Here is a 56,507-nt window from a genome sequence, read left to right as displayed (position 1 = left end):
GAGCCACCGGCCCCGCAGCGCCGAGAGCCGCCGGTCGGACAGGTCCGTCACCTCCTGCCCGGCGACGCGTAGCCGCCCGCTGGTGGGCAGGTCGAGCGTGCCCATGATGTTCAGCAGGGTCGACTTGCCGGAGCCGGACGGTCCCACGATGGCGAGGAGCTCTCCCTCGCGCACGGTCAGCGAGACGTCGTCCAGGGCGGTGACGCCGCCCGGGTACGTGCGACTCACCCCGTCGAGGTGCAGGACCGGTTTCCGGTACGCCGGAACCACCTCGGTCGGCGCGTCCCGGGCCGGGAAGGGAATGACGGTGCTCACGCGGCGGTCACCACCGTGAGTCCCTCGGTGACGCCGTCGCCGGTGACCTCGACGAGCCCTCGGGAGAACATCCCGGTCTCCACGGCCACCAGCCCGCCGTCGGGCAGTTGCAGGGCGTGTCCGCCCTCGCGGAGCGCCACCAGCGCGCCGACGGGTACGGCCAGCACGTTCCTGCGGGTGTTCGCGGTGAACGCGACCTGGACCGCCGCCGCGTCCAGCTTCGCCACGTCCGCCGCCCTGGCCGGCGTGACGAGGACGTTCACCTTCGGCGGGCTGGCCTGGCCCGCCCCGGACTCCGGACCGCCGCCGTCGACGGTGTGCGAGATCGAGGCGACCCGGCCGGGGCTCTCGGTCGTGTCGGGCAGGGTGATGGCGACCGTGGCACCCACCCGGATGCTGCCGACCTCGGTCGCCTCGACCGCGACGGTCACCAGCTTGACCTTCTCGGTGACGGCCACCAGCTCACCGGCGGCGGGGTCACCGGGCACCGCCTTCACCGCGCTGACCCGGACCGGCCCGGGCAGCACGACGACCTGCCCGACCTCGATCCGGCCGGTGGGTTGCCGGTCGAGCGCCTGCTGCCACTTCTTGATCGCGGCAACCAGGGTGTCGGTGAGCAGGGACTGTCCTGCGGGGATCCTCGCGCCGTCCTTGGCCCGGGTCGGCCGCGTGCCGGTCTGGTAGCCGAGCGCGGCCAGGTTGTCCGACACGACCCGCACATCGCTGCCCACGAGACCCGGCTTGTCGAGTGTGCGAAAGATCGGGACGTCGCCGAAGAACACCGGAACCGGCTGGTCGTCGACCCAGTAGAGCGGCTTGCCCCGGGCGACCGTGTCGCCCACCTTGGGCAGCCGGGTGACGATGCCCTCGCCCGTGCCCTTGACCACGCGTTCCGGGCCGAAGCCGAGGGTCCCGCCGAGCGAGCGGCTGTCCGACAGGTCGGTACGTTTCACCGTGGTCGTCGTCAGCGGCGGCGCGGCGCTCGCCGTACCGTCGGTGCCGGGCCGGCCCAGGATCAGCGCCGCGACGCCCGCGCCGACGGCGACCACCACGGCCACCAGCGCCACGAGGATCGCGGTCCGCCGCGTTGGCCTACCGCCCACCGAAGGCCTCCATCGTGCACTCGTGCTCCGCCTTGGACAGCGCCGCACCGTCCAGGCCGCCCGAGGGATCGGCCACCCCGTCGTCGTACGTCCAACCGGAGCCGTCCGGCAGCGAGTGGATCTTCATGCCCCGGCCGCGTAGGCACTGCACGTAGTCGTTCCACTGGATCACGTAGTTCGGGTTCTTCTCCTCGTCCAGCTCGGGAGGCTGGAGAGGCAGCTTGTCGGCGCAGGCGACGTACGCCGCCTTCGGCTCGCCGCTCTGGTCGAGGGAGATCATGCCGCTCCCCTTCGGGGTCGCGGCGGAACGTTCCTTGATCTCCCTGACCCCGTGGTCGCGCAGGCAGTAGTTGTACGCGTTCCAGAGCCGCTGCTTCTCGTCCTCGTTCATGTCCAGGCGCAACTGCGGACGCCCGGCCGCCGCCGCGGCAGCAGTGGCGGACGCGCTCGGCGCCGCGGATCCGGTGGCGAGGGAGGCGACATCGGCGGTGCCGCCCGCGTCGGACTTCTCACCGCCGCAGCCGGCGAGGACCGTGGCGAACAGGGTGAGCGCGGCCAACCCGAGCCGTCGTGGTGCGTTCGTCATGGCGGCAGCCTCACGGACCGTTGTCAGAGACCTGTCAGGAAGCGGTCCTCATCCGGTGATCCCAGCTCACGGGCAGCCCCTGCGGCGGCCGGCGACCCGTACAGTCGCTGCCGTGAACGCGCGGGTGCTGGTAGCCGAGGACGACGAGAAGCAGGCCGAACTGGTCCGCCGTTACCTGGAGCGGGAGGGGCACACGGTCGTCGTCGTCGGCGACGGCCGGGCGGCTCTGGAGCAGATTCGTCAGCACCCGCCGGACCTGCTGATCCTCGACGTGATGATGCCGAAGGTGGACGGTCTGGACGTCTGCCGCATCCTGCGACGCGAATCCGACCTGCCCGTGCTCATGCTGACCGCCCGCGCGACCGAGGACGACCTGCTGCTCGGCCTCGACCTGGGCGCCGACGACTACATGACGAAGCCGTACAGCCCACGCGAGCTGGTGGCCCGGGTGCGGACGCTGCTGCGCCGGGGCCAGCGGACGGCACGCGCCGCCGACCCGGTGCTGCGGGTCGGCGACCTGCACGTCGACCCGATCCGCCACGAGGTACGCGCCGACGGTCGACGCGTGGAGTGCACGCCGGGCGAGTTCCACCTGCTCCAGGCGATGGCCGCCCAGCCGGGCCGGGCCTTCACCCGTGACCAGCTCCTCGGCCACCTGCACGGCTTCGACAGGTACATCACCGGCCGGACCGTCGACGTCCACGTCATGAACCTGCGCCGGAAGATCGAGCCGAACCCGCGCCGACCGGTCCGCCTGCTCACCGTCTACGGCGTCGGCTACAAGCTGGCGGAGGCGAGCCACCATGCGGCGTGAGGTGCCACTGCACCGCAGCCTGCTGCTCCGGCTGCTCGCACTGGCCGTCCTCATCGCCGTGGGCTCGATCGCGGCCACGGCCTGGCTGGCCGTCCGCACCACGACCGGGGCGATCCGGCAGGAACAGGGGCAGGCGCTCGCCGACGACGCCCGCATCTACGACACCCTGATCGGTTACGCGGCGACCCACCCGAGCTGGGACGGCGTCGACACCACCCTGCGACCGCTCGCCGAGCAGGTGGGTCGGCGGATCACCCTGACCACCGAGTCGGGTACGCCACTCGCCGACTCGGCACCGGAAGCTGGGCCGTTGCCCACCAAGCCGTCCGCGACCATCGACGCGCTCGCCGTGGACACCGCTCTGGCTCCGGGCTCCCCCGCGGTCGTCGACGCGGCGCGGATCGACCCCCGCGCCGCCGGCCCGTACCTGCTGCCGCCCGAGGAGCGCCGGACGCTGCGCGACCGGGCGGACCAGGCCGTCCTGTGCCTGCGGGTACGGCCCCGGATCGCGGCCGTCGTGGCGGAGGGACCGACCGGTCGACCCCGGATCGAGACCCCCGGCACCGAGCTGAGCGACGACGCCATCTGCGCCGAGCCGCGGGGGAAGCTGGCGAACCCGACCGCCACCGAGCGCAAGGGTCTGGCGCAGCTCAACGCGTTGGTGAACACCTGCCTGGCCCGCCGCACACTGACGCCCGTGGCCGTCGACCTGGACTGGACCTGGACGATGCGGTCCGCCCCGGCACGGAACACCCGTCCGGACCTCACCGAGGTCGACCAGGACCACAACCGGGCGGTCAACGCCTGTGTGGGCACCAGCCGCAGGGAACAGCTCCTTCCGTACGTCGCCCCGGCGGCGACCCTGTTCGTCTCCGACCCGGGTGGTCGCCCCACCACGACGTTCGACCTGTCCCGCGCCAACCAGGCCCGGATCGTGGCGGTCGCCGGTCTCGTGCTGCTGGTGACCGTCGGTGTCACGGTGCTGGCCGGTGTCCGGCTGACCCGGCCGCTGCACGCGCTGACCGGCGCCGCCCAGCGGATGCGCGACGGCGACGGCGCCGCCCGTGTCCGCGTCACCGGCCGGGACGAGATCGCCCGGCTGGCCGAGGCGTTCAACGACATGTCCGAGCGGCGCGAACGCCTCGAACAGCTCCGTCGCGCCATGGTCAGCGACATCGCCCACGAGCTACGCACTCCGGTCACCACGATCCGGGGCTGGTTGGAGGCCGCCGAGGACGGCGTCGCGCCGGTGGACCGGCGGTTGGTGTCGTCGCTGCTGGAGGAGGCGACGCTGCTGCAACACGTGATCGCCGACCTCCAGGATCTCGCCGAGGCGGAGGCGGGCGCGCTGCGGCTGCACCCCGAGACGGTCTACCTCGCCGACCTGCTGGGCCAGGTGGCCGAGGCGTACCGCGTGCAGGCCGACCGGGCCGGCGTGACGCTGTCGGTGCTCCTCGACGCCGACCCGCAGGTGTACGCCGACCCGGTGCGACTGCGTCAGGTCGTCGGCAACCTGGTCGGCAACGCGGTACGCCACACTCCGGTCGGCGGCAGTGTCACGATCAGCGCCGGCGCGGCCGACGGGCAGGTGACCATCGCCGTCGCCGACACGGGCAGCGGCATCAGCGCCGAGCATCTGCCCCGGGTGTTCGACCGCTTCTGGCGGGGGGAGAAGTCCCGCAGCCGGCAGACCGGCGGCAGCGGCCTGGGCCTGGCAATAGTCCGCAAGTTGGTCGAGGCCCACCAGGGCGAGGTCCAGGCCGAAAGCACCCCCGGGAAAGGCTCGACGTTCACGGTCCACCTCCCCACCCAGCCGGGTTGATCAAGAGGTTCGCGTCATCCGGACGGCGTTTCCTGACGCGAACCTCTTGATCACCGGGTCACAGCGGGCGGTGGTGGGACTAGGCTGCGGCGGCATGAGTGGTGAACTTCCCGGCCGGGCCGACGTCGTCGTCGTCGGGGCCGGGCACAACGGTCTGGTCTCCGCAGTTCTGCTGGCCCGCGCCGGCCTGGACGTCCTCGTGCTGGAGGCCGCCGACGTGATCGGCGGCGCGACCCGCACCGAGAACCCGTTCCCCAAGGTGCCGGGGCTGCGCCACTCCACCGGCTCGTACCTGCTCGGGCTGATGCCACCGGAGCTGCTCGCCACCCTCGACGTACGCATCCCGGTGCTGCGCCGCGACCCGCACTACTTCCTGCCCACACCGGGTGGCCTCGGCTCGCCGTACCTGCTCTTCGGCAGTGACACCGCCGCCACCCGGGCGCAGCTCGCCGAGTTCTTCTCCCCCGCCGACGTGGCCGCCGACGACGCCATGCAGGCCGAACTGGCCGCGCTGCGCGAGGACCTCGCCCCCGCCTGGCTGGCCGAGCCACTGAACGTCGAGGAGACCGCCGAGCGGCACGTCCGGCCGGCGTTGCGGCAGGTCTTCGTCGACCTCGTTCGCGGGTCGGTCGCCGACTACCTGGCCCGCTTCGAGTTCCGCTCCGAACTGCTGGTCAGCATGTACGCCGTCACCGACGGCCTCTCCGGCCTCAACGCCGGCCCCGACGACCCCGGGACGGGCCACAACTTCCTCGTGCACAACATGTGCCGGCTACCCGGCTCGGGCAGCACCTGGATGATCGCCGAGGGCGGCATGGGCACCGTCTCACGGACGTTCGCCGACGCCGCACGGGCCGCCGGAGCCACCATCGTCACGGGTACGCCGGTGAGCGCGGTGACCCTGGACGGCGGCGCGGCCAGCGGCGTCGTACTGGCCGACGGTCGGCAGGTCGCAGCACGGGTGGTGCTCGGCGCGTGTGACCCGTACACCCTGATGGAGCTGTTGCCCGACGGCGCGCTCCCGGCGCGACTCGGCGATCGGATGGCGGCGGTCCGCCGGCCCGGCACCACCCTCAAGCTCAACCTGGCGCTCAGCGGCCTGCCGCGCTTCTCCTGCCTGCCGGCCGACGCGCCGAGCCCGTTCGGTTCGACGATCCACCTGCTGCCCGGCTCCGCGTCGCTGGTCGGCGGCGACGCCACCTCGCCGATGACCGCGCTGCGCGGCATGTGGGCGGACGTGCAGGCCGGGCGGCTGCCGGCCGAGCCGACCATCGAGTGGTACCTGCACACCACCGTCGACCCGTCGCTCTCCGACGCCGCCGGGCACCACTCGTCCGCGCTGTTCGTCCAGTCGGTCCCCTACGAGCTGGCCGGCACCACCTGGGACGCGGAACTGCCCGGCTACGTCGACCGGCTCGTCGAGATCGTCGAGCGGTACGCCCCCGGCACCGCCGACCTGATCGCCGACGCGGTGCCGCTGCCGCCGCCCGGCATCGAGGCGCACTTCGGCATCAGCGGCGGGCACATCCACCACGTCGACAACACCGTCTCCTTCACCGACCGGATGCCGTACTCGACCGGCATCGACGGCGTGTACGCGGGCAGCGCCGGCTGCCACCCGGCGGGCAGCGTCATCGGCGCGGCCGGCCACAACGCCGCTCAGCGGATCCTCAGCGACCTCGGCCGCTGACCTCGTCACCGACCTCCTCGGCAAAGCGCGGCAGGTCGCCGGGGCGGCGGACGAGGGAGAGGCCGACGAGCAGCAGATACAGGACGAGGCTCAGGATCGGGTCGACGAAGACGAAGGCGAAGGCGGTCAGGTAGAGCAGCGGACGCACCAGCAGTCGCCGGGAAACCGCCCGGGCCAGCTCGGGGTCCAGGTCCGGATGCAGCAGCTTCCGGCGGCGCGCCCACCACCAGCTCAGATTGAAGAAGAGCGACTCGCCGAGGACGGTGCCCAGATAGAGGGCGGCGGTCAGCCGCTGCTCGACCACGTTCCCGCGCAGGTTGTCCGACAGCAGGTCGGCGGTGAACGGAATCGCGGCCACGAAGAGCAGCACGAGCAGGTTGAACGCCACCAGCGGCTGGTCGACCCGGACCACGTACCGCCACATGTTGTGATGGCCGAGCCAGATCTGGCCGGCGATCCCGAAGGTGATCACGTAGGCGAGGTAGGACGGCCAGGCGTGGGCGAGGGCATCCGGTAGTTCCCTCCCGGCGGCCCGGGCCGGGCCGTTCTGGAGCAGCTCGACGGCCATCACCGTCAACACGACCGCGAAGACGCCGTCGCTGAACGTCTCCACCCGCGCCGCGTCGCGGGCCATCTCCCGGCCACGCCCGTACCGGTAATCCTTACGCGCGTCCGCGCCCGCCACGCCCGCCCCGCTCTCGCTGCTCCCGGCCTTCCCCGCGATCTTGCGCTTTCCGTCGCCGTTCTGGGGCGATTGTGGGGCTTTACCCCCACCGAAAGTGCAAGATCGCGGGCCGGGAGGAGGTCAGCTCAGCGCCTCCCCGGCGGGGGCCGGGGTCTCCGCGTCGACGCGGTGGGCGCGGACCTTGTGGCCGACGCTCGTCAGGCAGCGGCCAGAGGGCAGGTCGAAGCGCCAGCCGTGCAGCTGGCAGGTGAGCTGGTCACCCTCGACGATGCCGAACCGGGTCAGATCCGCCTTGAGGTGCGGGCAGCGCCGCTGCACCACCCAGTCGCCAAGCGTGATGTCCTCGGCGTCGGTGGTGCGCTCGTGCTCGTCGTACCAGCCCTCGGCGTACTGGAGACGCTCCTCGGACAGGCACTTGAAGAACGCGTAGACGAACTCGTTGTACTGGCCGATCCGGGCCGCCGAGAACCGGCAGGACAGGAAGAGCGAGTTGACCCAGTCCACCTCGTCGATGAAGAGCAGGTGCTCGATCAGCGACCGCTCGGTCCGGAACCGGTACCGCACCTTCTCGTCCGCGTACGGCCGGACCTCCTTGCCCGGGAAGTCCACCACGATCGACTCGACGCTCTCCCCGTCGTAGCCGACCAGGTCGAAGCGGACCGGACCGCCGACGCCCTTGGCCAGGTAGATCGACTCGTCGAGCAGCGGCTCGATGCGGCGCTTCATCTCGCCGAGCACGTCCACCTCGGGGTGCCGCCAGGACGCCTTCTCCGCCTCGATGATCGGGCGCTTGCGCTCCCGCATCTCCTCCAGGTGCGCGACCTTGTTGGCGAAGAACTCCTCGACCGGCACCGGGTGGGTGGTGCTCGCGCCCTCGGTGGTGACCTCGGCGACGCTGCCCGGCAGCAGCACGATCCCGTTGGTGCCGCCGACCTTGGCGTACTCGGACAGGAACACCGACTGGTCGGGGAAGATGTTGCCCTCGTCGCCGAAGATGTCGTTGAACTGCCACAGCTCGTCGTCGAGGAAGCACGGCGGGCCGGCGATCGGGAAGACGTGGTCGGCCTTCAGGTCGTCGATGTACCGCCAGGTCCGGTCGAACTGCCGGTCGCGCTTCTGCTTGCCGAACGCCGTCTTCGCGGCCTGCGGCAGCTCGTAGACCATCGGGTACCAGATGGCCCCGGAGAACTGGAGCAGGTGCGCGTGCACGTGCCCCAGCTCGGCGAAGACGCTCAGGTCGGTGGGCCGGGCGTCGTTCTGGTTCAGCAGCCGCACCCCGTCGTACTCGACCCAGAGCGAGGAGTCGCCGATCGGGCCGTCGGTGGGGCTGGTCAACGCCTGAATCATGATCTTCAGGCCGCCGTCGAGCTCCACCACCTGCTCGTTGGGCGCCTTCAGGAACTTCGTGAAGCCCAGCGCCCGGAACTCGTCCTCCATCTCCGAGGTGGGGAACTCGGGAAGCAGGACGGTGGCGTCCTTCGAGATGTGGTCCCGCAGGTGCTTCGCGTCGAAGTGGTCCCGGTGCAGGTGAGAGACGTACAGGTAGTCGACCTGGCCCAGGGTCTCCCAGTCGAGCAGCGAATTGTCCGGGAAGGGAAACCACGACGCGAAGTAGGCCGGATTGACCCACGGGTCGCACAGGATGCTGCCCGCGGCCGTGTCGATCCGCATGCTGGCGTGCCCGGTTCCGGTCACTCGCACCGCACAGTCCCCCTCAAACAGACAATCAGGTGTACGCCAAACGCTACCGGAGGGAGTCTGACCGCCACCCCGCGACGCCCGTAGTGCCGTCCGGCCTGGGCGGGCAGGGCCGTACGGTCGGTAAACCCCCACCGCGCCGCCCCCGGCGGGAGGCGTGCCAGACTAACCAAAGATCCGATCGCGAGGGAAGGACCGACAGTGGCAGGAAGCGAGCCGGTAACGTCGCCGGACCAGCACAAGCCCGGGCACCGCAAGTCGGGGCGCATCGGCGCCGTGCTGTCCGCGCTGGCGCTGGTCGTCATGGCGATCTGCGGCAACCACGAAGGCAGGGTCGAGGACATCTGGCTGGTCGGCCTGGCCGCGCTGCTGCTGGTCATCGTGATCGGCGACGCCGTGCTGCGGCGCAACGGTCTGCGCTCCTGACCCGACCGGCAGCCGGCCGACCGGCCAGACCGGACTCCGGGCGACCGAACAGGAAACGCCGAGGGCCCGCCCCCACCCGGGGACGGGCCCTCGTTCGTGTACGTGTCGGGGTCAGCGCCCGAACAGGATGTCCTGCACGTCCTTGAGCGCCGCGTCGACCTCGGCCTCGAAGTAGCCGCCGGGCACCAGACCGAACCGGAGCGTGTCCAGGTCCTTCGGGTCGACCGGCATCGGGTTGCGACGCTGCATGCCGCCGAGCAGGGACTCGAAGAACTGGTCCACCTGGTCCGGGTCGTACCCGCTGCCGAACCGGCGTACCTGGAACCGGCGGCGGATCTGGTCGACCCGGTACAGGTCGCTGCCGGGCGGACCGGCCATCGGCGGACCACCCATCGGCGGGCCGGCGACGGCGGGCGGGCCGGCCATCGGCGGACCACCGATGCCCTGCTGCGGCATCGGGGGCGGGCCGGCCGGGCCCCGCCGCAGGTCACGCAGGTCACGCTCAGGCATCCGGATCTCGGCCGTCATGTCGGCGCGGGCACGCCGGCCGGCCTCGAAGCCGTCGAAGCGAGGTTCGTCCTGCGGCGGCGGGTAGCCACCAGGCGCACGCGAACCGTCGGGCGGGCCGTACCCACCGGGCATCCGCTGGTCGTCCGGCGGACCGTACCCACCCGGCATCCGCTGCTCGTCCGGCGGACCGTACCCACCCGGCATCCGCTGCTCGTCCGGCGGGCCGTAGCCACCCGGGCCGGCCGGCAGGCCACGCGGAGGCATCCCGTGCCCACCCATCGGGCCGCCGGGCCCCATCGGGCCGGGACCGCCCGGGCCGGGGCCGGGGCCACCGGGGCCCGGACCGCGCTGGGCGTCGTAGCCGCCCCGGGGGGCGTCGTACCCCCCGGCGAACGCGCCGGTGGGCTCGTCGTACCGGCCGTAGCGGTCAGCCGGCGGACCGGCCTGGGCGGGCATCGGCCGGGGAGGCATCGGCTGCGGAACCATGCCGCCACGGTCGTCGCGCATCGGCGGACCCATCCGGTCCGGCGGACCCATCCGGTCACCCATCCGAGGATCGCCGCCGCGCCCGGCGCTGTTGCGCTCCTCCAACTCGGCCAGCTGCCGCTCGACCCGGTCCAGGTGCAGGTCGACCTGCCACTCGTCGTAGCCGTTGAACCGGACCCGGAAGACGACGTCGTGGACCTCCTGGGAGGCGACGGGCGCACCGACCTGCCGGCCGTCGAGCGTCGCCTCGACCCGGTCGAGGAAGGCGTCCACCTCGTCGACCTTGTATCCCCGGCGAACCGCCTTGCGCCGGAAACGCTGACCCTGACTCGCCACTATGTCTCCTGGTGTCGTTCGCCACGCCCGGTCACGCCGGTGCCTCTCCGGCGCGGTCGGTGAAGGTGTCGGTGTCCTCGGCGGCGGCGAGCTGGCCACACGCGCCGTCGATCTCGCGACCCCGGGTGTCCCGTACGGTGGTGGAGACTCCCGCGTCGCGCAAGCGCCGGACGAACTCCCGCTCGACCGGCTTCGGGCTCGCGTCCCAGCGGCTGCCCGGCGTCGGATTGAGCGGGATGAGGTTCACATGCGCCAACTTGCCGGCCAACAGTCGTCCGAGCAGGTCAGCTCGCCACGGCTGGTCGTTCACGTCCTTGATCATTGCGTACTCGATGGACACGCGACGGCCCGTCCGGGCGGCATAGTCCCACGCTGCGTCCAGCACCTCGGCTACCTTCCAGCGCTGGTTTACCGGCACGAGTTCGTCGCGCAGATCATCATCGGGCGCGTGCAACGACAACGCAAGGGTCACAGAGAGGTCTTCGCTGGCCAGTCGGCGGATGGCCGGAACCAGGCCGACCGTGGAAACGGTGATGTGCCGCTGGGACAGACCGAGCCCCTCCGGAGCGGGGCTGACCAGCCGACGGATCGCCGCGATGACCCGGTTGTAGTTGGCCAGCGGCTCGCCCATGCCCATGAACACGACGTGCGACAGCCGCGGGGGTGAGCCGGCGACCGCGCCGGAGGCCGCCACCCCGGCCAGGTAGACCGCCTGGTCGACGATCTCGGCCGTGGACAGGTTGCGGGTCAGCCCGGCCTGGCCGGTGGCACAGAACGGGCAGGCCATGCCGCAGCCCGCCTGGCTGGAGATGCAGACCGTCACCCGGTCCGGGTAGCCCATCAGCACGCTCTCCACCAACGCGCCGTCGTGCAGCTTCCAGAGCGCCTTGCGGGTCGCGCCGTCGTCGCAGGCCAACTCACGGACCGGGTTGAGCAGCGTGGGCAGGAGCTGGTCCGCCAGCCGCTCACGGGTCGCGGCCGGCAGATCGGTCATCGCCTGCGGGTCGCGTACCAGCCGCCCGAAGTAGTGGTTGGAGATCTGCTTGGCACGGAAGGCGGGCTCACCCAGCCCGGCGACCAGCGCCTGGCGGCCGGCCAGATCCAGGTCAGCAAGGTGCTGCGGTGGCATGGAGGCCCGGCGTGCGGTGGGGGCGTCCGAGATGGCGGGGATCAGCGGCAGACTCGTCATGGCCGGTCCAGTGTGTCACGCCTGAAGCGTTCGGCACCCGTCCGGAGGCGTCGAACCGGCACCCGGCGTCGGTCGGCAGCGCTCCGGCCGTGGTGACGCATGCCTCACCCCGCCACCGGCACGAAGATCACCAGCAACAGGTACGCGGTCGGCACCGCGAACAGGATCGAGTCCAGCCGGTCCATCAGGCCACCGTGCCCCGGCAGCAGGTTGCTCATGTCCTTGATACCGAGATCCCGCTTGATCATCGACTCGGCGAGGTCGCCGAGGACCGCCGCGCAGGAGACGGCCACCCCGAACACGGCACCCCACCACGGGGCCAGGTCGAACATCAGCCACAGCAGCAGGGCGCTGCCCAGCGCCGCCGCGGTGACCGAGCCGGCGAAGCCCTCCCAGGACTTCTTCGGGCTGATGGACGGGGCCATCGGGTGCCGGCCGAAGGAGACGCCGGCCGCGTACCCGCCGGTGTCGGAGAGGACCACCGCGATCAGCGTGGCCAGGATGCGCAGTCGACCGTCGTCGGGGGCCGCCGCCAGCAAGGCCGCGAACCCGGCGAGGAACGGCACGTAGACGGCGATCAGGGTGGCGGCGGTCAGATCCCGCTGGAAGCCGGCCGGGCCGTCGCCCAACCGCCAGATCATCGTGCCGAGCACCGTCACCAACAGCCCGAGGCTGAGCGCGTCCGGGCCGGCGAACCAGGCCAGACCCACGGTCAGGACGCCACCGGCGATCAGCGGCACCAGCGGCGGGTGGGCGCCGCTGCGCCGAACCGCCCGGGTCATCTCCCAGATGCCGATGGCGACGGCTGCGGCGATCACCGGCAGGAACGCCGCCGGATAGACGGCCAACGGCACCACGATCAGCGCACCCAGGGCAAGGCCGACACCGATCGCCGCCGGCAGGTTGCGGCCGGCCCGTCCGGTACCCACCTGCTGGGTCGCCGGTCGGTCGATGCTGGCCCTCCGGCGTCCCTTCGCCCGCCGGCCCACCGGCGGCTCCGGGTCCGTCATCGGGTCGTCGTCGGGCAGGATCTCGGCACCGATGGGCGCGAGCTGCGCGGTCGGGAAACCGGCATCGTCGTCGTAGCGCGGCGGCGCGTCCGGGTGGTCGTAGCGGGGCTCGTCCCGGTCGTCGAAGCGCGGACGGGCGTCACGGTCGTCGTAACGGGGGTCGTAGCGGTCGTCGCGGTCGTCGTAGCGCGGTGGGGCGTCGCGGTCGTCGTAGCGCGGCCCGGCTTCGCGGACGTCGTAGCGCGGCGGGGCGTCACCGGCCGGTGGGCGGTCGCCGTTGCGACCGGGGTCGCCGTTGCGACCGGGGTCGCCGTTGCGACCGGGGTCGCCGTTGCGACCGGGGTCGCCGTTGCGACCGGGGTCGCCGTAACGGTCCCGGTCGTCGTAACGGCCACGCCGGTCCCGGTCGTCGAAACGCTCACGGTCGTCCGGGCGGACGGTCCGGCCACGCTCGTCGTACGGGTCCTGCGGCTCGGTGTACGCCCGGGTGTGGGGCTCGGCGTACAGCTCAGGCCCGGCGGCCGGACGGCGGCTCCACTGGCCGGCCTCCAGCTCCTGCTCGGGCCAGGGCAGGGCGACCGGCCGCTCCGGCCGATCCCAGCCGCGCGGCTCGCCGCCGTAGGGGTCGGGGCGGGACATCACGCACCGTGTCGGAGCGCGAGTGCCACCACATGACGCAAGACCACAAGCATCCCCTACAAGCGCGACTGTTTTCCTCCGGCTCGACCGCCGCGACGGTCGGTCGACTCCCGTGTTCACCACCCGGTGACCGGGAATCCTGCCGAGCCTACTGCACACCCCGGCGGGGCGAGGCGGACGATAGCCCGCCCCTCGGGCGTACGCGTCCGGGAGCCGCCTCCTCGTGCCGAGCCTTTGCACTGCTTCAGCGGAGGCAACAGTCGGTGCCCGGATACCGGACGCGAGGTGTTGCCCCGGTTGAAGCAGAGCAAAGCGCGATGAGGAGGTTGCCCGTCCCTGCCGCGCGCTGGCTTCGCCCGGCGGGACCGAACCGGGAAAGGGGCGAGGCCCGCCCCGTTGATCGGGTCGGGCCTCGTCGTGACGAGCGGGTGGCGGTCAGACCTCCAGCAGCTCGGTCTCCTTGTGCTTGACCAGGTCGTCGATGCTGGCGACGTAGCGCTGCGTCAGGTCGTCGAGTTCCTTCTCGGCACGGCGGCCGTCGTCCTCGCCGGCCTCGCCGTCCTTGACGATCCGGTCCAGCTCCTCCTTGCCACGGCGGCGGACGTTCCGGATGGCCACCTTGGCCTCCTCGCCCTTGTGCCGGGCCACCTTGATCATGTCGCGGCGGCGCTCCTCGGTCATCTGCGGGAGCAGGATGCGCAGCTGGTTGCCCTCGTTGTTCGGGTTGACCCCGAGGTCCGAGTCGCGGATCGCCTTCTCCATCGCGTTGATCTGCGAGTTGTCGTACGGCTTGATGATGGCCATGCGCGGCTCGGGGATCGCGACGGACGCCATCTGGGTCAGTGGCGTCGGCGTGCCGTAGTAGTCGATGATGATCTTGGAGAACATGGCGGGGTTGGCGCGACCGGTGCGGATGGCGCCGAACTCCTCCTTGGCGTGCTCAACCGCACGCTCCATCTTCTCCTCGGCCTCGAGGAGGGTGTCGTCGATCACCGGTCTCCTCGCCTCCTTCTGTGCTCGTCGTGGGCTCTGCGGAAAGTCGTCAGGCTCAAGCGGTGATCAGGGTGCCGATTTTGTCGCCACCCACCGCGCGGATGATGGTGTCGTCACCCTGCGCGCCGAAGACCAGCATCGGCAGGCCGTTCTCCATGCAGAGGCTGAACGCGGCCGCGTCGGCCACCCGGAGGTTGCGGCGCAGCACCTCGGAGAAGGTGATCGAGTCGAGCTTGCTGGCGGTCGGGTCGACCCGCGGGTCGGCGGTGTAGACGCCGTCCACGCCGTTCTTGCTCATGAGCACCACGTCGGCGCGGATCTCCAGCGCCCGCTGGGCGGCCACGGTGTCCGTCGAGAAGTACGGCATGCCGGCGCCGGCGCCGAAGATGACCACGCGGCCCTTCTCGAGGTGCCGGATGGCCCGCAGCGGAATGTACGGTTCGGCGACCTGGGCCATCGTGATGGCGCTCTGCACCCGCGTCTCGATGCCCTCCTTCTCCAGGAAGTCCTGGAGGGCGAGACAGTTCATCACGGTGCCGAGCATGCCCATGTAGTCGGCGCGGGCGCGGTCCATCCCACGCTTCTGCAGCTCCGCGCCGCGGAAGAAGTTGCCTCCTCCGACCACCACCGAGACCTGCACACCGCGCCGGACCACGGTGGCGATCTGGCGGGCGATGGCCTGCACGACGTCCGGGTCGACGCCGATCGCGCCGCCACCGAACACCTCACCGGAGAGCTTCAGCACCACCCGGCGGGCCCGCCCGGGCGGCGGTGCCGTCGGATCGTCCATCGCCAGCGTCCGGTCACTCACAACCTGCGTCATCCGCCCCGCCTTCCCCACGCGCACGCCCCGGGCGACGCGTTACCGCGAACCTGCCGCTGCCGACCCTATGTGACGAGGAGGCCGCGGTGCCTGTCACGTACACCGGCGGCCTCCTCGTCGACGTCTTGCGCCCACGGACGCGCGCGGCGCCCGGTGGCGGGTCAGGCCTGGCCGACCTCGAACCGCACGAAGCGGGTGACCTCGATGCCGGCCTCGGCCAGCACCTGCTTCACCGACTTCTTGTTGTCGGCCACCGACGCCTGCTCGACAAGGACGTAGTCCTTGAAGAAGGCGTTCACCCGGCCCTCGACGATCTTCGGCAGGGCCGCCTCGGGCTTGTTCTCCTCGCGGGCGGTCTGCTCGGCGATGCGCCGCTCGGACTCGACGACCTCGGCCGGAACCTCGTCACGGCTGAGGTACTTCGGCCGCATGGCCGCGATCTGCATCGCGACGCCACGGGCGTCAGCGTCGCCCGCCTCGTCGCTCTTGCCGGTGTACGACACCAGCACGCCGACGGCCGGCGGCAGGTCCTGCGCCTTGCGGTGCAGGTAGACCGCGGTGGTGCCCTCGACCTTGGCGAAGCGGTTGAGCACCAGCTTCTCGCCGATCTTGGCGGACTGCTCCTGGATCAGGTCCGCGACGACCTTGCCGTCCAGCTCGCTGGCGAGCAGCTCCTCGGCGTTGTTCACGCCGGAACGCTCGCCGTGCTCGACCAGCTGCTGGGCCAGCGCGATGAACGACTCGGTCTTGGCGACGAAGTCGGTCTCGCAGTTGAGCTCGAGCAGCGCCTTGCCGGAGTGCGCGACCAGACCGTTGGCGGCCGTACGGCCAGCCCGCTTGCCGACGTCCTTCGCGCCCTTGACGCGCAGGATCTCGACGGCCTTGTCGAAGTCGCCCTCGGCCTCGGTCAGCGCCTTCTTGCTGTCCATCATGCCGGCGCCGGTGAGGTCGCGGAGCTTCTTGACGTCCGCGGCGGTGATTTGGGACATGGCTCTCTCTTCGATGTTGAGTCGGCGTGTGGATGGTCAGAGGTGCCGGTTACCCGCATTCGGGCGGAACGTGCCCGGCGTACCGTCGCCGCCCGCCGTTCGTGAAAACGGACGGCGGGGCGGCGACGGTGCGGTCACTCCGCGGCGGCGGCCGCCGGCTGCTCGGTGGCGGCGGGCTGCTCGGTGGCGGCGGGCTGCTCGGTGGCGGCGGGCTGCTCGGTGGCGGCGGGCTGCTCGTCGGCCTTCTTCGGCTCCTCCAGCAGCTCGCGCTCCCACTCGGCCAGCGGCTCGTCGGTGGCGACACCGGCCTCCGGCTTCTCGTCGGTGCCCCGACGACGGCCCGAACGGGCGATCAGACCGTCCGCGACGGCTGCGGCGACGACCTTGGTCAGTAGCTCGGCCGAGCGGATGGCGTCGTCGTTGCCCGGGATCGGGAAGTCGACCTCGTCCGGGTCGCAGTTGGTGTCGAGAACGGCGATCACCGGGATGCCCAGCTTGCGGGCCTCGTCGACGGCGATGTGCTCCTTCTTGGTGTCGACGATCCAGACGGCGGCCGGCAGCTTCTGCATGTCCCGCAGACCACCAAGCGTGCGGGTCAGCTTGATCTTCTCGCGGGAGAGCTGCAGGGTCTCCTTCTTGGTGTAACCGGCGGCGGTGCCGCTCAGGTCACCAAGGGCCTCCAGCTCCTTCATCCGCTGGAGCCGCTTGTACACCGTCTGGAAGTTGGTCAGCATGCCACCGAGCCAGCGGTGGTTGACGTACGGCTGACCGACCCGGGTCGCCTGCTCGGCGATGGCCTCCTGGGCCTGCTTCTTAGTGCCGACGAAGAGGATGCTGCCACCCTCCGCGACGGTCCCACGCACGAACTCGTACGCCTTCTCGATGTAGTCGAGGGTCTGGCGCAGGTCGATGATGTAGATACCGTTGCGCTCGGTGAAGATGAAACGCTTCATCTTCGGGTTCCAGCGCCGGGTCTGGTGCCCGAAGTGGACACCGCTCTCCAGCAGCTGACGCATGGTCACGACGGCCATGGTGTGGGTACTCCTTGCATCCCTGGTTGTTCCGCCCGGCCGGCGGCCGGGCATCCTGGCGCCCGGTCGGCGGCCATGCGGGCCCGACCAAGATCGGGACCAGGGAGGCCGTCGCCCCACGACGATTCGTGGAGAGGGCGCGCGAGGTCGACCGCGCGAGGCGGTCGCCAGTTGGCCAGTGTACGCCCCTCCCCGGTTTCGGCGTGCCGGGGTGCCGCGCCGCCGGACAAGATCGCGCTAGTTCCGGGAAATGGTGGCTTCCGCGTCACCAGAGGCCACTATTTCCTGGTTGTTGCGTGGATCATCGGCCGGACCGCGCAGACGGCGGATCGGCCGCGCCGGGCGAACGGCGGCGGGTCAGCCGGCGGCGGGCGCCGCGGCAGGTCAGCCGACGGCGAGCGCCGCGGCGGGTCAACCGACGGCGAGCGCCGCGGCGGGTCAACCGACGGCGAGCGCCGCGGCGGGTCAACCGACGGCGAGCGCCGCGGCGGGTCAACCGACGGCGAGCGCCGCGGCGACGAAGAGCACGAGGCCGACCGTCAGGTACGCCGTCGGAGGGCGCAGCCAGCCTCGACCGCTGTCGGAGAGGGCCAGTCCGCCCGTTCTGAGCCCGTACAGCCCCACTGCGAAGATCGGCAGCCCGGCGACCAGGCAGATACCCGCGACGACGTTCCCGGCGTTCACCGGGTCGCCGGTCACGCCCGCCAGCAACACCCGCAGCGCGGGGATCTCGAAGATCAATGCCAGTAGGGCGAAGAGGGCCGCCAACGCCGGACGGCGGGTCCGGTAGACGCCGTCCGGCGCGGCGGAGTACGCCGTTGGATCGCCCGCGGGCAGGTCGGGGCGGGGGCCGATACCCGGCATCGGGCCGGTCGGCATGTCCAGCGGGTGCGGCTGGTCCGCACTGCCGCCCCGGTTCGGCTCGACGATCGGGTAGCCGGCGAGCGGCGCGGGCCGGGTCTGCTCGGCGAAGGGGGCAGGCTGGCCCTGATCGATGAGAGCAGAGGGCTGGCCGGTGAGGGAAGCGGACTGGCCGGTGAGGGCAGCGGGCTGGCCCGGCTCGGCGGGTCTGGCCTGCCCTGCGAGCAGAGCGACCGCGGGTTCAGCGTCCGGGCCGGTCGTCGGCCCGGTGTCCCGGGCGAGACCCGGCACGGCGTGGGCGGTGTCCGGCGTGATCGTGGTCAGTGGGTCCCGGGCGGCTCGACGGCCGGGCAGCTCACCGGAAATCTCCGAGGGGTCCCGATCCGCCCGGCGGGAGCGGGTCGCCCGGTAACCGTCCGCGTCCGTCCGGACCTCACCCAGCGGGTCGACCGCGCCGAACCGCCCGGAGTCGGCCTCGGCGGTACCGAATCGTCCCGACTGGGCCTCGACGGCACCGAAGCGCCCGGAGTCCGCCTCCGACGCACCAAAACGGGTCGCGCCCAGACGCGCGGAGTCCGGCTCCAAAGCGCCGCCGAAGCGGCCCGCGTCCAGCGCGCTCAGGCGGACCGGGTCCGGCTCGGGCGTCCCACCGAAGCGGACCGGGTCCGGCCCGGGCGTCCCACCGAAGCGGACCGGGTCGGGCTCGGACGTGCCACCGAAGCGGCTGGGGTCGGGCTCGGACGTGCCACCGAAGCGGACCGGGTCGGGCTCGCGGCGACGGCCGACGCCGGTGTCCTCGAGGGATCGGGCGTCCTCGACGCCGCGCTGCTCGGGGATCTCGCCGTCGCGGTATCGCGGTTCGCCCGCGCCGCGCCACTCGGGCTCGCCGTACCCGCGCCCCCGCTCGTCGGGGTACCAGCGCGACTCCTGATCTTCCGGAAAGCTCCGTCGTCCGTCCACGTCAGGCACCGTATGCGACGGCCCATCCGCGCGCCATTTCGGCCCGTCCGGGTTGATCGACTCCGGGTCGCCGAAGTGGGGGCATCCGAACGCCCGGACACCCCCACTTCGCCGATCTGGAGCCGATCAACCCGTCGGACGCCGACGCACGCCGTAGCGACGCCGAACCCACGCCGTAGCGACGCCGACGCAGGCCGTAGCACAGCAGGGGCTTGATCGTCCGGTCGTCCACAGAGCGACCGTCATCCACAGGCGGGCGGTCGCGGGGTCGCGGCGCTCGTGCGCAAGGGGGCACCGTCGCGGCCATGACGAAGCGGAACCAGGCGGTCGGCGCGTACGGCGAGCGGTGCGCCGCCCAGCACCTGAGCGAGGCGGGACTACGCCCCATCGCCCGGAACTGGCGCTGCCCGGAAGGTGAGATCGACATCATCGCCTGGGACGGGCCAGTGCTCGCGTTCTGCGAGGTCAAGACGCGTCGGGGCGACGCGTTCGGCCCGCCGGCCGAGGCTGTCGTACCGGCCAAGGCCCGCCGCCTGCGCGGGCTCGCCGCGCGGTGGCTCGCCGAGACCGGCACGAACGCGGACGAGGTGCGGTTCGACGTGGTGTCGGTGCGCCTGCCCGACGCCGGTCCCGCGCGGGTCGACCACGTCAAGGGCGCGTTCTGAGATGCGCCGACGAACGGGTGACGCGTCATGAGCTACGCGAAGGTGCTCTGCGTGGGGTTGGTCGGCGTCACCGGCCATCTGGTCGAGGTCGAGGCGGACCTGGCCGCCGGCCTGCCGGCGGTGGTGATCTCCGGTCTGCCGGACACCGCCCTGCACGAGGCCCGCGACCGGGTCCGGGCCGCCGTCGTCAACTCCGGTCAACGGTGGCCCAACCGGCGCATCACGCTGAACCTGCTGCCCGCGACGCTGCCGAAGTTCGGCTCGGCGTTCGACCTGGCCATCGCCGCCGCGCTGCTGGGTGGCTCCGGTGAGCTGCCGCTACTGCCCTTGGAGGGAGTGGTGGTCCTCGGCGAGCTGGGCCTGGACGGGACGGTCCGGCCGGTGCGCGGCGTGCTGCCGATGGTCGCCGCGGCGGCCCGGGCGGGCATCGAGCGCGTGATCGTGCCGACCGGCAACGCCGCCGAGGCCGCGGTCATCCCCGGCGTACGGGTGCGGGCGGTGGACACGCTGCACCGGCTGGTGACCTTCGTCCGCGACGGCAGCCCGCTGATCGAGCCACCGTCGGACACCCCGGCCCCGATCACCGGTGGCCCCGACCTCGCCGAGGTCGCCGGGCAGCAGATGGGCCGGCGCGCGTTGGAGGTCGCGGCAGCGGGCGGACACCATCTCGCGCTGCTGGGCCCGCCCGGGGCCGGCAAGACGATGCTGGCCGAGCGGCTGCCGTCGCTCCTGCCAGAGCTGGACGACGACGCGGCGCTGGAGGTGACCGCCCTGCACTCGGTCGCCGGGCTGCTGCCACCGGGTGGTCGGCTCCTGCGTCGCCCGCCGTTCCAGGCGCCGCACCACACGGCGACGATTCCGTCCCTGGTCGGCGGCGGTTCGGGGCTGGCCCGCCCTGGCGCGGTGTCGCTCGCCCACCGCGGGGTGCTCTTCCTCGACGAGGCCCCCGAGTTCAGCAAGGGCGCGTTGGAGGCGCTGCGCCAGCCCCTGGAGCACGGCCGCATCCAGCTCAGCCGCAGCGGCGGGGGCACCGAGTACCCGGCCCGGACGCAACTGGTGCTGGCCGCGAACCCGTGCCCGTGCGCGAAGCCGTCCGGCGACGCTTACTGCGAGTGCTCGCCCGTGGTCCGCCGCCGCTACCTGGGCCGGCTCTCGGGGCCGCTGCTCGACCGGATCGACGTGCAGGTGCGGCTGATGCCCGTACGGGCGGCGGAGCTGATGGCGGCCGGAGGTGACGTCGAGTCCTCGGCCACGGTCGCCGCCCGGGTCGCGGCGGCCCGTGGCGCGGCGGCCACCCGCTGGGCCAGCCTCGGCCGGCGACTCAACGCCGAGGTGGACGGCCCGTTCCTGCGCCGCCCGCCCTGGCGGCTACCGGCGCTGGTCACCGCCGAACTGCGCGCCCGGCTCGACTCCGGGTCGCTCTCGGCGCGCGGCTTCGACCGGGTGATCCGGATGGCCTGGACGATCGCGGACCTGGACGGTCGGGACCGGCCCGACCGTGAGGACGTACGAGAGGCGACCCAGCTACGGACAGGAGAGACGGCATGAGCGCCGACGAGGAGAGCAGGCTGGCCCGGGTGGCGCTGACCTGGCTGGCCGAGCCCGGCACCCGCGTGGTGCACGCGCTTGTCGAACGGCTGGGGCCGGCGGCGACGCTGGAGCTGCTGCTCGACGGCGGCAGCCCCGACCGGTGGCTGGCAGCCGCCGTGGCCGCCCGGCTGTCGGCCGGCGACGCCCGCGCGGTGGCGACCGAGGCGCTGGACCGGGCGGACCGGCTCGGTGCGCGTCTGGTCACGCCGGACGACGACGAGTGGCCGGCCCGGGTCGCCGACCTCAGCACGCTGCGGCTTCCCGACCTGACCCGCCGCGTGGACGTGGAGACCGCCCCACCGCTGTGCTTCTGGGTACGCGGCGCGTGGCCGCTCGGCGAGGCGCTGGAGCGCTCGGTGGCCGTGGTGGGCGCGCGGGCGGCCACGGCCTACGGCCAGCACGTGGCCACCGACCTCGGGTACGGGCTGGCCGAGCGGGACTGGACGGTCGTCTCCGGTGGCGCGTTCGGGATCGACGCCGCCGCCCACCGGGGTGCCCTGAACGCCGAAGGCCTCACCGTGGCGGTGCTGGCCTGTGGAGTGGACCGGCCGTACCCGATGGGCAACACCGCCCTCTTCGACCGGGTCGCCGACACCGGGCTGCTGGTCAGCGAATGGCCGCCCGGCGCCGAGCCGCTGCGGCCGCGGTTCTTGATCCGCAACCGGGTGATCGCCGGCGGCACGCTGGGCACCGTCGTGGTCGAGGCGTCGGCGCGCAGCGGAGCGACGCAGACCGCCCGGCGTGCCATCTACACCGGGCGGGTGGCCATGGTGGTGCCGGGGCCGGTGACCTCGGCGATGTCCGTCGGCGCGCACGAGTTGCTCCGCGAGAACCCCAAGGCCCGGCTGGTCACCGGCGTCGCGCACGTGCTCGAGGAGGTGGGTCGGATCGGCGTGGACCTGGCGCCGCCGGCCCGCGGCCCGCAGCGGCCGGCCGACGATCTGGACGACGACGCCCGGTCGGTGCTGGAGGCGTTGCCCCGCCGGGGCGCACGGGGTGTGGACGCGCTCGCCACCCGCGCGGGTCTGGACGTGCGGACCGCGCTGCGCAAACTGTCCCTGCTCGAAGAACTGTCCATGGTGGTACGACGCGACGACGGCTACGCCCTCGCCCCGGTCGGCAAACCCACGGGCCCGGCCGACCGCCGGTAGACGCGGACGCCGACGTGGCCGGCGGAGCACACCCCTCGGTCGTACGCTGGTGCCGTGCCTGCTGCCAGCGAAGGTGCGCACGCCGCCCGGCGGACCGCATCCGTGACGTCGCGAGAGGCGTGCCGGCCGTGAGCCGGTCCGACCGGGGCACCCGGGCCATCCACCAGGAGCTGCCACCGCCGCTGCGGGACGCGGTCGACGACTTCGCCGAGCACCTCGCCCAGGTTCGCAACCGGTCGGCGCACACGGTCCGCGCGTACGTCACCGATGTGGTCGCCCTGCTCGACCACGCGGTGCGGATGGGTTGCCGGGACCTGAGCGAGGTCGACCTGTCGGTCCTGCGGAGCTGGTTGGCCCGGCAGCGGACCACCGGCGCCGCTCGTACGTCGCTGGCCCGTCGGGCCGCCTCGGCGCGGGCGTTCAGCGCCTGGGCACACCGCGCCGGGCTGCTCCCCGCCGACGTGGGGGCCGCGCTCGCCAGCCCTCGGGCGCACCGGGAGCTGCCCGGCGTCCTGCGCGCCGACCAGGCCGCCGCGCTGCTGGAGGCACCGGCCCGGCGCCCGACGATCGCACAGGGCACGGCCGCAACAGGATCGCCCGCGCACGGCACACCGGCAACAGGAGCGCCCGCGCACGGCACGCCGGCAGCAGGATCGCCCCCACACGGCACGCCCGCGACAGGATCGCCCGCGAACGGCACGCCGGCAGCAGGAGCGCCCGCGCACGGCACGGCCACGGCAGGAGCGCCCCCACACGGCACGCTCACGACGGAGTCCGCCCCGGGCGGAGAGCCCACGCAGGAAGGCGCCGCCGACGCGGCGGTGCTGCTGCGGGACCGGGCGCTGCTGGAGCTGCTCTATGCCACCGGCGTACGGGTCAGCGAGGCGTGCGGGCTGGACGTGGAGGATGTCGACCACGGCCGGCGCGTGATCCGGGTGTTCGGCAAGGGCCGCCGTGAACGTTCGGTGCCGTACGGCGTCCCCGCGCAGCGGGCGCTCGACGAATGGCTGCGGCAGGGCCGACCCGCGCTGGTCGCCCCGCACTCGGGTGGCGCGCTGCTGCTCGGGGCCCGCGGCGGTCGACTCAACCCGACCACGGCGCGGCAGATCGTCGGCGGGTACGCCGAGGCCGCCGGCCTTCCCCGGACGAGCCCGCACGGGTTGCGCCACTCCGCCGCCACCCACCTGCTGGAGGGCGGCGCCGACCTGCGTGCCGTGCAGGAACTGCTCGGGCACTCGTCACTGGCCAGCACGCAGATCTACACACACGTGTCGGTGGAACGTTTGCGCGCCGCCTACCGCCAGGCGCACCCCCGCGCCTGATCACGGGCCGGGAGGCTGGACCGCCCGACGGTTACGATCATCCGGTGAGCGTCCCGCAGCCTCCCGAGCCGATTCCGGGCGCCCGCCTGCTGTTCTCCCTGGACCCGGCGGTCAGCCACCTCAACCACGGCTCGTTCGGCGCGGTGCCGGTCGGCGTGCAGCGCGCCCAGCAGCGGCTGCGCGACGAGATGGAGGCCAATCCGCTGCGCTTCTTCACCCAGGGGCTCGTGGACCGGATCGGGCACACCCGGCGACACCTCGCCGGGTTCCTCGGCGCGGACCCGGAGGGCAGCGCGCTGATCGGCAACACCACCACCGGCGTCGCCGTGGTGCTCCAGTCGGTGGGCCTGCGCCCCGGTGACGAGATCCTCAGCACCGACCACGGGTACGGGGCGGTGAGTCTGGCCATCGCGCGGGAGTGCCGCCGCACCGGCGCGGTCAGCCGGGTCCTGCCGATTCCGCTGGACGCAAGCGACGAGCAGATCGTGCAGACCATCCGGGCCGGCCTGCGCCCGGGACGGACCCGGCTGCTCGTCGTCGACCAGCTCACCTCCGCCACCGCCAAACTCTTCCCGACCGCCGCCATCGTGGCGGTGGCCCACGAGAACGGCGTGCCGGTCCTGGTGGACGCCGCGCACGCCCCCGGCATGCTCGCCAACACGGTCGCCAGCATCGGCGCGGACTTCTGGGCGGGCAACCTGCACAAGTGGGGGTACGCGCCGCGTGGCACCGCCCTGCTGGCGGTCGCCCCGCAGTGGCGCGAGCGGATCGAGCCGCTGGTGGTGTCGTGGGAACAGGAGACCGGCTTCCCGGCCCGGCTCGAATGGCAGGCGACCCTCGACTACACCTCGTGGTTGGCCGCCCCCGCCGGGCTGTTCACGCTGCGCAGCCTCGGTGTGGACCGGGTACGGGAGCACAATGCCGCGCTCGCCGCGTACGGCCAACGGGTCGTGGGGGACGCGCTCGCGGTGCCCCCCGCCCGGTTGCCCGACCCCGGCGGACCGGGGGTGTCTCTGCGTCTCATCCCGCTGCCGGCCGGCACGGCCACCACGATCGACGCCGCGCGGGCGTTGCAGACGCGCATCGGCGAACGGCTCGCCGCCGAGGTCGCGGTGATGAGCTGGAACGGCCGTGGGTGGCTGCGGCTCACGGGTCAGGTCTACAACACGGCCGACGAGTACGAACGGCTGGCGGTGCGGCTGCCGGCGCTGCTCGCCCAGCGCTGACCCCGCGCACCCTGGTCGAGCGGGAGGAGCCGCACCGGGCCGAGGCCGAGCAGAGCCAGCGGGTCGAGATACTCCTCGCCGCGGCGCAGTCCCCAGTGCAGGCAGGCGACGGTTGGGCAGCCAGGATGCCCCGGCAGCAGTTCGCCCAGCGGCGTGCCGGCGGTGACCGGCTGGCCGGGGCGTACCGCGGGCTGGACCGGCTCGTAGGTGGTCCGCAGGCCGTCGGCGTGCCCCACGGTGACCACCGGTCGGCCGGCCACCGGGCCCGCGAAGAGCACCGTGCCGGGCCCGGCGCTGCGGATCGCCGTGGCGGGCGCGGCGGCCAGGTCCACTCCCCGGTGCCCGGCCAGCCACGGCTGTGGCGGCGGGTCGAACCGCCGCACCGGTCGCGGTGGCCCGTCGAGCGGCCAACGGAAGCGTTCGGCGGGAGCGGGAGCCTGGAACGCGATCAGCACGGTCGGCGTCGGTGGCTGGCCGGGCACCGACGCGACGAGCATCGCCAGACCGACGAGCTGCACGGTCAGGGCGAGGGGGATCGCCGCGCAGAGCAGCACGGTACGGCGGATCGAGACGAGGCGGGTGGCGCAGGGCAATCGCATGCCGGCAGCCTCGGGCCGGGACCGGGTCGTCCGCCAGCCCGGTCACCGAAGCTGTGGACAACTGGCGGCCCTGTGGACGACCACCCGGAAGGGTCGATGATCTGCTATGACCCGCGCAGGGCCTAGGCTGGTCGCGAGTGCGGTGAGCTGCCGCCACACGGACCGGGAGGCTCGCATGACCACTGTCGACGACCGGGGGCCGAGCGTGGCCGACGTGAGCGGCCCGTCCCGGCTCGCCGAAGCGGACGAGGCGATCAGTGCGGACGAGTTGCAGCTCGCCGCCCGCAACCACGGCCTTCCGCTGGAGGCGCTGCGCTACGACGTGACCCCCGCCGGGCTGCACTACCTGCTGATCCACTACGACATCCCGGAGCTGGACCCGGCGACGCACGCGCTCACCGTCGGCGGCGCGGTCGAGCGGCCGTTGACCGTCGGTCTGGCCGAGCTGCGGGAGCGGCCCCGGGTCACCCACCGGGTCACCCTGGAATGCGCCGGCAACGGTCGGGCCCTGCTGCACCCCCGGCCGGTGAGTCAGCCGTGGCTGGTCGAGGCGGTCGGCAACGCCGAGTGGACGGGTACGCCCCTCGCTCCGCTGCTGCGCGAGGCGGGCCTCGACCCGGACGCCGTGGACGTGGTGTTCACCGGCGCCGATCACGGTGTCGAGCGGGGAGTCGAGCAGGACTACCAGCGGGCTTTGCCGGTGGCCGACGCGCTGCGCGAGGAGGTGCTGTTGGCGTACGAGATGAACGGCGCTCCCCTGCTGCCGCAGCACGGCGCGCCGCTCCGGCTGATCGTGCCGGGCTGGTACGGCATGGCACACGTCAAGTGGCTGCACTCGATCGAGGTGCGGACCACCCCGTTCGACGGCTACCAGAACGCGGTGGCCTATCGGCTGCGCCGCGACGCCGACGATCCGGGCGAGCCGGTCGCCCGGATCGAGCCGCGCGCGCTGGTCCGCCCGCCGGGCTTTCCCGACTTCATGACGCGCCGCCGGGTGCTGCGGGCGGGATCGTGCACGGTGGACGGTCGGGCCTGGTCGGGGCACGCGCCGGTGGTGGCGGTGGAGGTGAGCGTCGACGGCGGGGCGAGCTGGGAGCAGGCCGAGCTGGACCCGGCGGCGGGCGGGGAGTTCGCCTGGCGACGGTGGCGGTACGAGTGGACGGCGACGCCGGGCCGGTACGTGCTCAGCGCGCGGGCGACCGACGCGTCCGGGCGGACCCAGCCGGTCGAGCAGCCATGGAACCGTGGCGGCTTCGCCAACAATCTGGTGCAGCGCGTCGAGGTCGTCGTACCGGCCGAGTGACCGGTCGGTCAGCCTCGGGTGGGGGGCCCGGGGCGCGACGGGTCGGTCAGTTGCCGAAGCCGGAGTCGGCGGGCAGGGAGATGTCGGGCTTCTCCAGCTCCTCGACGTTGACGTCCTTGAAAGTCATCACTCGGACGTTCTTCACGAAGCGGGCGGGGCGGTACATGTCCCACACCCAGGCGTCGTGCATCTCGACCTCGAAGTAGACCTCGCCGTCCGAGTTGCGCACGTGCAGGTCGACCTGGTTGGCCAGGTAGAACCGACGCTCGGTCTCCACCACGTAGGAGAACTGGCGGACAATGTCGCGGTACTCCCGGTAGAGCTGCAGCTCCATCTCGGTCTCGTACTTCTCGAGATCTTCCGCGCTCATCGCACTCCGCCTTCCATGACCACATCTTCCCCCACCGGCGTCGAAGGCCGAGGCTGCTCGCCCAACGCCACGCCGACGGTACCCCCTGACGCCCGTGAGTGCCCCATCGGCTCGTCCGACGCGGGGCCGACGGGCCGCCGGGCGCGCGGCGGCCGGCCGTCGCGGCCGGAGACCGCGGCGACATTGACGTACGAGAAGCGGTGTTCCCGGCACGGCCCGTGCTCGCGCAGCGCCGCGCTGTGCTCCGGGGTGATGTAACCCTTGTGCTCGGCGAAGCCGTACGCCGGGTAGACCCCGTCCAGCTCCACCATGATCCGGTCCCGGGTGACCTTGGCGAGCACACTGGCCGCCGCCACGCAGGCGGCCACCCGGTCGCCCTTCCACACCGCCAGCCCCGGGACGCCCAGGCCGTCCACGCCGAAACCGTCGGTCAGCACGTACTCCGGTCGGGTGGTGAGCGAGGCGAGCGCCCGCCGCATCGCGGCCAGGTTGCACACGTGCAGCCCCCGGGCGTCGACCTCGTCGGCGGGGATGACCACCACGGCGTACGCCAGGGCACGGTCGACGACCTCGGCGTACACCCGCTCCCGGCTGGCCGGCGTGAGCAGCTTGGAGTCGGCGAGCCCGTCGATCTCGCCGCGCCGCCCCTCGGGAAGCATGGCCGCGGCGGCGACCAGCGGCCCGGCGCAGGCACCCCGACCGGCCTCGTCGGCGCCGGCCACGTGCCGGAAGCCGCGCCGCTGCAACGCCCGCTCCAGCGCGTAGAGCCCGGCCTCGCGACGAACGACGGTACGCGGCGGGGTCAGCACGACGCCTCGGCGGCCGGCGGCAGCAGCCGGGCCAGCAGGTCGGGCAGCTCGGGCGGGTAGTACCGCTCGCCGCTGGCGGCCAACTCGGCGGGCAGCCACCAGCGGTGACCGGCGATGCTGCGCTGCTCGACGTCGTTGAAGCCGACGGTGTCGACCTGCCACGACGGGACGCGGAGCAGGAAGAAGTCCTGCTCCTGGCGGTACCAGTCGCCGTCGAACGGGAACTCGGTGGCGTCGGACCAGACCGCCTCGCCCAGCTCGGCCGGATCAACCCGCAGCCCGGTCTCCTCGGCCAGCTCCCTCACCGCGCCGGACGCCGGAGACTCACCCTCGTCGAGCCCGCCGCCCGGGGTGAACCAGTAGCGGTGCTCCGGGCGGGCCGGATCGAAGCCGTGGAACAGCAGGATCCGGCCGGCCGCGTCGACGAGCAGCACCCGCGCCCCGCGTCGAGAGATGTAGACGCGGTCGGCACTGTTCGCGCCTGCGGGGCTCGCAAGCCCACTCCTCACGGTCACCGCACCAGCCTGCCAGACGGGCGGCCGATCGCCCATGCCCCCGCCGCCCTAGGGCTTGGGAATGCCGTCGAACTGGTCGGGCACCGTCAACCAGGTGGCCCGGTTGACGGGCCAGAAGACGGTGAACGCCCGACCGACCACCTCCCCCTCGGGGATCGTGGCCTCGGTGATGTTCTGCCCGGACTGCTGCCAGTGCTCCAGCGAGTCGCCCGAGGCGGACCGGTGGTCGCCCATCACCCACAGCCGCCCCTTCGGCACGGTGATGTCGAACTCCTGGTCGGCCGCCTTGTCGCGGACACCGTCGATGGAGAAGATGTACGGCTCGTCGAGCGACTTGCCGTTGATCATCAGGCGCTCCTGCGGGTCGCAGCAGACCACGTGGTCACCGCCGACACCGATGACCCGCTTGATGAAGTCCTCGCCGTCGGGGTTGCCGCTCCACTCCGTCGGGGCCTTGAAGACGATCACCTCACCGCGGTGCGGCGACCGGAAGTCGTAGACCAGCTTGTTGACCAACACCCGGTCATCGATCTTGAGAGTGTTCTCCATGGACGGGGAGGGGATGAAGAAGGTCTGCAACACGAAGGCGCGGACCAGCACCGCGACCAGGATCGCCACACCCAGCAGGATCGGCAGCTCCTTCCAGAAGGAGCTGCGGGGCTTGTCGGTCTGCTCGTCAATCACGCCAAGGAGCCTACGTTGCCGGGCCGGACGTCACCGTCCGGAACGCGCGGGAAGCCCTCAGCGCGAGCGTCAGCGGGAGTATCAGCAGCACACCGCCCTGCGGGGACGGGCGGGCCGGCGGCACGCCGGAGGCGGCCGTGGCCGGCGCGGCCACGTCGTCGAACGTCGCCGGCACCGACAGCGCCGCCCAGCGCGAGGACGGCCACACCACCATGAACGCGCGGCCGACCACGTTGTCGATGGGCACCGGCCCCTGACAGCGCGCGTCCTGGGAGACCTCGCGGTGGTCGCCCATCACGAAGATCTGACCCGGGGGTACGACCACCTCGTCGAAACGCCGGGAGCGACACTCCTGCGGGTTCGGCGGCAGGTCCAGTGGCGAGTCGCGCAGCACGTACGACTCGTCGAGCGGGGTTCCGTTCACGGTGACCCGCCCCTGCGAGTCGCAGCACTTCACGCGGTCACCGGGCACGCCGATCACCCGCTTGATGAAGTCCTTCTCGCCGGGGCGGCTCACCCCGACGAGGTCACCGACGGTCCGGGCGAGCTTGCCGGCGAACCCGGGCTGCGGCTGCTCGTCGACCTGCGGCGCCCAGCGGTCGGTGCCCCGGAAGACCACCACCTCGCCGCGCACCGGGTCACGAACGTCGTAGACGACCTTGTTGACCAGCACCCGGTCGCCGATCAGGAGGGTGTCCTCCATCGAACCGGACGGGATGAAGAAGGCCTGGAGCAGGAACGTGCGGATCAACACCGCGAGGCAGAAGGCCACCACCAGCAGCAGCGGAAGCTCCTGCCAGAGAGGCATCTGACGCCGGGTGCGGCGAACCCGCCGGCGCCACGGATCGACGGTGCCGTCCTCGTCAAGCGTCTGCACCACGCCACTCCCCGGTCCGCAGAAACACCACCGCCCGGGAGCCTCGTCGAGGCTCCACGGGCGGTTGTGGACGACTGCCCGCCACGAGGGCGGGGCCACCGCCTGGCTGCGCCCGTACGACCAGGGTAGTGCGGTCCGGTCGGTACGGCATACGCGCAGCTCAGGCGGCGTGGCGAGCGGAAAGTCAGCTGGGCTGCTTCTCGCGCTTCTCCTTGATCTTGGCCTTCTTGCCGCGCAGCTCGCGCAGGTAGTAGAGCTTGGCGCGACGCACGTCACCGCGGGTCACGACCTCGATCCGGTCGATGCCCGGACCGTTGAGCGGGTAGGTCCGCTCGACACCGACACCGAAGCTGACCTTGCGGACCGAGAAGGTCTCGCGCAGACCGTCACCCTGGCGGCGGATCACGACGCCCTGGAAGATCTGGACACGGGACCGGTTGCCCTCGACGACCCGCGCGTGCACCTTCACGGTGTCACCGGCACGGAAGTCGGGGATGTCGGTCCGCTTCGACTGGGCGTCAAGGGCGTCCAGGATGTTCATCGCTGCGTCCTCGTAAGGCTCACGGCGCACCGTCACTCGGTGCGCGGATGGGTGATTCTGATCCCCGGGTGGTGGTCAGCGGGCCGACCCCGGTCGGGGATCCTCGCAGCCGCCCGCGGGCGCGGGCGGATACGGCAACCTCCCTACTTTGCCACATCCCCCGGCGGTGGCTGAAATCCGGCCTGTTCCAGAGCCGCGATGTCCCGTTTGTCGAGCCGATCGGGGGGCAGTGCGGCCAGCAGGTCCGGACGTCGGGCCGCCGTACGCAGCAGCCCCTCCTCGCGCCGCCAGCGGGCGATCCTGCCGTGGTCGCCGGACCGGAGGACGTCCGGCACGTCGTGGCCGCGCCAACTGGGCGGCTTCGTGTAGATCGGCGCCTCGAGCAGCCCGTGCGCGTGCGACTCCTCGTCCAGCGAGCCCGCGTTGCCCAGCACCCCGGGCAGCAGTCGGGTGACCGCCTCCAGGATGACCAGCACGGCGACCTCGCCGCCGAAGAGCACGTAGTCACCGAGCGACACCTCGGTGACCGGCATCCGGGTGGCGGCGTGCGCCAGCACCCGCTGGTCGATCCCCTCGTACCGGCCGCAGGCGAAGAGCAGGTGCGGCTCGTCGGCCAACTCGTGGGCCATGGCCTGGGTGAACGGCACACCGGCCGGGGACGGCACCAGCAGTCGGGGCGGCGCAGCCCCGTCCGGCGCGAGCGCGTCGAGCGCCGCACCCCACGGCTCGGGCTTCATGACCATCCCCGGGCCGCCGCCGTAGGGGGTGTCGTCGACCGTGCGGTGCACGTCGTGGGTCCAGGTCCGCAGGTCGTGTACGGCGAGCTGGAGCACGCCGTTGGCCCGGGCACGGCCGATCAGCGACAGGTCCAGCGGGGCGAAGTACTCCGGGAAGATCGACACGACGTCGACGCGCATGCGGGGTGGTCCTAAAGATCGAGCAGTCCGGCCGGCGGGTCGACGATGACGCGTCCACCGGCCAGGTCGACCTCCGGGACGATCGCCCGGACGAACGGGATCAGCGCGGTACGCCCCTCGGGCCGCCGCAGCACCAGCAGGTCGGACGAGGGCGCGTGGTCGATGCGGGCGACCTCGCCCAGGCGTTCGCCGGCCGGGGTGACCACCGCGAGCCCAACCAACTGGTGGTCGTGGAACTCCTCCGGGTCCTCCGGAGGCTCGACGTCGGCGCTGTCCACCACGAGCAACGTGCCGCGCAGCGCCTCGGCCGTGTTGCGGTCCAGGATCCCGTCGAACGCGACCAGCAGGCGACCCTGGTGGAACCGGGCCTCCTCGATGGTCAGCTCGGCCGGAACTCGGAACGGCACGCCCGGCCCGTCCGCCGGCGCGGGCGGCGGAACCGCCCCCGGCTCAGTGCGCAGCACTGCACCGGGGGCGAACCGCGCTTCGGGCTCGTCGGTCCGCACTTCCACGGTGACCTCACCGCGGATACCGTGCGGCTTGCCGATCCTTCCGACGACGAGCTGCATCAGTACGAGTCGACGATGTCGACGCGCACGCCGCGCCCACCGATGGAGCCGATCACCTGACGCAGCGCCTTGGCGGTCCGGCCGGACCGCCCGATCACCGTGCCGAGGTCCTCGGGGTGCACGCGGACTTCCAGCCGCTTGCCCCGACGGGAATCGACCATCCGGACCCGGACGTCGTCCGGGTGGTCGACGATGCCCTTGACCAGGTGCTCCAACGCGGGACGCAGAGGCATGTCAGGCCTGCTCACCGGCGTCGGCGGCGGGGGTCTCGGCCGGAGCCTCGGTCGCCGGGGCCTCGGCAGCCGGAGCCTCGGCGGCCTTGGCGGCCTTCTTGGCCGGCTTGGCCGGGGTCTCCGGGGCCAGACCGGCAGCGGCCTTCGCCTCGGCCTCGTACGCCGCCTTGCGGTCGGCCCGCTCGGGGGCGACCTTCAGCGGCGGCGGGGCCGGCAGACCCTTGAACTTCTGCCAGTCACCGGTCAGCTCCAGCAGCCGCTGCACCGCCTCGCTCGGCTGGGCGCCGACGGACAGCCAGTACTGGACCCGCTCCGACTTGACCTCGATGACCGAAGGGTCCTCCTTCGGCTGGTACACCCCGACGAACTCGATCGCCCGGCCGTCGCGCTTGGTGCGGGAGTCGGCGATGACGATGCGGTACTGCGGGTTGCGGATCTTGCCCATCCGCAGGAGCCGGATCTTTACGGCCACAGTTGTTTCGCTCCTGTTGCGATCTCACCAGCCCACGACGGGCGGTGTGCATGGGTGAGCGCCGACCGGCACAGTGGGGTTGGGCCGGAGACAACTCGGTGGACTGGCGACGCGCCCGGGTTAGAGGGCGCCGGACGCGCGCCGGATACCAGCGACCCATTCTGCCAGATCCGACGCCGATCTTCCGCACCGGACCCCGACCCCACGTCGCCGGTGATCCGGAACACCCGTCAGCGCACCGGCGGACGGTCCCACCCTGGGGGTAGTTCGTCCGGTACGTCCCATTCCTCGGGCGGGGCGAAGTCACACCAGGTGCCGTCGAACGGGAACGCGCCGGCCTCGGCGAGAGCGATCACCCGCTCCCCCTCGGCCCGGACCGCCTTCTCATCGGTCACCCAGTAGTCGTCGCCGAAGGCGAGCCGCTCGACGAACTCGCCCTCGTCCTTCCACTCCCAGCTTAGGTCCGGGCGTACCACCACGTCGAGGTCCTGGTCCACCACGTCCACGCCGGCCACCGGGCCGTCGTCCCAGCGGACGCCGGGCTCCTCCAGGTTGACGTACCAGTGGGCGAACCGCCCCTGCGCGTCCCGGAACCACCACACCGAGTGCGCCGCACCGGTGGGCAGGAACTTCAACAGCGGAGGCCCGTTCCAGCGCCCGTGCGCCAGCCGATAGGACGACGAGACCCACTGGGCGAACGGCATGGCCCGCATGTTCAGCCCCGCCTCGGTCACCTCGTGCGCCACCGGCGAGTCCCGCGCGATCCAGACCAGCAGGCCCCGCTCGTCGTCGCTGACCACCCGCCCCGGGCGCACCCAGCCGATCCGGCCGTGCCGCACGTTGCGGTGCATGATCAGCCGACCCGGCTGGAACCGGTCGACGAGCACCTCAGTAGGCGCGGGCGAGAATGGCCACCAGGTCGGGCTCGTCCTCCGAGTCCGGCACCGAGCCGTCGGCCCGCAGCAGGCAGCGCACCGTCACGCCCTGGCCGTTCGCCTCGGCCTCGCCGGCCACGCCGACCGCCGACCACGGCACCTTGGCCCAGCCGGTGGCGGCAGCCTCGATGGCCTCGGCGAGGGTCGACACCTCGACCGTGCGGGACTTGCGGTGGGCGAGCGCCTGGTCGTGCAGCGTCTGCTGGTCGGCCTCCAGCGCCGCGAGGACCGCGCCGACCACGTCGGCCACCGCCGTCGGGGACTTCGATCCATCCGTACGGCGTACCACCGTCGCGTTGCCGGCGGCCAGGTCGCGGGGGCCGACCTCGACGCGTACCGGATAACCGCGCAGCTCCGCGTCGACGGCCCGGCGGCCGAACGCGGTGTCGGTCCGGTCGTCGAGCGCGACCCGGACACCGGCGTCGCGCAGGCCGTCGCGCAGCTTGGCCGCCGCCTCCGCGACGCCCTCGCCATCCTTGACGACCATGATGTACGCCTGGATGGGCGCCAGCCGCGGCGGCACCCGCAGGCCGTTGTCGTCGCCGTGCGCCATGATCAGACCGCCGAGCATCCGCGTCGACGTGCCCCAGGAGGTCGTCCAGGCGTGCTCCCGGCCGCCCTCCCTGGCCGAGTAGCTGATGTCGAACGCCTTGGCGAAGTTCTGGCCCAGCTCGTGGCTCGTGCCCAGCTGGAGCGCCTTGCCATCGCCCATCATGCCTTCGCAGGTGTACGTGGCGGTCGCCCCGGCGAAGCGCTCACGGGTGGTCTTGAGGCCCACCACCACCGGGATGCCCAGCACGTTGACCATCAGGTCCTCGTACGCCTCGTGCAGGATCCGCCGCGCGTAGGCGCGGGCGTCCTCGCGGGTGGCGTGCGCGGTGTGCCCCTCCTGCCAGAGGAACTCGCTGGTCCGCAGGAAGATGCGCGGGCGCAGCTCCCACCGGACCACGTTCGCCCACTGGTTGAGCAGCAGCGGCAGGTCCCGGTACGAGTCGACCCACTTGGCCATGAACTCGCCGATCACCGTCTCGCTGGTGGGACGCACCACCACCGGCTCGGCGAGCTGCTTGCCGCCACCGTGCGTGACGACCGCCAGCTCCGGGGAGAAGCCCTCGACGTGCTCGGCCTCGCGCTTGAGGTAGCTCTCCGGGATGAACAGCGGGAAGTACGCGTTCTCCGCGCCGGCCGCCTTGATCCGGGCGTCCATCTCGGCCTGCATCCGCTCCCAGATGGCGTAGCCGGCCGGTCGGATGACCATGGTCCCCCGGACCGGGCCGTTGTCGGCCAGCTTCGCCTTGGCGATCAGGTCCTGGTACCAGCGGGGAAAGTCCTCCGCACGGGGAGTGAGCACGCGTGCCATGACCGCACATCCTATGCGCCACCTGAGGTGCCACCGCGCCCGGGAGGCGTCGCGCCCTGTCGAGCCGGCCGACGGCGCGGCGGTGACCCAGCCGGCACGCGCTGTCGAGCCGGCCGACGGCGCGGCGAGGGGCCAGCGGCGGCTCGGCGGTGGGCCGGCCGCCACGCGCTGTCCAGCTGGCCGACGGCGCGGCGGTTGGCCCGGCCGCCACGCGCTGTCGAGCGGACCGGCGGCGCGGCGGCGGGCTGGCCGGCACGCGGCGGTGGGCTGGCCGGCGGCTCGCGTAGAATTCGACCATCATGACTGCGACGATGGGCTCGCCGCGCCAGAGGTTGCGGGACACGATCGTGGACGCGGCCCGCGCGCGGACCATCGCCGTCGGCTGGGACGCGGTTCGGATGGGCGGCGTGGCCACCGCGGCCGGCGTGAGCCGGCAGACCGTGTACAACGAGTTCGGCAGCAAGGCCGGCCTGGCCGAGGCCCTCGCCCGGCGCGAGGTCGACCGTTTCGTGGGCGACGTCCGCGAGGCACTGGACGCACACGGATCGGACGTGCGGGCCGGCGCGTACGCGGCGATCGCGCACACGCTCGCCACCGCTGCGGACAATCCGCTGGTCAAAGCCATCCTGACCAGTGCCCGGGGCGGCTCCGACGAGCTGCTGCCGTACCTCACCACCCGAGCCGAGGTGGTCCTCACCGAAGCGTCGGACGCGCTGCTCGGCTGGGCCGCAGACCACCTACCGGGCGCGGACCCGACCGCGCTGGCCTTCGCTGCCGACACGGTCGTCCGCCTCGTGGTGAGCCACATCGTGCTCCCCGGGGCGCCGATCGAACAGACCGCGACGGCCCTCGCCGACCTGGCCGTACACCTCTTCACCGTCGCCGCCTCCACGCGCCGCTGATCCGCCCCGCGCCCCGCGCCCCGCGCCCCGCGCCCCGCGCCCCGCGCCCCGCGCCCCGCGCCCCGCGCCCCGCGCCCCGCGCCCCGCGCCCCGCGCCAAGATCCTCACAACATCACCGATGTTGCTGCCTCAGCCACGCGGGAAGCAGCAAGATCCCTGATGTTGCGCGGATCTTGGACGGCAAGATCGTGCAACATCCTGGATGTAGTGGCATCCCGCGACGCCGAGGCCACTACATCCAGGATCGAGCGCGATCTTGCGCGGCCCAGCCCAGCGCAGCCCAGCCCAACGCGGCCCAGCCCAACGCAGCCCAGCCCAGCCCAACGCGGCCCAGCCCAGCGCGGCGCGGACGGGGTCAGCGCACCACTCGGCCGCGCAGGATCGTGCGGGACGGGGCACGGACGACCCGCAGGTCGCGGCGGGGGTCCTCGGGGTAGACCGTCAGGTCGGCGAGACCGCCCTCGACCAGGCCGGGAAAGCCGAGCCACTCCCGGGCGCCCCAGGAGGCGGCGGCCAGCACGTCGACCGGTGCCATGCCCGCCCGCTCGTGCAGCAGCAGCATCTCTTCGGCGGCCAGCCCGTGGTCGATGCCACCGCCGGCGTCGGTGCCGACGTAGATCGGCACGCCCGCCTCGTGCGCGGCCCGTACCACCTCTGGGAAGCGGTCGCGCAGCGCGAGCATGTGGTCGGCGTACCCGGGGAACTTGGCTCGCGCCTGCTCGGCGATTCCGCCGAAGGTCGCAATGTTGATCATCGTGGGAACGAGGGCGGTGCCCCGGCGGGCCATCTCGTCGATCAGGTCGAGGCTCAGGCCGGTGCCGTGCTCGACCGAGTCCACCCCGGCTCGCACCATGATCTCGACGGCGGACTCGGAGAAGGTGTGCACGGCGGCGCGTACCCCGGCGTCGTGCGCGGCCCGCACGGCGGCGGTCAGGGTGTCGGCGTCCCAGGCCGGCGCGAGGTCGCCGACGCCCCGGTCGATCCAGTCGCCGACCAGCTTGACCCAGCCGTTGCCGGCCTTCGCCTGGGCGGCCACCGTCGCGGCGACCTCGGTGGCGTCGACCTCCACGCCGATGTCCCGCAGATAGCGCTTCGGCGGGGCGACGTGCCGGCCGGCGCGGGCCAGTCGCGGCAGGTCCGGTTCGTCGTCCAACTCGGGGTACGGGTACGGCGAGCCGGCGTCCCGGATCGCCAACACCCCGGCGTCCCGGTCGACGTGGGCCAGAGCGCGGGCCTGGTCGAGCGAGGTGATCGGGGCGCCACCTCGGGCGATGCCGATGTGGCAGTGCGCGTCGACCAGCCCCGGCAGCACGAATCCGCCGTCCACGACGGTCTCCGCGTCGGGCACCGGAGTGAAGGTCACCCGGTCGCCGACCAGCCAGAGGTCCCGCACCTCGTCGTCGGGGAGCAGTACGCCGCGCACATGAAGGGCCATGCGCACAGTCCTACCCGATCACTCCCCGTCGGGGGCGAGCAGGTCGTTCTTCCCGGCGGTCAACGCAGGCAGGAAGGGTGCCCGCGTCAGCGCGGGCCCTTGTCGCCGCCCTTGCCGAACTTGTTGAAGTCGATCTTCGGGAGCTTGAAGCCGGGCGGGAGGCCCTGGCCAGCTGCCAGGTCGTTCGGGTCCATCCCCGGCGGGAGCTGTGGCATGCCACCCGGGAAGCCGGCCGGCATCCCGGCGCCGGTACGCGGACGACCGCCACCCTTGGTGCCCTTGCGCTTGTTCTTCGGGCTCTTGGTGGCCTTGCGCCGACCGCCGCCGGGCAGGCCCATCATGCCGCCCATCTGCTTCATCATCTTCTGCGCGTCGGCGAAGCGGTTGAGCAGCTGGTTGACGTCCATCACGGTGACCCCGGAGCCGTTGGCGATACGCGCCCGACGGGAGCCGTTGATGATCTTCGGGTTGGTGCGCTCGCCCGGGGTCATCGACCGGATGATCGCGGTGACCCGGTCGAAGTGGCTGTCGTCCAGCTCGGAGAGCTGGTCCTTCATCTGCCCCATGCCGGGCATCATGGCCAGCACGTTGGCGATCGGGCCCATCCGCCGCACCGCGATGAGCTGGTCGAGGAAGTCGTCCAGGGTGAACTGCTCGCCGCCCATCAGCTTGGCGGTCATCTTCTCCTTCTGATCGGAGTCGAAGGCCTGCTCGGCCTGCTCGATCAGAGTGAGGACGTCGCCCATGCCGAGGATCCGGCTGGCCATCCGGTCGGGGTGGAAGACGTCGAAGTCCTCCAGCTTCTCACCGGTGGACGCGAACAGGATCGGCTGCCCGGTGACCTCACGCACCGACAGCGCCGCGCCACCCCGGGCGTCGCCGTCGAGCTTTGACAGCACCACGCCGGTGATGCCGACGCCGTCGCGGAACGCCTCGGCGGTGCGGACGGCGTCCTGACCGACCATCGCGTCGATGACGAAGATGACCTCGTCCGGCGAGACGGCGTCGCGGATGTCGGCGGCCTGCTGCATCATCTCGGCGTCAATGCCGAGGCGGCCGGCGGTGTCGACGATGACGATGTCGCGGGCGGCGCGCTTGGCGTGCTCGATCGACGCGCGGGCGACCTGCACCGGGTCACCGGTGCCGTTGCCGGGCTCCGGGGCGTACACCTCGACACCGGCCCGACCACCGAGCACCTGGAGCTGCCCGACGGCGTTGGGGCGCTGAAGGTCGGCGGCGACCAGCAGCGGCTGGTGGCCCTGCCCCTTGAGCCAGCGGGCCAGCTTGCCGGCCAGGGTCGTCTTACCGGAACCCTGGAGGCCGGCCAGCATGATCACCGTGGGCGGCTGCTTGGCGAACTGGAGTCGCCGACCCTCGCCGCCGAGCACGTTGATGAGCTCTTCGTTGACGATCTTGATGATCTGCTGGGCCGGGTTGAGCGCCTGGGAGACCTCGGCGCTGCGAGCGCGCTCCTTCACGGCCGCGATGAAGCCCTTGACGACCGGCAGCGCGACGTCCGCCTCCAGCAGCGCGAGGCGGATCTCACGCGCGGTGGCGTCGATGTCGGCGTCGGTGAGCCGTCCCTTGCCGCGGAGCTTGGTGAAGATCCCGGACAGGCGGTCACTCAAGGTGTCAAACACGCGAACATCCCGTTTGTCAGTGTTCCGGCGGGCACAACGCGGCCGGCACTGCGGAGTCCGGCCACCGCTAGGGTAGCCGCCCGGCCGCAAGGCCGCTGGCGGCCCGGCCTCACCCCGAGACCAAGCCCGATTGGTACGCGAAGACGACGAGCTGGGCGCGGTCCCGGGCTCCCAGCTTGCCCATCGCCCGGCTGACGTGTGTCCGGGCGGTCGCCGGGCTGACCACCAACCGGGCGGCGATCTCCTCGTTGTTCAGTCCCTCACCGACCAGGGCCACCACCTGGCGTTCCCGATCGGTGAGCGTGTCCAGTCGGGGGTGCGGACGGGGTGCCCGTGACGGCCGAGTGGCGAACTCCCGCACCACCCGGCGGGTCACCGACGGCGACAACAGCGCCTCCCCCTCGGCGACCAACCGGATCGCGCGCAGCAGCTCCGGTGGCCGGGTGTCCTTGGTGAGGAACCCGCTCGCGCCGTGGCGCAGCGCGTCGAAGACGTACTCGTCCAGCTCGAAGGTGGTGAGCACCACCACCCGCGTACCGGTCAGGTCGGGATCGGCGACGATCCGGCGGGTCGCCTCGATCCCGTCGATGCCCGGCATCCGGATGTCCATCAGCACGACGTCCGGCCGCTCCCGCCGGGCCAGCTCGACCGCCCCCAGCCCGTCGGCGGCCTCGCCGGCGAGCGTCAGGTCATCCTCGCTCTCCACCAGCGCGCGCAGCCCGAGACGGACCAGGTCCTGGTCGTCGGCGATCAGCACCCGGATCACGGGGTCGGCTCCACCGGCAGCCGGGCCCACACGCGGAACCCGCCGGCCGGAAGCGGTCCGACGGTCAGCCGCCCGCCCAACGCCGTCACCCGCTCCCGCATGCCGGCCAGACCGTGTCCCCCGGCCTGTTCGCGCCCGCCGACCTGGCCATGCCCGCCGACCTGGCCATGCCCACCGACCTGGCCATGCCCACCGACCTGGCCGTGCCCGGCGGTCAGGTCGTGCCCGGCGGTCAGGTCGAGGTCACCGGCCGGGCCGAACCGGCCGCCGACGCCCCGGTCGGTGATCTCGACGGTCACCTCGTCGACCCGGTAGCCCACGGTCACCTCGGCGCGCGCCACCCCGGCGTGCCGCAGCACGTTCGTCAACGCCTCCTGCACCACCCGGTACGCGGCCAGGTCCACCGCCGCCGGCACCTCCCGCGGGTCACCGTCCAGGCGCAGGTCAACGGCGAGACCGGCACCCGCCAGGCGGTCGCGCAGTGCGGGGAGCCGCGCCAGACCAGGCACCGGTTCACGCTCCGCGCCCCGCCGCACGGCGCCCAACGTGACCCGCAGCTCGTCCAGCGCCTCCCGGCTGGTACGACTGATCGCGGTCAGCGCGATCTCCGCCTGCTCCGGCCGTTTCGGCAGCAGGTGCAGGGCGATCTCCGCCTGCATGCTGATCGCGGCCAACCCGTGCCCCACCACGTCGTGCACCTCCTGGGCGATGCGCAGCCGCTCCTCGTCGGCCTGCCGCCGGGCCAGCTCGGCACGCTCACGGGCCTCCTCGGCCCGGGTACGGACGGCAGCCTCCCGGCTGACCCGCACCACCACGCCCACCGCGAACGGTACGACCACCCAGGCCGACGCCGGCAGCACTCCGGACCAACCCGGCGCCGGCCCCCGGCCGACGAAGACGTGCGCCAGCAGCACCACGAACGCGCCGCCGGCGGCGAGCGCCGCCGGACGCACCGGCATTCGCACCGCCACGGTGTAGACCGCGAGCAGAAAGGCGAGCAGAACCGGCCCGTACGGGTAGCCGAGCACCAGGTACGTCGAGGTGGCGAGCGTGACCACGGCGAGGGTCGCCACCGGGGCTCGCCGCCGGAACAGCAGTGCGAGCGCGGCGAGCACGATCAGTGTCCGGCAGACTCGATCCACCGGCCGGGCCCCGGGCTGGTTGTCCCCGGCCAGGCCGGTGGCGAGCAACCCGAACACGAGCAGCGCCAGGGCGGGAAGGGCGTCGGCCGCCGTCCCCCGCCACCTGGTCCATCGCATGCTCGTCATTCTGCCCGCGGCGACGCCGCCGGGCGTGCGTCCGCGAGCGGCACCGCAGCTACGCCCCCGGACGTACTCACCGTCCGGGCGGTGATCGACTCCAGATCCCCGAAGTCGGGGTATCCAAGGCGGGTTGACAGCCCCATATCGGCGAACTCGTGTCGATCATGCCGACATCCCGGGTCAGACGGCGGCGAGGACCGCGGCCTCCAGGCGGGCCCGGGTGGCGTCGTCCGGCCAGCCGCCCACGAGGTAGAAGGCGTCGACGACGTCCGCGCCGAGGGTGGAGATCCGTGCGGCCCGGACCAGGGCGCCCGCCTCGTCCAGCGCGCCGGCCACCCGGTAGAGCAGTCCGGCGGCGTCGGCCGCGCGGAGTTCGAGCAGGACCGCGTCGGTGGCGGCCTCGCGGTGCCAGACGACCCGGGGAGCGGCGCCGCTGCCCCGGGCGGCGAGCGCCCGGCCGCGCAGTCGTTGGGTGACGGACACGTCGCCGGCGACCGCGCGGCGCAGGTCGGCGCGGAGCGGGACCGGGTCGGCCGGCAGGCCGTAGCGGGGTTGCACCCGGCACTCGACGAGCGCTCGACCGTCGACCACGGAGGCGTCGGCGGAGAGCACCTCCAGTCGGTGCAGGGCGAGGCAGCCGGCCACCGTGGCGAGCAGACCCCGCCGGTCGGCGGCGGCCACCGCCACCCGGTCGCCGGTCAGGTGGACGACCGGCAGCGGCCCGGCCAGCAGCGCCGGGTCGGGGGCCGGGGGCTCGGGCAGCACACCGGTGTCCAGCGCGGTACGGACGCGGGCGACCAGTTCGGCGACGAGTCGGCCCTTCCAGTCCGACCAGGCGGCCGGGCCGGTGGCGGCGGCGTCGGCGCGGACCAGGGCGTGCAGCAGGTCGAGCGTGCCGGTGTCGCCGACCGCCTCGGCGACCGACGCGATGGTCACCGGGTCCGCGAGATCCCGCCGGGTGGCGACGTCCGGCAGGAGCAGGTGCAGCCGGACGAGCGTGCCGATCAGCGCCACCTCCGGGGCGGGCAGCCCGACCCGGGTCGCCACCGTCTCGGCGAGCGGCACCCCGACGGTGCTGTGGTCGCCGGGCAGGCCCTTGCCGATGTCGTGCAGCAGGGCGCCGAGCAGCAGCAGGTCGGGACGGTCCACCTCGCGGGCGTGCCGGCTGGCCTCGTAGGCGGCCTGCACGAGGTGCCGGTCGAGGGTGTAGCGGTGCACCGGGTTGTGCTGGGGCAGGCTCCGCAGCCGGGTCCACTCGGGCAGCCAGCCGTCCACAAGCCCGTACCTGTCACAGGTTTCCCAGGCGGGCACCAGGCCGGGACCGGCGCCCAGCAGCGTGGTGAGCGCGGCCCGGGCCTCGGCCGGCCAGGGCGCGGGCAGCGGGGGGCAGTACGCGGCCAGCCACTCGCAGGTGGCCCGCGCGATGGGCAGCCGGGTGGTGGCCGCAGCGGCGGCCACCCGCAGGGACAGGCTCGGGTCGGGACGCGCGCCGATGGCTGTCCGGGCCAGCACCAGCTCACCGTCGTGCTCGACCACGTCCCGGGCGACGGGCCGGCGCACCGGAGTGCCGTTGCCACCCCGGGACCGGCCCGAGCGCAGCCGGTCAGCCGCGCGGAAGGCGTCGTCGAGGGCGTGGCTGACCGTGCGCGCGTCCCCGGCCACCCGTCGCAGGAGGGCGTCGCCGTCCTCCACGACGGCTCCAGGCCGCCGCGCGGCGTCAGACGCGCCGGGCTGGAGTTGTCGTAGGCCGAGCAGTGCGGCGACGCCGTCGCGTTCCTGGGCGACCAGTCGGTCGACCCGGCGGCCGACCTGCTGGTGCAGCGCGTCACGCGTATCCAGCAGCCGCAGGTGGGCGGCACGGACGGCGGGACGTAGCGCGTCGGTGATCCCGGCGGCCGAGATCGCGCGCAGCAGCCCCACGTCGCGCAGGCCGCCCGCGGCTTCCTTGAGGTCGCCTTCGAGGAGGAAGGCCAACTCGCCGTGCGCCTGCCAGCGGGCGACGGTGATCTCACGCAGACCCGGGAGCTGCCGCACGGCGGTCCGCCGCCAGTGGTCGGCGGCGGTGCGGGTCAGGGCGTCGGCCAGGGTCTGGTCGCCGGCCACCAGGCGGGCGTCGAGCAGCCCGAGGGCGACCTTGACATCGTCCTGGGCCACCGACAGGGCCTCGGAGACGGTCCGCACGGAGTGGTCCAGGCGTAGTCCGGCGTCCCAGATCGGGTACCAGACGGAGGCGGCCAACTCGTCCGTGCCGGGCACTCCGGCGTGCAGCAGCACCAGGTCGAGGTCGCCGTAGGGGGCGCACTGCCGCCGCCCCAGGCCACCGACGGCCATCAGCGCGACACCGTCGCGCGGCGGCAGCAACCCACGCAGGTACTCGTCGTACGCGGCCGCCCGCCCCACTCGGGCGGCCTCCCCGATCCCCCCGGGTACGCCGACGACCTCGTTGATCAAGAAGTTCGCGTCACCGCTGTCGGTGTTTCCTGACGCGTTCTTCTTGATCAACGAGGTCATCTCTCAGTCGTGGTCCGGATCAGAGGGCGTCGAGGCCGCGCTCGCCGGTACGGACCCGGACGACCTCCTCGACACCGGTGACCCAGACCTTGCCGTCGCCGATCTTGCCCGTACGGGCGGCACCGACGATGGCGTCCACGATCTTTTCCACGTCGATCTCGTCGGTGAGCACCTCGACCCGGATCTTGGGCAGGAACTCGACCGTGTACTCGGCACCCCGGTAGACCTCGGTGTGCCCCTTCTGCCGTCCGTACCCCTGGACCTCGCTGACGGTCAGCCCGGCCACGCCCAGGGCGTGCAGAGCCTCCTTCACCGCGTCCAGCTGGTACGGCTTGATGACCGCGGTCACCAGCTTCATGTCCAACCCCTCCATCTAAGGAACGTTAACCGGCGACCTTGGCGCTGACCGGCTCGGTGGAGTCGGTCTCGGGAGCGGCGGTGCTCGGCGCGCCACTGGAGGTGCCGATGCCGGCCATCGCGAACGCGCCGCCCGTGCCGCCACCGGCCGGGGACAGGTCGTAGCTGCTCTCGGCGTGCTCGGCGATGTCGATGCCCTCGACCTCGGCCTCGTTCTTGACGCGGAAGCCGATCGTCTTCTCGATGACGAAGGCGAGCACCCAGGCGATGCCGAACGACCAGGCGGTGACGATGACGCCGGCCAGGGCCTGCCGGCCGAGCTGGGTGACCCCGCCGCCGTAGAACAGACCGTCGGAGGCGCCGACCACGTCGCTGATCGCGGCGTTGACCGAGTTGGTGGCGAACAGGCCGAGCCAGAGCGAGCCGATCCAACCACCGACGAAGTGCACGCCGACCACGTCGAGCGAGTCGTCGTAGCCCAGCTTGTACTTGAGGCTGACGGCGAGCGCGCACACCACACCGGCGACGATGCCGAGCAGGACGGACGCCCACGGGGCGATGAAGCCACAGGCCGGGGTGATCGCGACCAGGCCGGCGACCGCGCCGGACGAGGCGCCGACCATCGTCGGCTTGCGGTCCTTGATCCACTCGACCGCGATCCAGCCGAGCACCGCGGCGGCGGTGGCGAGCTGGGTGTTGATGAAGGCGAGGCCGGCGACCGAGTCGACGGTCAGCTCCGAGCCGGCGTTGAACCCGAACCACCCGAACCACAGCAGACCGGCGCCGAGCGCGACGAGCGGGATGTTGTGCGGCTTCATGCCCTCGCGGGGCCAGCCGAGGCGCTTGCCGAGCACCAGCGCCACGGCCAGGGCCGCCGCACCGGCGTTGATGTGCACCGCGGTGCCACCGGCGAAGTCCAGCGCGTGGATGTCGGCGCCGATGATGCCGCCGCCCCACACCCAGTGCGCGACCGGGAAGTAGACCAGGGTGGCCCAGCCGAACGCGAACAGCAGCCAGCCGGCGAACTTCGCCCGGTCGGCGATCGCGCCGCTGATCAGGGCGACGGTGATCACGGCGAAGACCATCTGGAAGGCCATGAACACGTAGAGCGGAATCCCGATGCCGCTGGGGTTCTCCGCCGTGGCGCCCCACAGGTCGGTCTCGGCGAGGAAGGTCTTGGTGCCGAGGTACGCGCCCGGGTCGCCCCAGAAACCGTTCACGTCGGTCCCGAAGGCGACGCTGAAGCCGTAGAACCACCACAGAACAGAGATGAGCCCGATGGCGGAGAAGCTCATCATCATCATGTTGAGTACGCCCTTGGCCCGGTTGAGGCCGCCGTAGAACAGCGCCAGTCCGGGGGTCATGAGCAGCACGAGCGCGGTCGAAACCAGCAGCCACGTGGTATTGGCGCCGTCGATCGTCGGTGCTTCAGGCACGCTGGCCTCCTAAAGGTGAAGTCCTCCTTCGCGGCTTTCCGGGGCAGCGTCGCCCGTAGGCCGGTTGCGCGGAAGCTTTGTTGCCGGCTGTTTCACCCAGGGTCCCGTGCGGGTTTCCAATTCGTGACGGGTTGTTTCGTACGTGTCACGAAGTCCGCACAGTGCGCGGCATGGACAGGGGTGGATCGCCCGGACGGCGTACGTCGATGGCTGACCGGTCAGGCTCATCGACCAGCTCGCTCACCACGACCAGCCGGGCATCGTCCAATCCGCGCTCAGCGGAGGGCGTTCTCCAGAGCGTGCCGCTCGTAGTCGAGCAGCCGCAGGTCGCGCATCGGACGCCGCAGATGCCCCTTGTGCACGATCCGGACGAACGCCGGCTCACCGGCTGCGGCCATCCGCCGGATGCCCTCGACGTGGTCCACGATCCGCTTGCGGATGGTGCGGATCAGCCGGTGCCGGTCCCGCGGGATCAGCCCGTACGCGTCGGCGAAGAGACGTAGCCGACGCGGCCGGTCCGGGTGCTTCCAGCCCAGCGTTATCGAGTCCCGGTCGGCGAAGATCGGCACCCAGGTCCACGCCGCGTACGCCACGTCGTAGATCCGCGCGCCCGGCGAGGCGAGGTCGAAGTCGATCAGCCCGAGGGTGCCGTCCGGACGCCAGATCACGTTGTGCGGCGCGGCGTCGTGGTGGCAGATCACCTCGGTGTCCGGTGGTGGAGGCCCGAACGAGCGCCAGACGGCGCCGGCCGGCGGGGCGAAGCCGTACTGGGCGTCGTGGAACATCCGCAGCATGGTGGCGACGGTGACCAGCGCCTCGTCGGTCACCCAGTGCGGGGCGAGCGGGTACTCCCCGCACTCCCCTTCCAGGTACGACAGCACCTCACGGTTGCGCTCGTCCATCCCGAGCGCCCGGGGAGCGCCGGTGAAGCCGACGTACTCCAGGTGCCGGAGCAGGGCGTGCACGGACGGGGTCCACGGTCCGGCGTTGCGACGGACCGTGTCGCCGACCCGGACCACGGTGCTCACGTTGCCGCCGTGCAGCGGGATCTCCTGCGAAGTCACGTACGGTCTCCCGAGGCGCTGCGAGGAATGGCCGGGGTCACGCCAGCCCACGTACGCGCGATCGTCACTGGTCACCCGAGACTACGCGTCCCGTCCAGCGGGCTCGGTGCCCAGCAGCGCGTCGACGAACTGCGCGGGGTCGAACGGCGCGAGGTCGTCCTTGCCCTCACCGAGGCCGACGAGCTTCACCGGGATGCCCAGCTTGCGCTGTACGGCGATCACGATGCCGCCCTTGGCGGTGCCGTCGAGCTTGGTCAGCACCACGCCGGTCACGTTGACCACCTCGGTGAAGACCCGGGCCTGCTCCAGACCGTTCTGGCCGGTCGTGGCGTCGAGGATGAGCAGCGTCTCGTCGATCGGGCCCTGCTTCTCCACGACGCGCTTGACCTTGCCCAGCTCGTCCATCAGGCCGACCTTGTTCTGCAGACGACCGGCGGTGTCGATGAGCACCGTGTCCACGCCGGTGTCGATGCCGCGTTTGACGGCGTCGAACGCGACGCTGGCCGGGTCGGCCGCCTCGGGACCCCGGACGGTCTCCGCGCCGACCCGCTCGCCCCACGTCTGCAACTGGTCGGCGGCGGCGGCCCGGAAGGTGTCGGCGGCGCCGAGCAGCACGGTACGGCCGTCGGCGACCAGCACCCGGGCGATCTTGCCGCAGGTGGTGGTCTTGCCGGCGCCGTTGACGCCGACGACCAGCACCACCGCCGGCACGCCGTCCTTCGGGGCGGTCCGCAGCGAACGGTCCATGCCGGGGTCGAGGGCGTTGACCAGCTCGGCGGCGAGCAGCGCGCGCAGCTCGCCGGGCGAGCGGGTGCCCAGCACCCGGGTGCGCTCCCGCAGCCGGTCGACGATGTCGCGGGTCGCGTCCACGCCGACGTCGGCGGTGATCAGGCTGTCCTCGATCTCCTCCCAGACGTCCTCGTCGAGGTGGTCGCGGGCGAGCAGGCCGAGCAGGCCCTTGCCGAAGACGTTCTGCGAACGCGAGAGCCGTGACCGGAGCCGGACCAGCCGCCCGGCGGTCGGCTCGGGCACCTCGACCTGCGGTTCGAGCACCGGCGGCGGCTCGACCAGGACGCCGGTGGACAGATCGGACTCCGGTGCCTCGACCGGCGGACCGGCGAGATCCTCTTCGGCCCGGGTGTCGACCTCGGTGCGCGGGAGCGGAGGCTCGGGCCGCCGCCGCAGACGGGGCACGACCAGCCCGACTGTGCCGGCGATCAGCACACCGAGCAGGACCAGAGCGAGGACGAGATATTCGGCCATGCCGGAATCCTGTCAGATGCCGGCGACGGCGTCCCAGCCACCGCACCCGGCCGGTCCCCGGAAACCGGCGGTAGGCTCGCGTCATGCCCGCCGCACACCTCCTGATCGGCCCACTGCTGCGGCGAGTGGTCGACACCCGGGCGACGATCTGGGTAGAGACCGCAGCGCCCGCCGTGGTCACCGTCCGCACCGCCGACGGCGCCACCGGCACCGCACCCACCTTCTCGGCGTACGACCACCACTACGCCCTCGTCGTGGTGGAGGGCCTCACCCCGGACAGCGAGACCACCTACGAGGTGCTGGTCGACGACGAGCTGGTCTGGCCGGTGGAGAGCAGCGGCTTCCCGCCCAGCGTCATCCGCACCCGGGCGGTCGACGACCTGGACCAGCCGGTCAACATGATCTTCGGTTCGTGTCGGGAGACCACCCAGCACGCCACCACCCGCAAGCTCCCGCCGGACGCCCTGGACGCGTACGCCCGGCGGTTGATGGCCGACCCGGAGTCGAATCCGCCGCCCGACCTGCTGGTCCTGCTCGGTGACCAGGTGTACGCCGACGAGACCTCACCGACCGTGCGGCGGCTGCTGCGCCGACGCCGGCGGCGTCCCAAGGGCGCTCCGGCCGACCAGGTGGTGAGCTTCGACGAGTACACGAAGCTTTACCTGGAGTCGTGGCGCGACCCGGAGATCCGCTGGCTGCTCTCCACCGTGCCGAGCGTGATGATCTTCGACGATCACGAGATCATCGACGACTGGAACACCTCGGCGTCGTGGCGTGCCGAGATGCGCGAGCAGCCGTGGTGGGCCGAACGGATCGGCAGCGGGCTGGCCTCGTACTGGGTCTACCAGCACCTGGGCAACCTCGCGCCGGACGAGATCGCCGCCGACCCGGTCTACGCCAAGGTCGTCGCCGCCGAGGACGCCACCGGCGTGCTGCGCGAGTTCGGGCACCGGGTCGACCAGGAGGCCGACCTGGCGCACGACACCGAGCGCTGGCGGGCCGTGCAGTACCAGTGGAGCTACGCGCTCGACCTGGGGCGTACCCGACTGGTCATGCTCGACAACCGGTGCAGCCGCGTGCTGGAGCCGGGGAGCCGGGCGATGCTGCCGCCGGGCGAGTGGTCGTGGTTCCTCGACCAGGCGCACGGCGTCTACGACCACCTGGTGGTGGGCGCCTCGCTGCCCTGGCTGCTGCCCCAGGGCATCCACCACATCGAGGCGTGGAACGAGAAGCTGGCCGACTCGCGCCGACCGTGGGTGGCCCGGACGGCCGAGAAGCTGCGCCGGGCTCTCGACCTGGAGCACTGGGCCGCGTTCCGGCGGTCCTTCGAGGCGCTCGGTGAGACGTTCGCCCGGATCGGCACCGGCACGCCGAGGGAATCGGGCGCACGGGTCGGCGCCGGCCCGGCATACGCCCCACCGGCGTCGATCAGCGTGCTCTCCGGCGACGTGCACCACTCGTACGTCGCCCGGGCGCGGTTCGCCGACCCCGCAGTGGTCACGCCCGTACACCAGCTCACCTGCTCGCCGATCCACAACCAGGTGCCGGCGGGCATCCGACCGCTGATGAAGATGGGTTGGTCGTCGGGGCCGGCGGGCGCGACGCGGGCACTGGCCCGCTCGGCGGGTGTCCGGCGGCCGGGCGTGCGCTGGCGCAAGCTGGCGGGCCCCTACTTCGGCAACGCCGTCGCCACGCTGACCCATCGGGGCCGGCAGGCCGACGTGGTCATCGAGGGCACCACCAGCGACGGACACCTACGCCCCGTGATGAGTCGACGCCTCTCGGGCAACGGGTGACCTGGCCCCGCCGTACTCTCTAGGCCGTGAGCGAGCATCAGCCGGAGCCGATCCGGGCCGTCGAGCACGAGCTGACGGCGCTGCTGCGCCGGGGGCGGGCGGTCTCCTGGGAGATCGCCCGAGAGGTGCACCCGACCCTCGAACCGAACACCTACGGACTGCTGCTCTGGTTGCGACGCAGCGGGTCGATCCGGCTGACCGAGCTGGCCGCGCGGCTGGGCGTGGGCAAGGGGACGCTCAGCCGGCAGATCAACGGCTTGGAGGCCCTCGGCCTGGTGCGCCGCGAGCCCGACCCGAGTGACCGGCGGGCGGCGCAGATCAGCCTCACCGAGGAGGGCCAGCGGCGGTTCGACGTGGCCCGGTCCGCCCGGTTGGGCGAGTTCCTCCGCACGCTTGACGACTGGCCGACCCGGGACGTGGAGGAGTTCGCCCGGCTCCTCGGCCGCTTCAACGATTCCTGGAAATGACCCGCGAGGCGGGGAATGTCGCCGCCGTCCGCCAAGTTGTTGCTTGAGGCAACCAAAGCGTACAGGCTGGAGGCACCACACGATGAGCCAGGCGACAGCGTCCCGAGCGCCCGCCGTCGACATGACCCACCGGCAGATCCTGGAGGCCCTCTCCGGCCTCCTGCTGGGCATGTTCGTCGCGATCCTCTCCTCCACGGTCGTCTCGAACGCACTGCCGCGGATCATCACGGAGCTGCACGGTGGTCAGTCCGCCTACACCTGGGTGGTCACCTCGGCGCTGCTCGCGACCACCGCGACCACCCCGATATGGGGCAAACTGGCCGATCTGACCAGCAAGAAGACACTCGTCCAACTCGCCCTGGGTATCTACGTCCTGGGCTCGGTGCTGGCCGGCCTGGCACAGGGCACCAGCGAGTTGATCGCGTGCCGGGTGCTCCAGGGCGTCGGCGCCGGTGGCCTCACCGCCCTGGCGCAGGTGATCATGGCGACGATGATCGCGCCGCGCGAGCGTGGCCGCTACAGCGGCTACCTCGGGGCCGTGATGGCGGTCGGCACCATCGGCGGACCGCTGATCGGCGGCGTGATCGTCGACACCTCGTGGCTCGGCTGGCGCTGGTGCTTCTACGTCGGCGTGCCCTTCGCCATCGCCGCGCTGGTCGTACTTCAGAAGACCCTGCACCTGCCGGTGGTCAAGCGCAGGGCGCAGATCGACTGGTGGGGCGCCACCCTGATCACGGCGGCGGTCTCGGTGCTGCTGATCTGGGTCTCCCTGGCCGGCGACCAGTTCGCCTGGGCGTCCTGGCAGACCGCCGTGATGATCCTCGGCGCGCTGCTCCTCGGCGCGCTCGCCATCCGGGTGGAGACCCGGGCCGCCGAGCCGATGATCCCGCCGCGGCTGTTCCGCAACCGCACCATCACCCTCGCCGTCGTCGCCAGCGTCGCGGTGGGCGTGGGCCTGTTCGGCGCGTCGATCTTCCTCGGCCAGTACTTCCAGATCAGCCGGGGCGAGTCGCCGACGATGGCCGGCCTGATGACCCTGCCGATGATCCTCGGCCTGCTGGTCGCCTCGACCGTGGGCGGACGGATCATCACGAAGACCGGCCGCTGGAAGCGGTTCCTGGTGCTCGGCTCGGCGCTGCTCACCGTCGGCTTCGCCCTCATGGGCACCCTGCGCGCGGACACCAGCTACACCCTGCTCAGCGTCTACATGCTGCTGGTCGGCGTCGGCCTGGGCCTCACCATGCAGAACCTCGTCCTCGCCGTGCAGAACACCGTCGGCACGCACGAGCTCGGCGCGGCCAGCTCGGTGGTGGCGTTCTTCCGCAGCCTGGGCGGCGCGATCGGCGTCTCCGCCCTCGGCGCGGTCCTCGCCCACAAGGTCAAGGACTACACCGCGGACGGACTGGCCCAGCTCGGCATCCCCGCGTCCAGCTCCGGCAGCGGCGGCACCCTGCCCGACGTGCACACCCTGCCCGGACCGCTGCGGCTGGTGGTGGAGGCCGCGTACGGCCACGGCGCCGGTGACATCTTCCTGGCCGCCGCCCCGTTCGCGCTGATCGCGTTGATCGCCGTGCTCTTCATCAAGGAGGTACCGCTGCGGCTGCACAACGCCGGTCCGGTTTCCGGCACGGGCGAGCGGGAATCGAACAATGTCGTGGACGCGGTACCCGCCGACGGGCAGAGGTGAGGTGAAGCCATGAGCGTGGGAGCACCGGACCGCGAGGAGTACGGCCCTCGGGTCAGCTCGCTTCCCTTCGAGCGCGGCACCGACGGCCCGCGGGTGATCATGGTGGGCGTCGACGGCACACGTACCTCCGGGCGGGCCGGCTCCTACGCCGCCGGGCTGGCCCGCCGGCAGGGCGCCGCTCTGGTGGTGGTCTTCGTCAGCTCGGCGAGCGGCCTCACCTCCCTGGTGCCCGGGATGGACGCCGGCGCGGTCCAGCGCACCCACGACGAGCTGGCCGACGAACTGCGCCGGGAGTGCCGTCGCGGGGCCGAGCAGTTGGGCATCCCGGTGACGCTGCTCTGCCGGCGCGGTGACGCGTTCACCGAGCTGTGCGCGGCGGCCGACGAGTTCCGGGCGGACATGGTGGTGGTGGGCGCGTCGGAGCAGGCCGGCCACCGACTGGTCGGCTCGGTCGCCACCCGACTGGTCCGCAAGGGCCACTGGCCGGTCGTCGTGGTGCCCTGAAATAACCCGTCGCGGACGGTCACACGTCCCGGGCAGGATGCGCGCCATGACATGGACCGCACCGGAGATCACCCGGACCCCCGAACCGTACGTCGGCGACGAGCGCACCATGCTCGACGGCTGGCTCGACTACCACCGGCAGACGCTGCTGCTCAAGTGCGCCGGCCTGACCGAGGAGCAGTTGCGCACCCCGAGCGTGGCGCCCTCCGGGCTCACCCTGCTCGGCCTGGTCCGGCATCTCGCCGAGGTGGAGGCGTGGTGGTTCCGGGAGTGCTTCGCCGGCGAGCGGGTCGACTACCCGTACTTCACGCCCGACAACCCGGACGCCGACCACGACGTGAGCGCCGCCGACGCCGAGAAGGACTTCGCCACCTTCCACCGCGAGGTGGCGCTGGCCCGCGCGGCCGCCGCCGGGCGCTCGCTCGACGAGACGTTCACCGAGGTCGGCCCGAAGAAGCGCACCTTCAACCTGCGCTGGGTGTACGTGCACATGATCGAGGAGTACGCCCGGCACAACGGCCACGCCGACCTGCTCCGGGAACGCATCGACGGCGTCACCGGCGAGTAAGCGCCCCTCAGTAGTCCAGGGCCGCGCGCAGGTAGCGCAGGTCGGCGTGGCCGCCCCAGCGGTGCGCCGACAGCCCGGCGGACCGGGCGCCCCGTACGGCCCAGTCCTCGTCGTCGACGAAGAGCACCCGGGCGGGCGGGGTGGCCAACGCCTGGCAGGCCGCCTGGAAGTACTCCGGCGCGGGCTTGTGCACGCCGAGCGTGGACGAGTTGACCACCACGTCGAACTCGCCGACCAGGCCGAGGGCGGCGAGGTCGGCGTCGAGCAGATCGGTCGCGTTGGTGCCCAGGGCGACGGGAATGCCGGCGGCGCGTACCTCCCGGACGAAGTCGAGCACCTCGGTGTCCACCTCGCCCCGGTAGCGCTGCCACTGCTCGACAGCCGCGCGGGCCCGGTCCGGCCCGCCGGCCGGCTCGGCGAGCGCGTCGGCCACGCTGCTCACCCAGTCGGCGTGGCTGACCTGGCCGGTGAGCACCGGCTGAAGCCGCCCCCACTGCATGGCGATCTCGGTGAGCACCCCCTCGGAGAGGCCGTACTCCCGCTCGACGTCCGCGGCCACCGCCGGGTCCCACCGACGCAGTACGCCGTCGAAGTCCAGCAGGAGCGCCTTCGCGCGTTCCCGAGCCACTACCCGTTCTCCTCGCCGCGGCCGGGCCGCTGGTCGTCCTCGTCGGCCCGGTTGAGCCGTTGACTGATCACCTGGGTGACCCCGCTGCGCATGGTCACCCCGTAGAGCGCGTCGGCGATCTCCATCGTCCGCTTCTGGTGCGTGATGACGATCAGCTGACTCTTCTCCCGCAACTGTGCCAGCAGCGTGATGAGCCGGCCGAGGTTCACGTCGTCCAGGGCCGCCTCCACCTCGTCCATGATGTAGAACGGGCTGGGCCGGGCGCGGAAGATCGCCACGAGCATGGCCACGGCGGTCAGCGACCGCTCGCCACCGGAGAGCAGCGACAGTCGCTTGATCTTCTTGCCCGGCGGGCGGGCCTCGACCTCGACGCCGGTGGTGAGCAGGTCCTCGGGGTCGGTGAGGATGAGCCGGCCCTCGCCGCCGGGGAAGAGCACCGTGAACACCTGCTGGAACTCACGCGCGGTGTCCTCGAAGGCGCTGGCGAAGACCTCCAGGATCCGCTCGTCCACGTCCTTGACGACGGTGAGCAGGTCCCGACGGGTGGCCTTGAGGTCCTCCAACTGCTCGGAGAGGAACTTGAAGCGCTCCTCCAGCGCCGCGAACTCCTCCAACGCGAGGGGGTTGACCTTGCCGAGCAGGGCGAGTTCGCGTTCCGCCTTGGCGGCCCGCTTCTCCTGCACCGGCCGCTCGTAGCGGACCGGCTCGGGCACCGGCAGACCGTCGCGTTCGGCAGCGGCGACGTCGACCTGGGTCGGCGGAACGAGCTGGGTCGGGCCGTACTCGGCGACCAGGGTCTCCACGTCCAACCCGAAGTCCTCGGCGGCCTTCGCCTCCAACTGCTCGATGCGTAGCCGCTGCTCCGCGCGGGCCACCTCGTCGCGGTGCACCTGGCTGGTGAGGCGCTCCAGCTCGGCGCCGAGCCGCTTGGCCGCTCCGCGTACCTCCTGAAGCTCCGCCTCGCGGGCGGCGCGTTCGCGCGCCACGGCGTCGCGGTGCTGCTCGGCCGTCGCGATCGACGTGGTGAGCCGGGTGAGTGCCGCGCGGGCGCCGCCCGCGACGGCCCGGGCGATGCCCGCGCCGCGGGCGCGCGCGGCCCGCCGGGCGGCGGCGCGTTCCCGGGCGGCACGCTCCGCGGTGGCCTGCCGGGCGAGGGAGTCGGCGCGGCCGGCGATCGAGGAGACGCGCTCCTCGGCGGTACGCACCGCGAGCCGGACCTCCATCTCGTTCTGTCGGGCCTGCGGCACCATGGCCGCGAGTTGGTCCCGCTCCTCCGTGGAGGGCTCGGCGTCGACCGGGGTCTCCTCGGCCAGCCGCAGCCGCTCCTCCAGCTCGTCGAGCGTGGCGAGGTCCCGCTGCCGGGCGGCCTCGGCGCGGGAGCGGGACTCGCCGAGCCGGTCGGTCTCCGCCTTCGCGGACCGGGCGGCCGCGCCCAGCTCGGCGAGCCGGCGGGCGGCGGCGTTGCGGTGGCTCTCCGCCTCGCGCTTCTCGGCGGCGGCGTGCTGCACGGACTCCTTCGCGGCGGCCACCTCGGCGCGCGCCTCGACGAGCTGGTCGCGCAGCTCCGCGCCGGTCCGTTCGGCGGTGAGCCGGTTGGCACGGGCCTCCTCGACGGCCGCCTGCACCTCGATGTAGCTGGGTGCCTTGGCCGACCCGCCGGCCGCCGCGTACGCCCCGACGACGTCGCCGTCCGGGGTGACCGCTCGCAGCTCGGGGTTGCCGGCGACGAGCTCGGAAGCTGCGGCGAGATCGTCGACGAGCGCCACGTCACGCAGCGCCCGGTGCACCGCCGGACGGATGTCCGGCGTGCACTCCACGAGGTCGGGGGCCCAGTGGGCGCCGTCAGGGAGCTTCGGGCGCAGCGCGTCGGCCGAACCGGTCATGCCGGGCCCGGCGGGGCTGCCGACCAGCAGACCAGCCCGACCGGCGTCGGAGATCTTCAGCAGCCGCATCGCCTCGACGGCCTCGTCCACCCCGCTGACGGCGACCGCGTCCGCGAGACCGCCGAGCGCGGCGGCCAGCGCGGCCTCGTGGCCGGGCGCGACGGTGAGCAGCCCGGCGAGGCTGCCGAGCAGGCCGGGAACGTCCCCGGCACGGGCGAGCAGCGCCCCCGCGCCGTCCTTGCGCCGCAGGCCCAGCGCCAGGGCCTCCTCGCGCGCCTTCCAGGTGGCGGCGTCCTTCTCCGCGGCCCGCTCGGCGTCGGCCAGCGACCGGACGGCCGCCTGGGCGCGCTCCTGGACGGCGAGCGCCTCGGCGTGCCGGGCGTCCAGGTCCGCGTTGTCCCGGTCCGCCTCGGTGGACTGGGCGGCGACCGCGTCCAGGTCGGCCTGTGCCTGTTCGGCGCGTCCCAGCGCGTCGGCGTGCGCGACGGCGAGGCGTTCGATCTCCTCACCGGCGCTGGTGGTCCGGGCGCGGGCCGAGTTGACCTGGCCGGTGAGGCGGGCCAGGCCCTCGCGCCGGTCGGCGATTGCCTTGGCGGCGGCGACCAGCTCGCGTTCGGCGGCGGCGAGCTGCCGTTCCAGCTCCTGACGGTGCTCGACCGCCTCGGCCAGCCGGATCTGGTCGTCGGTGAGGGCCGCGCGCAGCTCCTCCTCCTGCTCGCGGACGCGCTCGGCCTCGGCCTCCAACTGGTCGGGGTCGCGGCCGGGCCGTTCATCGTCGCCGGTGGCGCTGAGGTGGCGCAGCCGTTCGGTGGCGAGCTGTTCGATCGATCGGAAACGCTCCTGGAGAGCGGACAGCTTGTACCAGGTGTCCTGCGCGGCGGCGAGCAGCGGCGCGTCCTCGGCGAGGGCGGCCTCCAGCTCGCCGAGCCGGCCCTGCACTTCGGCGTGCTCACCCTCGATCTGCTCGCGCCGCTCGCGCAGCGCGGTCTCGTCGGCGATCTCCCGGTCGAGCGTGGTCCGCAGGGTGGCCAGGTCGTCGGCGAGCAGCCGCAGGCGGGCGTCGCGCAGGTTGGCCTGGATGGCGGCCGCCCGGCGGGCCACCTCGGCCTGCCGGCCCAGCGGCTTGAGCTGACGGCGCAGCTCGGCGGTGAGGTCGGTGAGCCGGTTGAGGTTAGTCTGCATCGCGTCGAGCTTGCGCAGCGCTTTTTCCTTGCGCTTGCGGTGCTTGAGGACG

Annotated in this window: 52 protein-coding genes and 3 pseudogenes (2 of these 55 running past the window's edge); 17 read left to right on the top strand and 38 right to left on the bottom strand. The window is 72.6% G+C overall.

Features of this window, described 5'->3' with window-relative positions:
* The 3 genes in view from ACQPZK_RS06970 to ACQPZK_RS06960 are tightly spaced (at most 41 nt apart) and all read right to left on the bottom strand, a layout consistent with a single transcriptional unit that may run on beyond the window.
* Positions 1-270, bottom strand: the 5' portion of a protein-coding gene (locus ACQPZK_RS06970) for an ABC transporter ATP-binding protein (RefSeq protein ID WP_433539131.1). Its footprint begins 432 nt before the window's first position; 270 of the gene's 702 nt are visible here — the first part of the coding sequence; the start codon lies at positions 268-270; its stop codon lies off the left edge, out of view.
* Between the two features lie 41 nt (positions 271-311).
* On the bottom strand, positions 312-1,418 hold the full coding sequence (locus ACQPZK_RS06965; protein WP_433537491.1) for an efflux RND transporter periplasmic adaptor subunit: 1,107 nt from the start codon (positions 1,416-1,418) through the stop codon (positions 312-314).
* Positions 1,408-2,004, bottom strand: coding sequence for a hypothetical protein (locus tag ACQPZK_RS06960; protein ID WP_433537490.1), 597 nt, complete (start codon positions 2,002-2,004; stop codon positions 1,408-1,410). The genes ACQPZK_RS06965 and ACQPZK_RS06960 overlap by 11 nt, the downstream gene beginning before the upstream one ends.
* A gap of 112 nt (positions 2,005-2,116) precedes the next feature.
* Between ACQPZK_RS06960 and ACQPZK_RS06955 the strand changes: the two genes are divergently transcribed.
* The 3 genes from ACQPZK_RS06955 (at position 2,117) to ACQPZK_RS06945 (ending at position 6,330) form a co-directional block, all read left to right on the top strand.
* Positions 2,117-2,818 (top strand): response regulator transcription factor, encoded by a 702-nt coding sequence (locus tag ACQPZK_RS06955; protein ID WP_433537489.1) that lies wholly within the window; start codon positions 2,117-2,119, stop codon positions 2,816-2,818.
* A complete protein-coding gene (locus tag ACQPZK_RS06950) occupies positions 2,808-4,640 on the top strand; it encodes a HAMP domain-containing sensor histidine kinase (protein WP_433537488.1) in 1,833 nt (610 codons plus the stop codon). The genes ACQPZK_RS06955 and ACQPZK_RS06950 overlap by 11 nt, the downstream gene beginning before the upstream one ends.
* Before the next feature lie 94 nt (positions 4,641-4,734).
* Entirely contained in the window at positions 4,735-6,330 is a 1,596-nt protein-coding gene (locus tag ACQPZK_RS06945) for a phytoene desaturase family protein (protein WP_433537487.1), read from the top strand.
* Here ACQPZK_RS06945 and ACQPZK_RS06940 read toward each other — a convergent pair.
* Together ACQPZK_RS06940 and ACQPZK_RS06935 are read right to left on the bottom strand one after the other, a co-directional pair.
* Positions 6,311-6,964: a TMEM175 family protein gene (locus tag ACQPZK_RS06940; protein ID WP_433539130.1), complete on the bottom strand. Its 654-nt coding sequence runs from the start codon at positions 6,962-6,964 to the stop codon at positions 6,311-6,313. The two genes, ACQPZK_RS06945 and ACQPZK_RS06940, sit on opposite strands and share 20 nt — an antisense overlap.
* A 171-nt stretch (positions 6,965-7,135) precedes the next feature.
* Complete coding sequence (locus tag ACQPZK_RS06935; RefSeq protein WP_433537486.1) at positions 7,136-8,716, bottom strand: Rieske 2Fe-2S domain-containing protein; 1,581 nt, start codon at positions 8,714-8,716, stop codon at positions 7,136-7,138.
* A gap of 198 nt (positions 8,717-8,914) precedes the next feature.
* Here ACQPZK_RS06935 and ACQPZK_RS06930 point away from each other — a divergent pair, with 198 nt between their 5' ends.
* Positions 8,915-9,139, top strand: a complete 225-nt coding sequence (locus tag ACQPZK_RS06930; protein WP_433537485.1) for a DUF2631 domain-containing protein — start codon at positions 8,915-8,917, stop codon at positions 9,137-9,139.
* Between the two features lie 111 nt (positions 9,140-9,250).
* On the opposite strand, the gene ACQPZK_RS06925 is transcribed toward ACQPZK_RS06930, so the two are convergent.
* The 9 genes and pseudogenes from ACQPZK_RS06925 to ACQPZK_RS06885 form a co-directional block, all read right to left on the bottom strand.
* Positions 9,251-10,471 carry a DivIVA domain-containing protein gene (locus ACQPZK_RS06925; RefSeq protein WP_433537484.1) on the bottom strand — a complete coding sequence of 407 codons (1,221 nt, stop codon included), beginning with the start codon at positions 10,469-10,471 and terminating at the stop codon, positions 9,251-9,253.
* A 31-nt stretch (positions 10,472-10,502) separates the two neighbouring features.
* On the bottom strand, positions 10,503-11,660 hold the full coding sequence (gene rlmN / locus ACQPZK_RS06920; RefSeq protein ID WP_433537483.1) for a 23S rRNA (adenine(2503)-C(2))-methyltransferase RlmN: 1,158 nt from the start codon (positions 11,658-11,660) through the stop codon (positions 10,503-10,505).
* 104 nt (positions 11,661-11,764) lie between these two features.
* Positions 11,765-13,309: a phosphatidate cytidylyltransferase gene (locus tag ACQPZK_RS06915; protein WP_433537482.1), complete on the bottom strand. Its 1,545-nt coding sequence runs from the start codon at positions 13,307-13,309 to the stop codon at positions 11,765-11,767.
* 435 nt (positions 13,310-13,744) lie between these two features.
* Complete coding sequence (gene frr / locus ACQPZK_RS06910) at positions 13,745-14,302, bottom strand: ribosome recycling factor (RefSeq protein WP_121655235.1); 558 nt, start codon at positions 14,300-14,302, stop codon at positions 13,745-13,747.
* A 55-nt stretch (positions 14,303-14,357) separates the two neighbouring features.
* Complete coding sequence (pyrH, locus tag ACQPZK_RS06905) at positions 14,358-15,125, bottom strand: UMP kinase (RefSeq protein WP_421474972.1); 768 nt, start codon at positions 15,123-15,125, stop codon at positions 14,358-14,360.
* Positions 15,126-15,286: 161 nt separating this feature from the next.
* Entirely contained in the window at positions 15,287-16,114 is an 828-nt protein-coding gene (gene tsf / locus ACQPZK_RS06900) for a translation elongation factor Ts (RefSeq protein WP_433537481.1), read from the bottom strand.
* 134 nt (positions 16,115-16,248) lie between these two features.
* Positions 16,249-17,145 carry a 30S ribosomal protein S2 gene (gene rpsB / locus ACQPZK_RS06895; protein ID WP_433537480.1) on the bottom strand — a complete coding sequence of 299 codons (897 nt, stop codon included), beginning with the start codon at positions 17,143-17,145 and terminating at the stop codon, positions 16,249-16,251.
* A gap of 492 nt (positions 17,146-17,637) precedes the next feature.
* Positions 17,638-18,231: pseudogene (locus ACQPZK_RS06890) on the bottom strand (hypothetical protein); the annotation flags it as partial.
* A 483-nt stretch (positions 18,232-18,714) separates the two neighbouring features.
* A pseudogene (locus ACQPZK_RS06885) lies at positions 18,715-19,003 on the bottom strand (hypothetical protein); the annotation flags it as partial.
* 268 nt (positions 19,004-19,271) lie between these two features.
* On the opposite strand from ACQPZK_RS06885, the gene ACQPZK_RS06880 reads away from it, so the two are divergent.
* From ACQPZK_RS06880 to ACQPZK_RS06855, 6 genes and pseudogenes are all read left to right on the top strand, one after another.
* A complete protein-coding gene (locus ACQPZK_RS06880) occupies positions 19,272-19,631 on the top strand; it encodes a YraN family protein (RefSeq protein WP_433537479.1) in 360 nt (119 codons plus the stop codon).
* Positions 19,632-19,658: 27 nt separating this feature from the next.
* A complete protein-coding gene (locus tag ACQPZK_RS06875; protein WP_433537478.1) occupies positions 19,659-21,179 on the top strand; it encodes a YifB family Mg chelatase-like AAA ATPase in 1,521 nt (506 codons plus the stop codon).
* Entirely contained in the window at positions 21,176-22,372 is a 1,197-nt protein-coding gene (gene dprA / locus ACQPZK_RS06870; RefSeq protein ID WP_433537477.1) for a DNA-processing protein DprA, read from the top strand. Before ACQPZK_RS06875 ends, dprA begins: the two co-directional genes overlap by 4 nt.
* 14 nt (positions 22,373-22,386) lie before the next feature.
* Positions 22,387-22,758 (top strand): annotated as a pseudogene (locus tag ACQPZK_RS06865) (site-specific integrase); the annotation flags it as partial.
* 3 nt (positions 22,759-22,761) lie between these two features.
* Entirely contained in the window at positions 22,762-23,694 is a 933-nt protein-coding gene (locus ACQPZK_RS06860) for a tyrosine-type recombinase/integrase (RefSeq protein ID WP_433539129.1), read from the top strand.
* Between the two features lie 44 nt (positions 23,695-23,738).
* Positions 23,739-24,920 (top strand): aminotransferase class V-fold PLP-dependent enzyme, encoded by a 1,182-nt coding sequence (locus ACQPZK_RS06855; protein ID WP_433537476.1) that lies wholly within the window; start codon positions 23,739-23,741, stop codon positions 24,918-24,920.
* On the opposite strand, the gene ACQPZK_RS06850 is transcribed toward ACQPZK_RS06855, so the two are convergent.
* Positions 24,854-25,519, bottom strand: a complete 666-nt coding sequence (locus ACQPZK_RS06850) for a M23 family metallopeptidase (RefSeq protein WP_433537475.1) — start codon at positions 25,517-25,519, stop codon at positions 24,854-24,856. The genes ACQPZK_RS06855 and ACQPZK_RS06850 overlap by 67 nt on opposite strands.
* 175 nt (positions 25,520-25,694) lie before the next feature.
* On the opposite strand from ACQPZK_RS06850, the gene ACQPZK_RS06845 reads away from it, so the two are divergent.
* Positions 25,695-26,822, top strand: coding sequence for a sulfite oxidase (locus ACQPZK_RS06845; protein WP_433537474.1), 1,128 nt, complete (start codon positions 25,695-25,697; stop codon positions 26,820-26,822).
* Positions 26,823-26,868: 46 nt separating this feature from the next.
* Here ACQPZK_RS06845 and ACQPZK_RS06840 read toward each other — a convergent pair whose 3' ends face one another.
* The 12 genes from ACQPZK_RS06840 to proS form a co-directional block, all read right to left on the bottom strand.
* Positions 26,869-27,192 carry a DUF2469 domain-containing protein gene (locus ACQPZK_RS06840; RefSeq protein ID WP_018218957.1) on the bottom strand — a complete coding sequence of 108 codons (324 nt, stop codon included), beginning with the start codon at positions 27,190-27,192 and terminating at the stop codon, positions 26,869-26,871.
* Complete coding sequence (locus ACQPZK_RS06835; RefSeq protein WP_433537473.1) at positions 27,189-28,001, bottom strand: ribonuclease HII; 813 nt, start codon at positions 27,999-28,001, stop codon at positions 27,189-27,191. Before ACQPZK_RS06835 ends, ACQPZK_RS06840 begins: the two co-directional genes overlap by 4 nt.
* A complete protein-coding gene (locus tag ACQPZK_RS06830) occupies positions 27,995-28,516 on the bottom strand; it encodes an NUDIX hydrolase (protein WP_433537472.1) in 522 nt (173 codons plus the stop codon). The genes ACQPZK_RS06835 and ACQPZK_RS06830 overlap by 7 nt, the downstream gene beginning before the upstream one ends.
* Positions 28,517-28,564: 48 nt before the next feature.
* A complete protein-coding gene (gene lepB / locus ACQPZK_RS06825) occupies positions 28,565-29,200 on the bottom strand; it encodes a signal peptidase I (protein WP_433537471.1) in 636 nt (211 codons plus the stop codon).
* 10 nt (positions 29,201-29,210) lie between these two features.
* Positions 29,211-30,080: a signal peptidase I gene (gene lepB / locus ACQPZK_RS06820; RefSeq protein ID WP_433537470.1), complete on the bottom strand. Its 870-nt coding sequence runs from the start codon at positions 30,078-30,080 to the stop codon at positions 29,211-29,213.
* Positions 30,081-30,261: 181 nt separating this feature from the next.
* Positions 30,262-30,618, bottom strand: coding sequence for a 50S ribosomal protein L19 (rplS, locus tag ACQPZK_RS06815; RefSeq protein ID WP_421474953.1), 357 nt, complete (start codon positions 30,616-30,618; stop codon positions 30,262-30,264).
* A gap of 143 nt (positions 30,619-30,761) precedes the next feature.
* Positions 30,762-31,535 (bottom strand): tRNA (guanosine(37)-N1)-methyltransferase TrmD, encoded by a 774-nt coding sequence (trmD, locus tag ACQPZK_RS06810; RefSeq protein ID WP_433537469.1) that lies wholly within the window; start codon positions 31,533-31,535, stop codon positions 30,762-30,764.
* Positions 31,536-31,546: 11 nt separating this feature from the next.
* Positions 31,547-32,104 (bottom strand): ribosome maturation factor RimM, encoded by a 558-nt coding sequence (gene rimM / locus ACQPZK_RS06805; protein ID WP_433537468.1) that lies wholly within the window; start codon positions 32,102-32,104, stop codon positions 31,547-31,549.
* Positions 32,104-32,337: an RNA-binding protein gene (locus ACQPZK_RS06800; protein ID WP_013284588.1), complete on the bottom strand. Its 234-nt coding sequence runs from the start codon at positions 32,335-32,337 to the stop codon at positions 32,104-32,106. The genes rimM and ACQPZK_RS06800 overlap by 1 nt, the downstream gene beginning before the upstream one ends.
* A gap of 1 nt (position 32,338) precedes the next feature.
* Positions 32,339-32,809 carry a 30S ribosomal protein S16 gene (gene rpsP, locus ACQPZK_RS06795; RefSeq protein WP_355051573.1) on the bottom strand — a complete coding sequence of 157 codons (471 nt, stop codon included), beginning with the start codon at positions 32,807-32,809 and terminating at the stop codon, positions 32,339-32,341.
* Between the two features lie 230 nt (positions 32,810-33,039).
* Positions 33,040-33,660: a DUF402 domain-containing protein gene (locus ACQPZK_RS06790; RefSeq protein WP_433539128.1), complete on the bottom strand. Its 621-nt coding sequence runs from the start codon at positions 33,658-33,660 to the stop codon at positions 33,040-33,042.
* Between the two features lie 37 nt (positions 33,661-33,697).
* Entirely contained in the window at positions 33,698-35,104 is a 1,407-nt protein-coding gene (gene proS / locus ACQPZK_RS06785) for a proline--tRNA ligase (protein ID WP_433537467.1), read from the bottom strand.
* Positions 35,105-35,403: 299 nt separating this feature from the next.
* On the opposite strand from proS, the gene ACQPZK_RS06780 reads away from it, so the two are divergent.
* Positions 35,404-36,006 carry a TetR family transcriptional regulator gene (locus tag ACQPZK_RS06780; RefSeq protein ID WP_433537466.1) on the top strand — a complete coding sequence of 201 codons (603 nt, stop codon included), beginning with the start codon at positions 35,404-35,406 and terminating at the stop codon, positions 36,004-36,006.
* Between the two features lie 355 nt (positions 36,007-36,361).
* Here the strand turns inward: ACQPZK_RS06780 and ACQPZK_RS06775 are convergent, their stop codons facing one another.
* The 9 genes from ACQPZK_RS06775 to ftsY all read right to left on the bottom strand — a co-directional run bounded on the left by ACQPZK_RS06775 (position 36,362) and on the right by ftsY (position 47,740).
* The gene (locus ACQPZK_RS06775; protein ID WP_433537465.1) at positions 36,362-37,441 is read right to left on the bottom strand and encodes an amidohydrolase family protein; all 1,080 of its coding nucleotides are present in this window, start codon (positions 37,439-37,441) and stop codon (positions 36,362-36,364) included.
* An 86-nt stretch (positions 37,442-37,527) separates the two neighbouring features.
* Complete coding sequence (gene ffh / locus ACQPZK_RS06770) at positions 37,528-39,081, bottom strand: signal recognition particle protein (RefSeq protein ID WP_433537464.1); 1,554 nt, start codon at positions 39,079-39,081, stop codon at positions 37,528-37,530.
* A 109-nt stretch (positions 39,082-39,190) separates the two neighbouring features.
* A complete protein-coding gene (locus ACQPZK_RS06765; protein ID WP_433537463.1) occupies positions 39,191-39,847 on the bottom strand; it encodes a response regulator transcription factor in 657 nt (218 codons plus the stop codon).
* Positions 39,844-41,106: a sensor histidine kinase gene (locus tag ACQPZK_RS06760; protein ID WP_433537462.1), complete on the bottom strand. Its 1,263-nt coding sequence runs from the start codon at positions 41,104-41,106 to the stop codon at positions 39,844-39,846. The genes ACQPZK_RS06765 and ACQPZK_RS06760 overlap by 4 nt, the downstream gene beginning before the upstream one ends.
* Before the next feature lie 183 nt (positions 41,107-41,289).
* Positions 41,290-43,620, bottom strand: a complete 2,331-nt coding sequence (locus ACQPZK_RS06755; RefSeq protein WP_433537461.1) for a [protein-PII] uridylyltransferase — start codon at positions 43,618-43,620, stop codon at positions 41,290-41,292.
* Positions 43,621-43,639: 19 nt separating this feature from the next.
* Positions 43,640-43,978: a P-II family nitrogen regulator gene (locus ACQPZK_RS06750; RefSeq protein WP_007456507.1), complete on the bottom strand. Its 339-nt coding sequence runs from the start codon at positions 43,976-43,978 to the stop codon at positions 43,640-43,642.
* A gap of 25 nt (positions 43,979-44,003) precedes the next feature.
* Entirely contained in the window at positions 44,004-45,413 is a 1,410-nt protein-coding gene (locus tag ACQPZK_RS06745) for an ammonium transporter (RefSeq protein ID WP_433537460.1), read from the bottom strand.
* Positions 45,414-45,688: 275 nt separating this feature from the next.
* Complete coding sequence (locus ACQPZK_RS06740; RefSeq protein WP_433539127.1) at positions 45,689-46,528, bottom strand: phosphotransferase; 840 nt, start codon at positions 46,526-46,528, stop codon at positions 45,689-45,691.
* Between the two features lie 30 nt (positions 46,529-46,558).
* On the bottom strand, positions 46,559-47,740 hold the full coding sequence (gene ftsY, locus ACQPZK_RS06735) for a signal recognition particle-docking protein FtsY (RefSeq protein ID WP_433537459.1): 1,182 nt from the start codon (positions 47,738-47,740) through the stop codon (positions 46,559-46,561).
* 83 nt (positions 47,741-47,823) lie between these two features.
* Here ftsY and ACQPZK_RS06730 point away from each other — a divergent pair, with 83 nt between their 5' ends.
* The 5 genes from ACQPZK_RS06730 to ACQPZK_RS06710 all read left to right on the top strand — a co-directional run bounded on the left by ACQPZK_RS06730 (position 47,824) and on the right by ACQPZK_RS06710 (position 52,762).
* Entirely contained in the window at positions 47,824-49,536 is a 1,713-nt protein-coding gene (locus tag ACQPZK_RS06730; RefSeq protein ID WP_433537458.1) for an alkaline phosphatase D family protein, read from the top strand.
* Positions 49,537-49,562: 26 nt separating this feature from the next.
* Positions 49,563-50,003: a MarR family winged helix-turn-helix transcriptional regulator gene (locus tag ACQPZK_RS06725; RefSeq protein ID WP_433537457.1), complete on the top strand. Its 441-nt coding sequence runs from the start codon at positions 49,563-49,565 to the stop codon at positions 50,001-50,003.
* Positions 50,004-50,085: 82 nt separating this feature from the next.
* A complete protein-coding gene (locus tag ACQPZK_RS06720) occupies positions 50,086-51,690 on the top strand; it encodes an MDR family MFS transporter (RefSeq protein WP_433537456.1) in 1,605 nt (534 codons plus the stop codon).
* A 9-nt stretch (positions 51,691-51,699) separates the two neighbouring features.
* Positions 51,700-52,194, top strand: coding sequence for a universal stress protein (locus tag ACQPZK_RS06715; RefSeq protein WP_433537455.1), 495 nt, complete (start codon positions 51,700-51,702; stop codon positions 52,192-52,194).
* Between the two features lie 46 nt (positions 52,195-52,240).
* Positions 52,241-52,762, top strand: coding sequence for a DinB family protein (locus ACQPZK_RS06710; protein WP_433537454.1), 522 nt, complete (start codon positions 52,241-52,243; stop codon positions 52,760-52,762).
* A 7-nt stretch (positions 52,763-52,769) separates the two neighbouring features.
* Here ACQPZK_RS06710 and ACQPZK_RS06705 read toward each other — a convergent pair whose 3' ends face one another.
* Positions 52,770-53,390 (bottom strand): HAD family hydrolase, encoded by a 621-nt coding sequence (locus ACQPZK_RS06705; protein WP_433537453.1) that lies wholly within the window; start codon positions 53,388-53,390, stop codon positions 52,770-52,772.
* Positions 53,390-56,507, bottom strand: the 3' portion of a protein-coding gene (smc, locus tag ACQPZK_RS06700) for a chromosome segregation protein SMC (protein WP_433537452.1). Its footprint extends 497 nt past the window's final position; 3,118 of the gene's 3,615 nt are visible here — the last part of the coding sequence; its start codon lies beyond the right edge, outside the window; the stop codon is at positions 53,390-53,392. The genes ACQPZK_RS06705 and smc overlap by 1 nt, the downstream gene beginning before the upstream one ends.

The organism is Micromonospora sp. CA-249363, from assembly GCF_050950185.1.
Classification (GTDB): domain Bacteria; phylum Actinomycetota; class Actinomycetes; order Mycobacteriales; family Micromonosporaceae; genus Micromonospora.
This window is presented reverse-complemented; position numbering and strand designations above follow the sequence as displayed.

Bases quoted from the DNA above. Each gene is read 5' to 3' on its own strand.
- ACQPZK_RS06940 (WP_433539130.1), bottom strand. From the start codon at position 6,964: ATGGCCCGCGACGCGGCGCGGGTGGAGACGTTCAGCGACGGCGTCTTC.
- dprA (WP_433537477.1), top strand. From the start codon at position 21,176: ATGAGCGCCGACGAGGAGAGCAGGCTGGCCCGGGTGGCGCTGACCTGG.
- ftsY (WP_433537459.1), bottom strand. From the start codon at position 47,740: ATGGCCGAATATCTCGTCCTCGCTCTGGTCCTGCTCGGTGTGCTGATC.
- ACQPZK_RS06840 (WP_018218957.1), bottom strand. From the start codon at position 27,192: ATGAGCGCGGAAGATCTCGAGAAGTACGAGACCGAGATGGAGCTGCAG.
- pyrH (WP_421474972.1), bottom strand. From the start codon at position 15,125: ATGACGCAGGTTGTGAGTGACCGGACGCTGGCGATGGACGATCCGACG.
- ACQPZK_RS06775 (WP_433537465.1), bottom strand. From the start codon at position 37,441: ATGGCCCTTCATGTGCGCGGCGTACTGCTCCCCGACGACGAGGTGCGG.
- ACQPZK_RS06950 (WP_433537488.1), top strand. From the start codon at position 2,808: ATGCGGCGTGAGGTGCCACTGCACCGCAGCCTGCTGCTCCGGCTGCTC.
- rlmN (WP_433537483.1), bottom strand. From the start codon at position 11,660: ATGACGAGTCTGCCGCTGATCCCCGCCATCTCGGACGCCCCCACCGCA.
- ACQPZK_RS06790 (WP_433539128.1), bottom strand. From the start codon at position 33,660: ATGCACCGCAACGTGCGGCACGGCCGGATCGGCTGGGTGCGCCCGGGG.
- ACQPZK_RS06780 (WP_433537466.1), top strand. From the start codon at position 35,404: ATGACTGCGACGATGGGCTCGCCGCGCCAGAGGTTGCGGGACACGATC.
- ACQPZK_RS06715 (WP_433537455.1), top strand. From the start codon at position 51,700: ATGAGCGTGGGAGCACCGGACCGCGAGGAGTACGGCCCTCGGGTCAGC.
- proS (WP_433537467.1), bottom strand. From the start codon at position 35,104: ATGGCACGCGTGCTCACTCCCCGTGCGGAGGACTTTCCCCGCTGGTAC.
- ACQPZK_RS06960 (WP_433537490.1), bottom strand. From the start codon at position 2,004: ATGACGAACGCACCACGACGGCTCGGGTTGGCCGCGCTCACCCTGTTC.
- ACQPZK_RS06730 (WP_433537458.1), top strand. From the start codon at position 47,824: ATGCCCGCCGCACACCTCCTGATCGGCCCACTGCTGCGGCGAGTGGTC.
- ACQPZK_RS06945 (WP_433537487.1), top strand. From the start codon at position 4,735: ATGAGTGGTGAACTTCCCGGCCGGGCCGACGTCGTCGTCGTCGGGGCC.
- rimM (WP_433537468.1), bottom strand. From the start codon at position 32,104: ATGCAGCTCGTCGTCGGAAGGATCGGCAAGCCGCACGGTATCCGCGGT.
- ACQPZK_RS06755 (WP_433537461.1), bottom strand. From the start codon at position 43,620: ATGACCTCGTTGATCAAGAAGAACGCGTCAGGAAACACCGACAGCGGT.
- trmD (WP_433537469.1), bottom strand. From the start codon at position 31,535: ATGCGCGTCGACGTCGTGTCGATCTTCCCGGAGTACTTCGCCCCGCTG.
- ACQPZK_RS06800 (WP_013284588.1), bottom strand. From the start codon at position 32,337: ATGCCTCTGCGTCCCGCGTTGGAGCACCTGGTCAAGGGCATCGTCGAC.
- ACQPZK_RS06710 (WP_433537454.1), top strand. From the start codon at position 52,241: ATGACATGGACCGCACCGGAGATCACCCGGACCCCCGAACCGTACGTC.
- ACQPZK_RS06760 (WP_433537462.1), bottom strand. From the start codon at position 41,106: ATGCGATGGACCAGGTGGCGGGGGACGGCGGCCGACGCCCTTCCCGCC.
- ACQPZK_RS06845 (WP_433537474.1), top strand. From the start codon at position 25,695: ATGACCACTGTCGACGACCGGGGGCCGAGCGTGGCCGACGTGAGCGGC.
- ACQPZK_RS06880 (WP_433537479.1), top strand. From the start codon at position 19,272: ATGACGAAGCGGAACCAGGCGGTCGGCGCGTACGGCGAGCGGTGCGCC.
- rpsB (WP_433537480.1), bottom strand. From the start codon at position 17,145: ATGGCCGTCGTGACCATGCGTCAGCTGCTGGAGAGCGGTGTCCACTTC.
- ACQPZK_RS06915 (WP_433537482.1), bottom strand. From the start codon at position 13,309: ATGTCCCGCCCCGACCCCTACGGCGGCGAGCCGCGCGGCTGGGATCGG.
- tsf (WP_433537481.1), bottom strand. From the start codon at position 16,114: ATGTCCCAAATCACCGCCGCGGACGTCAAGAAGCTCCGCGACCTCACC.
- ACQPZK_RS06720 (WP_433537456.1), top strand. From the start codon at position 50,086: ATGAGCCAGGCGACAGCGTCCCGAGCGCCCGCCGTCGACATGACCCAC.
- ACQPZK_RS06850 (WP_433537475.1), bottom strand. From the start codon at position 25,519: ATGCGATTGCCCTGCGCCACCCGCCTCGTCTCGATCCGCCGTACCGTG.
- ACQPZK_RS06875 (WP_433537478.1), top strand. From the start codon at position 19,659: ATGAGCTACGCGAAGGTGCTCTGCGTGGGGTTGGTCGGCGTCACCGGC.
- rplS (WP_421474953.1), bottom strand. From the start codon at position 30,618: ATGAACATCCTGGACGCCCTTGACGCCCAGTCGAAGCGGACCGACATC.
- ACQPZK_RS06750 (WP_007456507.1), bottom strand. From the start codon at position 43,978: ATGAAGCTGGTGACCGCGGTCATCAAGCCGTACCAGCTGGACGCGGTG.